Below are 56,532 nucleotides of genomic sequence, written 5' to 3' on the forward strand. Positions count from 1 at the left end.
TTGCTCAATCCAATTTGGCACTTCTTTCAGCATATTAGGGAGCGCGGACACATCGGTTCCACCACCCTGGGCCATGTCTTTTCGACCGCCACCCTTGCCGCCCAGCTTCCCGGCAGCAAAGCGCATAAGGTCACCCGCAGAAAGCCGATCTGTCAGGTCTTGGGTCACTGCGGCAACCAAAGCCACCTTTTCATCGCCCGGAGCCGCCAGCAGCACCACGCCGCTGCCCAGCTTGTTCTTCATTTGATCCGCCAAATCTCTCAGTGATTTGGGGTCAGCTCCGTCAATAGAGGTTGCCAGCAACTTAAAGCCCGCCAATTCAATAGCCTGAGTGGAAAGGTCTCCACCAGCACCGCTGGCCAACTTGGTTTTTAACTGGGCAATCTCTTTTTCCAGCTTTCGATTGTTAAGCAGCAGCTGTTCAACTTTGTCAGCCAAGGAGTCCGGACGCGCCTTAAGCAGAGTCGCTACATGCTCCAGACGCTGCTGTGCCTGATCGAACAGAGACATTGCGTGAGCGCCAGTAACCGCTTCGATTCGACGCTGGCCGGAAGCAATGCCGCTTTCCCCAACAATGCGAATCAAACCGATATCACCGGTGCGCTTCACGTGAGTACCGCCACACAACTCAACGGAAAAAGCCTTGTCATCGGATTTGCCCATGGAAAGTACACGTACAGTATCGCCGTACTTTTCGCCAAATAGAGCCATAGCGCCCATCGCTTTTGCAGACTCAATATCGGTTTCGTGAGTTTCAACTGGGGTATTTGCGCGAATTTGGCTATTAACCAGGGATTCAATCGCGTGCAGTTGCTTTGCCGTTACGGCTTCGGGGTGGGAGAAGTCAAAGCGCAGGCGCTCGGAGTCCACCAGGGAGCCCTTCTGGGTGACATGCTCGCCCAGCACTTTGCGCAAGGCGGCATGTAATAGATGGGTTGCAGAGTGATTCAGGGCGGTGGATTGACGAACATCTGCTGATACGACTGCCTCAAGGGTTTCGCCCACAGCGATACTTCCCTTCAACAACTTACCAGTATGCAAATGATGCGCGCTCTGCTTGGTGCAGTCGCGCACTTCAAAGCGGGCATCACCGGAACTCAAATAGCCACTATCACCTACCTGACCACCGGACTCTGCGTAGAAGGGAGTCCGATCCAGAACAATTGCACCCTCTTCACCTTCTTCCAAGCGTTCAACCTGCTCACCACCTTTAACGATGGCCAACACTTTGCCTGTTGCCTCGGTCGCGTTGTAACCGAGAAACTCTGTAGCCCCTTCCAGTTCGAGGACATCGGTATAGTCCTGTTTAAATTTACCGGCAGCGCGAGCTCTCTGGCGCTGGGCTTCCATAGCAGCTTCATATCCATCCATATCCAGGGATAGACCGCGCTCACGGGCAATATCCTGGGTTAAGTCTGTCGGGAAGCCGTAAGTATCATGCAGAGTAAATACCAACTCACCGGGGATCTCACTGCCTTCGAGGGAAGCCAGGGCATCTTCTAGCAGCGCCATTCCCTTATCCAGAGTCTTCGCAAACTGCTCTTCCTCTTTGCGCAGCGCATTCTCAATCACCTGCTGCTTTTCACGCAGCTCCGGGTATGCGTCACCCATCTGCTCGGCGAGCGCCTCTACCAGCTTGTAGAAGAAGACATCTTTGTGCCCAAGTTTGTGACCATGGCGCACTGCGCGGCGAATAATGCGGCGAAGTACAAATCCACGGCCTTCGTTGGAAGGCATTACGCCATCGGCAATCAAGAATGAACAAGAGCGGATATGGTCGGCGATCACTCGCAGGGATTTCTCTTCCAGGTCGCTGCAGCCAACCACTTCTCCCGCCGCCTTCAGCAGCGCTTGGAACAAGTCAATTTCATAATTGGAGTGTACTCCCTGCATTACAGCGGCAATACGCTCCAGCCCCATGCCGGTATCCACTGAGGGCTTGGGCAGTGGGTGCAGTTCACCATCAGCGGTGCGCTCATACTGCATAAATACCAGGTTCCAGATCTCGATATAGCGATCGAGGTCGTCATTATCGGAACCGGGAGGGCCGCCGGGCACATCGGCACCGTGATCGTAGAAAATCTCAGAACTTGGACCGCAGGGACCAGTGTCACCCATCTGCCAGAAGTTATCCTCGTCGAGACGGGAGAAGCGCTCGGCACTCACTCCCATTTCCTTCAGCCAAATATCGGCGGCTTCATCATCGCTGATATGTACGGTTACCCAGAGACGCTCCTCTGGCAAATTCAATACTTTGGTCAGGAACTCCCAGGCAAAGCGAATCGCTTCGCGCTTGAAGTAGTCGCCGAAGCTAAAGTTACCGAGCATTTCAAAAAACGTGTGGTGCCGTGCGGTGTAACCGACATTTTCGAGGTCGTTATGCTTGCCTCCTGCACGCACACAGCGCTGTGAACTGGTGGCGCGATTGTAGGAACGCTTTTCCTGCCCCAGGAAGGTGTCCTTAAACTGCACCATGCCGGCATTGGTGAATAACAGCGTCGGGTCATTGCCCGGAACCAGGGAGCTGGAGGGCACAATAGCATGGCCCTGCTCAGCAAAATAATTCAGAAAGGCGTCGCGAATCTGTGCGCTTTTCATCCGGCGTAATTCCACTTCGTTAGTTGAGTTTTATTTGATTGGCGTCAGTGACACGGTGTCACTTCTGTTCCACTACTGTGCCAGCCCTTGTTCGGGCATTCTTTTTTGGGCAAGCAGGTGAACATGCAGGTGAAATACGGTTTGACCTGCGCTTCGACCGTTATTAACTACCAGTCGATAGCCCTCGAGCCCCAGCTTGCGCCCCAGTTCTGCCGCCAGCCACATAAGGTGGCCGAGCAGGGATTTATCTTCAGCCTGAGCAGCGGATAAATTTACTAGGGGTTTGCGTGGGATAATGAGGAGATGGGTCGGCGCTTGTGGCGCGCGATCCTCAATAACGACACATTGGTCGTCCTCGTAGATCATCTCAGCAGGGATATCTCCCGAGATAATTTGACTGAAAACGCTGGGTTCACCCATTGGTTTACTTTTCCAGCTTTTCCTCGGCTGTCAGCTGCCGCGCTTCAGATTCCAGCATTACCGGTATACCGTCCCGCACCGGATAGGCTAGACCGCTGGCCTTGCAGACCAGCTCCTGTGTGTCCTCCCGGTATTCAAGCGGTGCTTTACTCACCGGACATACCAACAGGCTCAGCAACTTTTTATCCATGTTCCACCCCACTATTTTCCCTCGGTAATACTTCCGATGGGCAAAAATGACCGCGTATCATACAATGCTTCATACGCTTTTACACGGTATTCGCCATAGCTTCTGCTGCGCCACCTGCTGGCCTTGCGCTTTTTTACCCTTATATGACAGAAGCAGTCTCTACTGAAACAGAATTGAGATGGCTAAGTAGCAGCTCCCGGGCTAAACGCCCCTCCTCTATTTCATTAAATACCTCGTGGTAAGACCTTGAGAAACAGTGCAACTGCTTGTTTTTTGACCCCACCTGTCCAAACCACTTGCGGCTGAGTTCCACATCGACAATATGGTCTGATTCCGGCAATAACAGAAGGCAAGGCATGGATATCCCATCCAACCGGCCAGATAAAAACTCCCGCTCCTGCAAAAAAGTCTTAAACCAGCGCAGAGAGATGCTGTGATGCACAAGTTCATCACTGACATACCGCTTGACCACATCCGGACTACGAGATATCCACTGACTATTTATCTGGCTGGAAAGAGCCAACCCCGGAAACCAGCGAGCCAAAAATAGCGCGAGCCATAACAGAAGGCCTTTTGGCTCACTTTTGCCGCGAAAGCCCGGTGCGGAAAGATTTAAACTGTCGACAGACTTATATCGAATAGCACAGCCACAGGCGATAACAGCTCCCATACTGTGGCCAAGAAGATGCATCCCAAGCCCGGGGTTTCCACTTTTTACCAAGGAGATAAATTCATTTAGATCCTCACTATAAAGTGCAAAATCCTCAATATCCCCGCGCTTCCCATCCGACAATCCATGGCCATAATGATCTAGGGCATAGACACTGTACCCTGCTCGATTGAGGTCCTCCGCCAGCTCACTGTAACGCCCACTGTGCTCTCCCAAACCGTGGGATATAACTACCACACCCACAGCTTCTTCTACCCACCAGCGCCGGTAATACAGCGCCACTCCCCTGGTGACAAACTCCATTGCAATCTCCTTATTGATTATTATTTTGCTAGCTATTTGCTATTCCAGGGTTTCGCGGTACCTGCCTAGCATGGCCAAATGATTCATGCGGGACCGTTTAAGTAGCGCTTCCTGGGCTGCTTCAACATTCTCCGGGCGCCCCTGCCAAGCAGCGAGTGCTGGCTCTTGTAGTGCGCGCCCATAGGAAAAGCTCAACTGCCAGGGGCCACCACCCTGCTGATTCATTGCATTGAGATTGGCTGTGGCCTCTTCTGGCCCCTGCCCCCCGGAAAGAAAGTTAATTCCCGGCACTGCTGCGGGGACCGTTCGCCGCAAGCTGCGCAGGGTATATTCGGCCACCTGCTCAGGGTCAGCCGTTTCCGCCTCCGCACCAGGGGTTACCATACTGGGCTTGAGCAACATCAGCTCCAGTATTACCCCGTGCTGGTGGAGTGCGTGGAACACAGAGTGCCAAACCCGCTCATTTACCACCGCACTGCGCTCTATATCGTGCCCACCGTTCATCAGAACCTCTGGCTCCACAATAGGAACCACCCCTTCGGCCTGGCATACCGCTGCATAGCGGGCCAACATCTCAGCATTTGCGGTAAGCCCCAGGCCCGTGGGGTTGTGATGGCCAATGGGGTAGACTTCACGCCACTTGGCGAAGCGAGCTCCTTGCTTTTTATATTGCTGCAAGCGCTCAGACAACCCGTCCAGCCCGTAGGTGATCATATCCCCAGGCGCTCCAGGCAGAGGGCCCTTGCCCTTATCCACCTTAATGCCCGGCACTATCCCCTGTGACGCAGCCACCTCCGGCAAGGGCTGACCCTCGGCATCTTTTTGCCCCAGAGTTTCCTCGAACAAAATAACGCCACTGACACATTCACCTAACCCTTTACAGGACAGCAGCGCAGCACGGTAGTCGCGCCGGTTTTTCTCGGTGGAATCCAATCCAATCGTGGCAAAGCGCTTGGCAATAGTGCCGCCACTCTCATCCGCAGCCAGGATGCCTCTTTGACCATCGACCAAAGTTGCTACAGTTTCCTCCAGCATATCAATATGTGACATCTCTACCCCTCCCTTAGGTTATTACGCTAAGAGGATAGGCGGTCCAGCCTAAAAAGCTTTACAGGCTTTTACCGCCCTCCGCCAACCAGCCAACAACTGCTCCCTCTCCGCCTGAGTCATTGCCGGCATAAAGTCCCGTTCAATTTCCTGCAAACACTCCGGTAATTCCCTTGGTCGCCAGGTTCCACTGCCAATACCAGCCAGCAACGCAGCACCAATAGCCGTCGATTCAATCTGCTGGGGCCGTTCAACACGCAAAGAGGAAATATCCGCCTGGAATTGCATCAGGAAATTATTCGCGCAAGCACCCCCATCCACACGCATATGGGTAATCGGCAAGCCCAGGGCCTGCTCCATCAAGCGGGCCAGCTCATCACTCTGGTAAGCTATAGATTCCAAAGTGGCACGCACCACCTCAGCTCGACCAGCCCCGCGACTCAAGCCGCAAATAGTCCCCCGTGCCGATGGGTCCCAGTGCGGCGCACCCAGCCCACTAAATGCAGGCACAAGATAAACGCCGCGGGTATGAGGAATACTCTGGGCGATAATTTCGGTATCCACCGCCTGCTGGATCATTCCCATCTCGTCCCGCAACCACTGTATAGCGGAGCCCGCTGTGAAAACTGAACCCTCTACGGCATAGGCCGGATTACCCTGGGCATCACAGGCCACTGTAGCCAGCAACCCCTGGGGAAGCTCCGGGCGATCCTCGCCGGCAAAAGCCAACATAAAGCAGCCGGTTCCATAGGTGTTTTTTATACTACCGGGCTCGGTACAACCCTGGCCAAACAGTGCTGCCTGCTGATCCCCGGCAACACCACAAATCGGAGCCGATGTGCCGAGAAAAGCGTGGGGGTCTGTATCGGTAAAGTGGCTAGCCGACGGTAGAATTCTTGGAAGAATGGATTCAGGGCACTGGAAAAAATCCAGCAGCTCACTATCCCAGGCTTTATCTTTTATGTTGTACAGGAGGGTGCGACTGGCATTGGTGTGATCGGTGAGATGGGCTTTGCCACCGCTCATTTTCCAGATCAACCAGCTATCTACGGTGCCGAAGCACAGGTCGCCATTTTGAGCTCGGGTTAGTAAATCCGGGTTACGGCGGAACAGCCAAGTCAACTTACTTGCGGAAAAGTAAGCATCCAGCAATAGGCCACTGCGCTCTCGCAACCAATCAGACCTGCCGAGTTCCCCCAGCTCCCGGCATACCTCTGCCGAGCGCCGGCACTGCCACACAATCGCAGGAAAAACCGGCTCACCGGTATACCTATCCCAGACGATCGTGGTCTCACGCTGGTTGGTAATTCCCACCGCGGTGATATCCGATGCGCGAACACCTGCTCGCTGGAGTGCTGCAGCACAGACCCGGAGAGTTACCGACCAAATCTCTTCCGCATCCTGCTCAACCCAGCCAGGCTGGGGATAACGATTGGGAATTTCCGAGTAACTGCGACCAATCAGGTGGCCTTTACTATCGAAGATAAAGGCCGTGGTACCGGTGGTGCCCTGGTCAATAGACAGGATCATAGGGTTCTCGCGCTTATTCTTTTAGTCTCTTTCTGTACCTGAAAATACGGCCGAAATCTATCGACCAGTCATTCAGATAGTAGTCAGAGTATAAGCCCGATTAATTGCCGTCCAGCGCCCAGCTAATCGCATCTGTGGGGAAGCCCCGGTAAGCCAGGTATCGCTGGCGCCGCGCTCGCTCCTTCATCCACTGATCCCGTGGAAGCTCTGCGCTCATAGGGGCCCGGTATTTTCTCTGAAGCATCTCCGCAGCTAACTCAAACCAATCCACTTCCAACTGATCCAGCGCCTGGGCAATTAGTTCACCGCGCACGCCGCGCTGCTGTAGCTCCTGGCGAATACGCATCGGCCCCTGACCGCGCTGGACACGGGAGCGGGCAAAAACTTCGGCAAAGCGTTGATCGGATTGATAGTTGAGTTCGTGTAGGCGCTCAAAAAGCGTGTCGAAATCGGCGCTGGGGAATTTTGCCGCGAGCTTTTGCCTCAATTCATGGCGGGAGTGCTCGCGGCGGGTCAACAGCTCAAGCGCCGCGCTGAAAAGCGCTTGAGCTGGATCAACGGAAAAATCCGCTTTTGAGTACGGCATTTACTCTTCCGGTAATTCCGCAGCCTCTTCAGGGGTCGCAGGCACTAAATCACCGAGCAGCTGCGCACGCAACTGGCCTTCAATCTCGTTGCGAATATCGGGGTTATCGCGCAGGAACTTGGTAGCGTTCGCCTTGCCCTGGCCAATCTTGTCGCCCTTGTAGCTGTACCAAGCCCCCGCTTTATCCACCAGCCCCATCTTCACGCCGTAATCGACGATTTCACCAATCATGTTAATGCCTTCGCCATACATGATCTGGAACTCGGTCTGCTTAAACGGAGGAGCTACCTTGTTCTTAACCACTTTCACTCGGGTTTCGTTACCCACCACCTCATCGCCATCCTTAACGGAACCGATACGACGGATATCCAAGCGCACAGAAGAGTAGAACTTGAGGGCATTACCACCAGTGGTGGTTTCAGGGCTGCCGAACATAACACCGATCTTCATGCGAATCTGGTTAATGAAGATTGCCAGGGTGTTGGTGTTCTTGATATTACCAGTGAGCTTACGCAGAGCCTGGGACATCAAACGAGCCTGCAAGCCCACGTGGGAATCACCCATCTCACCTTCGATCTCAGCGCGCGGGGTCAGGGCCGCAACGGAGTCCACTACCAGCACATCAACGGCACCGGAGCGCACTAGCATATCGGCAACTTCCAGAGCCTGCTCACCGGTATCCGGCTGGGATACGATCAACTCATCGACGTTGACACCCAGTTTTTCAGCATAGATAGGGTCGAGGGCGTGCTCAGCATCTACGAAAGCACAAGTACCACCATTGCGCTGGGCCTCGGCAATCACCTGCAAGGTGAGGGTGGTTTTACCGGAGGATTCTGGTCCATAGATTTCAACGATACGGCCACGCGGCAAGCCGCCTATACCCAGGGCCACATCCAAGCCGAGGGAGCCGGTGGAGATCGCAGGAATACGCTCGCGCTCCTTGTCTCCCATACGCATCACAGTGCCTTTACCGAACTGACGTTCAATCTGAGATAGCGCCGCTTTTAATGCCTTGTCTTTATTGGAATCCATGACCATTCCCGTATTTCTGAGCTGAATTGAGTGGTGGCAAGCTTAACGAAGGATTACTGTATAGGCAACCAGTAATTCCTCATACTGAGTACCAGCTTCAGGCTGAGCGAGCCTCGCTTCAAAAAGAAGTCTGAAGCTGGAGCAAACGAACAAAGATTGACCCGGCGGACAGGTTCAAACCGGGTGCTCACGGACAACCTTTAACATTCCCTTCAGCGCCTCAACGACCGTCTGCGATTGCACCTCTGCCCGGTTACCACTGAACAGAAAACACTTCGCATCAATCTGCACTGGCTCTTGCCCCTCCGCATGGGCCCAGGCGATCCAAACTGTACCTACCGGCTTCTCGGCAGTGCCACCATCAGGCCCTGCGATACCACTGACCGCAACGGCGAGATTGGCATCCATCATCGCCAGAACCCCACAAGCCATCTGCCGGACGACCGGCTCACTCACTGCCCCAAACTGCTTGAGATCATTGCTGTCGACACCCAGAACACCGTTCTTGATACGATTCGCATAGCTCACGATCGATCCATCAAACCAATTCGAAGCACCCGCTATAGAGGTAATAGCCGCCGCAATCGCACCACCGGTGCAAGATTCTGCCGACGTCACACGCCAATCTCTCTTTTCCAGCTCCCCGCCCAACTCTCTGGCAAGCTCAATTATCTCTCTGTATTCCACCGTTTCTTCCTATTCAACCGCTCCTGGGCCACAACCAAATATTACAGCACAGAAGTGGGCTCTTATTCTGGGTGCCGACCTGCAGCAAGCTTACAAATTCCACTTTAAGTAAGCTGCCCCATACCAAATATACAACCGCCTCTCAGTGGTGAAGCCACAACCCCTTCAAAAAATCAATCCACGCCGGCTGCACACCGGCGCCGGCACCAAAAGATAAATCTCACGCTGTCGAAGCGCTCGCAAGCGGCGGCAGCACTCTAGAAAATAAAACTACCTATGGGAGCCAGGCTGCCAATTCTAATTTCCGCCGCCGGCCCACCTTCAAATTAGAATTTAAATTTTAAAAGGGGTCTTAAATCAGCAAATAATTTCAAGCGGGCAATCCAATAAGCAACAGCAAATTTAAAAATAAAAACGTAAACAATGTAAAAACACATTAATACACACTGGCTGATTCTAATTTTAAAGCAGAAAAATTTTGTATATGCGATAAGTTGGACCAGTCTCACGATAAAGGGCCCGGGCTTTCCCTATGCAACAATCGGCTTTTTGTTAGTCTGTTACTGCTGTACTGAATATATAAATATCACAATAAAAAAGCAGATAAATCCCCAAGCCCAACAAGTATTAATCATCGTGGCAGATCACCGCCATTATAAAAATACAATGAAGTTGGCACCCCCATAGATAATTAAAGAAAGACAAAATCATGAATTTAAAAAAATCAGCGATCGCGGCTGCTATTGTAGGCGCCTGTGTGTCCTCACTTGCCAATTCAAAAACTTTGGTCTGGGAAGATAATTTCGACGGCGACAGTATTGATAAGTCCGTTTGGACTTACGATGTGGGCAATTCAGGCTGGGGTAACAATGAGCTGCAAACCTACACCGACGATAGTGCCAATGCCTATGTCGAAGATGGCAACCTTATTATTCAAGCACTGCAAAACGACGACGGCAGTTTTACTTCCGCCCGCCTGAAATCCCTGGGTCGTATGACTTATAAATATGGCACCATTGAAGCCCGCATTAAATTACCTGACCTGGATGCCGGATTGTGGCCTGCCTTCTGGCAGCTGGGTGGCGACTACGGCCAAGTGGGCTGGCCCGCTTGCGGCGAACTGGATATTCTCGAGGCGGGCATGGCCGACGCTCTCAGTGCCGGCACGGTCAACTCAGAAGTTTCCGGCGCTTTCCATTGGTGGCATGAATCCGATGACTACACCGGCCAGGCGGACTACGGTCAATCGAAAAACCTTATTGATGACTTCGGCTCCAGCACTGACCTCACTGAGGACTACCATATTTTCGGTATGACCTGGACACCGGACAGTATCGTTATGTGGGTTGACGACGAAGCCAATGAAATTATTAGCATCGGCAGTGAAGACCCCGCATTTGACGAGTTCCGTCAACACCACTTCCTGATCCTGAACTTAGCGGTAGGCGGCGTCTTCCCAGAGATTTACGCTAACAGTGAAATCACCGCACCGATGCCCGCCAAAATGTATGTAGACTATGTTCGCATCTACGATAACGACGACAGCAGCTACAGCACAGAAATCTCCCTGGCTGAAGACACCGCCAAAACAGGTGATATCGGCGTATTTTCCGAGGGCAGCAACCTCTCCGAATCCTTGCAGCTTGGCACCGATACCGAGCTGTATGTCTGGAACCAAAACAGCATGTCAGCTACTGTCAGCGCCGAAGCTGCCGAGGGTGATGAAGCCCTCCAGTTTGATATTACCGCTGGTGAATGGTTCGGCATGGGCTTCTGGATGCACTATGACCTAAACCTAATGAACTACGAAAACGGTCATCTTAATTTCAAAATGAAAACCACCAGCAGCCAGACTATCGGCATTGGTATTTCCAGTACTGGTGGCGGAGATGCCTGGGTAGATCTGGTGGATGGTGATGATACCTACGGCCTGGAGCGCGATGGCGAATGGCATCAGGTAAGTATCCCCCTGAGTAAATTGGGAGTGGACTTCAACACTATCAGTCAGGCGTTTATGATTCGAGGTGATGCCGCCTCTGAAGATTTTGTTCTGTCCATTGACGATATCTACTTTAGCGAAAGTGTGGAAAAAACAGCCCCGACCGGTGTCTTTTCTCTCTACACCGAAACTGCAGAGGCCAATTCAACTTTCACACTGGGAACTGATGGCAACCTGTATATTTGGGGCGATACCCTGCTGGAGGCCACTCAAACCCCATTCGAAGGTGAAGAATCCCTCTCCTATTACTCCTCCGGGGCCGGCTGGTTCGGAATGGCATTTACTGCCGACAGCTACTACGATCTATCCGCCTTCGATAATGATACTGCAACGCTGAATTTCGCCCTGAAAACCAGCTCAGAAACCACCTTTAAGATTGGCATGAAGAGCGGTAGTGTCAGCGATATTGGCCAGCAGTGGATTGAATTTGCCAGCGGTTCCGATCCTTATGAATTCGCACGGGATGGCGAGTGGCACCAGGTATCAATCCCCGTTTCTGATTTCAGTAGTGAAGTAGATATGTCAAATGTTATCCAACTATTTGAGCTACTGGGCGTTGATGGAGATATCAGCGATATTGAAATTGACGATATCTATTTCTCCGGCGGAAGCTCAGACAGCGATAGTAATGACAACTGTCGTCCACACTCCCACAAGTGCCACCCTCATCATAAAAGGCACAAGCATCGCCATGGAAACTGCACCCCACCTGCACGATGCGCACAGGGACCCCGTAGACATTAAAAATACAAGGGCGCCGCTAAATAGCAGCGCCCTTTTCTTTTTTACGCCACCCAATTTTTTCACCAGCATCAAAACCCGCCCTGTCTGCCGGCAGATATTATCTTTTAAAGATATGATCCTGTGTGAGGGGAAGCACAACAACAATAAATCCAGATTAAATTTGCTTGCACTTTTGCCCAACACAGAAAGATCAAAAACAGAATTCCCGCACAAAACATTTGCAAACAAAAACACAAAAAGGAATTTATTTTCTTGTAAAAAAATTACAAGAAAATAAATTTTCAAGCGTATGCGACAAACAGGACTACAACTACGACAAGGGGGCCAGATTCGCTTTCCTGTGGAACAATCGTTTTGCTAGGCTTTGCCCGTGACCAGCACCTGTTTTTCGCGTGAATTTCAGGCAATTACAATTTAAGTAATCTGCATTCATTAAATCCACAAGCAACATTTGACTGAGCCACACCATTCCTATCAGGCGTTTTATTCTTATAAATAATTAACAACGAAAGAAAATTATGATTATTAAAAAATCAGCGATAGCCGCAGCTATTGTCGGCACCTTTGTGTCCTCAATAGCCAATGCAAAAACTTTGGTCTGGGAAGATAATTTTGACGGAGACACTATCGACACCTCCGTCTGGACCTACGATGTTGGCAACTCCGGCTGGGGTAACAACGAGTTACAAAATTATACCGATGATAGCGACAACGCTTATGTCGAAGACGGTAACCTGATTATTCAGGCCGTACAGGAAAGTGACGGCAGTTTTACTTCTGCTCGCCTAAAGTCTCTCGGGCGTCTGTCCTACAAATACGGAACCATTGAAGCTCGAATTAAATTGCCGGATTTGGATGCGGGATTATGGCCAGCATTCTGGCAACTGGGTAGCGACTACGGTCAAGCCGGCTGGCCTGCCTGTGGCGAACTGGATATTCTCGAAGCGGGTATGGCCGAAGCGCTAGAAGCCGGCGTCGTAAATTCTGAAATTTCCGGAGCCTTCCACTGGTGGCACGAGTCCGACGACTACACCGGGCAAGCAGATTATGGTGTATCGCAAAACCTGGTTGAGGACTTCGGTTCCAGCTCCGACCTCACCGAGGATTACCATATCTTCGGTATGACCTGGACGCCCGATAGCATCGTTATGTGGGTGGATGACGAATCCAACCAAATCGCAGCTTTGACGGATACCAGTGATTCCGCATTCGATGAATTTCGCCAGCATAACTTTTTAATTCTCAACCTGGCAGTAGGTGGCATCTTCCCGCAGATCTATGACAACAGCGAGATCACTGCCCCAATGCCCGCGAAAATGTATGTTGACTACGTACGTATCTACGACAACGATGACAGCAGCTACAGCACCGAGCTCTCCCTGGCTACCGATACCGCAAAAAGCGGCAACCTGGGCGTGTTCGGGGACAGCAGCGATATTTCCGAATCCCTGACGTTTGGAACTGATATTGAGCTCTACGTCTGGAACAATATGGAAAGCCAATCCAGCGTCGACGAGAGTGATGCCCTGGAGTTCCAAATCGATACCGGCGAATGGTATGGCATGGGTGTATGGATGCACTACGACCTGAATTTGATGAACTATCAAAATGGTCACCTGAACTTCCGCATGAAAACCACTAGCGAAGAGACTATCGGCATCGGTATCAACAGTACCAGCGGTGGTGAGTCCTGGGTGGACCTGAGCGTAGAAGGCGATACTTTTGGCCTGGAACGGGATGGGCAATGGCACGAGGTGAGTATCCCCCTGAGCAAATTTGGGGTGGACTACAACACCATTAGCCAGGCATTTATGGTACGCGGAGATGGGCCATCAGAAGCCTTCACCCTGTCCATTGACGATATTTACTTTAGTGAGAGCGTCGAAAAAACCACACCAAGCGGCACCTTCTCCCTATACAGTGAAAACACCGAGGCAGACTCCAGTTTCGAACTGGGCACTGATGGCAATCTGTATATCTGGGGCGAAACCCTGATCGAGACTTCTCCTTCCCCCTACGAAGGCTCTGAATCCCTGTCCTACACCTCCGCAGGTGCTGGCTGGTTTGGTATGGCTTTCACTGCTGACTATTACTACGACATGTCAGCCTTCGACAACGATACCGCCACGCTCAATTTTGCTTTGAAAAGCAGCTCCACCACGACCTTTAAGATCGGCATGAAGAGCGGCAGCATTGACGATGTAGAACAAAAGTGGATTGACTTTGCCAATGGCGCCGATCCCTACGGTTTCGCACGGGATGGCCAGTGGCACCAGATCTCTATCCCCGTAAGCGACTTCAGTGACGAAGTAGACATGTCTAACGTGGTTCAACTATTCGAGCTTCTAGGCGTGGATGGAGAAATCAGCGATATCGAGATCGACAATATCTACTTCTCTGGCGGTACTGGCGGCAACGATGACTCCGGTGACGATTCCGATAGTGGAGGCGACGAGGACGACGGCGAAGGCTCTGGCGATAGCGGTGAAGCTGGCAGCCAGGACCTGATTGCACAGGCTACCGTCACCGCCAGCAACGAAATCCAGCCCATCGCAAATGCAGTTGATGACAACAGCAGCACCCGCTGGGAAAGCGCCCATGGCGGTGACTCAGTATGGGTACTACTGGACCTGGGTGAGGCAGAAGCTCTGAACACCCTGACAATCGACTGGGAAACCGCCAACGCTGCGACCTATGCGGTACAAGGCAGTAACGACACTATTTCCTGGACCACATTGGCCAGCTTTAGTGGTGGTAGCGCTGGAGAGAGAACCGATGAGCACTCCCTGAGTGGAAACTATCGATATGTGCGCCTGTACTTCACTGAGCGCAGCACAAGCTATGGCTACTCCATCTGGGAGCTGGGCTTAACTGGTGGTGACGGTCAGGCTTCAAGTATCTCTGCAACCTCTGAACTGCAAAGTGCTGAACTGGCAATCGACGGAGATAGCAATACCCGCTGGGAGAGCGCCCACGGTGTGGACAATGTCAGCCTGACTTATGACTTGGGCTCTGTACAGTCCATTGGCACCCTCAATATCGACTGGGAAACGGCCAATGCGGCTGCCTACACTCTGCTCGGCAGTACCGATGGCAGCAACTGGACAACTGTTGAGTCATTTTCTGGAATGGGAAACGGTGAACGCACCGACGCAATCACCGTAGAGGGAAACTACCGTTACCTGAAGATTGACTGCACCGAACGCAATACCGTGTACGGCTACTCCATTTGGGAAATTAGCACTTACTAATAGCTGCTGGTAGTAGCAACTCGGGCAGCACTTTTACAGTGCTGCCCTACCTATAATCTGTCCCCGAAAGAACTAAAATTCCAAAGCTAGAGGTACTACACACCTTTTCACAGTAATTCTTTCTAATTCAAAGCCAACCTGAAAATAATAACCTTCCCAAGGCTAACGGTAGACCATCGCCAGAATCGAGCGCCCCTGCTTCACGTAACCGCGGAATAAATCCCCAACAGGGCCAATTAACTCATTCACTTCAATCCTCTCAAACCCCAAAGAGCAGTAAAAAGGCTCTAAGTGGTCGTAGGGAAATGTATAGGTGTCACTATCAAAACGTTCAGCAAGGAGCGTCAGCAGCTGCCTTGCAACACCCTGCCCTTGATGATCTGGTGCAACAGCAACTCCGGCCAGGAGCTTAAAGCTCTCATAGCGCCGCAAATAACCGCAGGCAATCACCTCCCCCCGTTCGCCGCGCACTATCCCGCAGTCCTCATGGCGTTTGGCTTTGCCACGAAATCCATACATGCGATAAAATTTGTTCGCTAGCGGAATCTCTATATCTGCCAGCCACTGAACACTATTAGAAGGCTGCGTTTTCGCCATAAACCTGCCCCTGTACCCCTGAAGTAGAAAAATGCCCAGAGAGACCTGTAGCACCTGCCTGCGCCCGCCCAATGTCTGTTATTGCAGTGCGTTGGTGAGCCTGGCTAATACCATAAAAGTGGTGATCATACAGCACCCACAAGAAGAGAAGCACCCGTTCAATACCGGGCGTATGGCGCACCTGTGTTTAAATAACAGCGAAATGCTTATCTCTGAAACCCTTCCTAATCATCAGCTGGACAGGCTACTCGATACACCCAGCGCTCTACTCTATCCGTCACTATCATGGCTACCCCAAACACCCCAATTAGCTGAAGGGAACAATACCCCTAGCCACCAGAATCAGCTGGAAAAGATTGAACAGCTAATTGTTATTGATGCGACTTGGAAAAAATCTAAAAAGATTCTTCACCTGAACCCCAAGCTACAACAGCTTCCAAGAGTCAATCTCAGTGGGGACTTGAAATCCAACTACGCAATTCGGAAAACCACCGTTGCGGATGGTCTGTCAACCATTGAAAGTATTGCCTTGGCTATGACTCGACTTGAAGATAAAAATGAGTATTCCAAGCTTCTGCAACCATTTGAAAAGATGATTAGCCTGCAACAGCAGAGCTATTCAGCAGAGCCAACTTAGGGCATTTGATACTCACAGTCAGTGAGGCCTCAAGCAAAGAACCTAAACAATTACTCCATCAGGAAATATCAAATTGGAAACCCCCTGATAGGTTAGCACGCACATAAAAATTGATAAGGCATATCGAATAATCGATCGATATCGCTCTTCATCAATCCTCGATTGAAGCTTAAATCCAATAATTAGTCCAAAATATGCAAATACGGTAATTGCAGATAGCGACATCAACTCCAAATCATCAAAACTCAAGTAAACTGAAAGTACAGAAAGCTGTATCAGCTTGCCAATCAAGAAACAGATATTGGAAATAAGGATTACTTCCTTTGATGATCTGGCAACTTCCAATAAGTAAATCATCAGTAGAGGCGCAATCGCATTAGTCGCGCCACCAATCACCCCAGCCAAGCCGCCCATAATGACAGGAAAAAGTACTGGCCGACTGGAGAATTTAGACAGATAACCCCTTAAACGATTGGAAAACAGGTAAATCAAGATTGATACCGCCAGTAACAACTTGAGAATATCCGGATTTGCCCAGGTTAACAGCCATGTTCCGGCAAGGCTTCCAAGAGACACCAATAATATTACTAAACTATATTTAGAAAAATTAATCCTATAATCTCGGCACTTATAAAGACTGGATATAATTACCATAAGCGACGGCAAGATGGTTAACACCACCGCCGTTTTCAAATCATAAGCAAGTGCCAGAATAGGCGTCGCAAGCATTGGGAAACCAAATCCCAATGCTCCGTGAGCCATACCTGCTACCAGAATAAGCAACAAACCAACTATAACTATCTCTATGACCACTCGTTAAGCAACCCTCGATATAGCAGGCATATTAAAACGTATTCGTTTAAGGTGCCTTTTCCTATCCTTAATTCCTGTTCTTGCGTGAAGGTATCGTCGATTATCTAACAACAATATCTGATTATTATTCAACCTAACCTTAAACATATTATGTGGCAACGATATTTTTAGCTCCAGCTCACGTAAAGCATCAAGCTCGTCTGAAGAGCAATACTCACGCTCGATAATATCATACCTGTATCTGAAACCATGGCTCTCATCAATTAAGGATGCCTCTATAAACTCAGACGACTTCCGAAATTCTTCAGGAACACGCAGTTTAAACTTACTATGTGAAAGCACCTGGAAGGTTTTATCGGAGAGGCTCTCGATTATCCTGTCGGCACAGACAAGAATATTTTCTCCGCCTCCATGCATATCAGCGTGCACAACGAAGAGACCAAAGTAGCCAGGCATCTCCGATTCAAAAGCACCGTCATTGTGCAAGAAGAATTCTCTATCACTATGAGATATAGCCAATGCCTCATCGCCTGTCTCACCACCAATCCTCACATCCCAAACCGTTCGCCCCATAGAATCATGCTCATGTACCAACCCAATGGTGTTGACAATATCCTCCATCACTTCAGCAGAGTCATCAGAAAATTTGAGATGGATAAGCGCAATCCCCTTTTTAAACAGGGCTATCTTATAACTTTCATACTCTATGTCCGAACAGGACCCAAGTTCAAAGCAGCAGTAACTTGGGACTCTAAGTGGCATGGCATGCGATGAAAAATAGAGTGACGACATTTTCAGCTCCCTTGATGAACAATTCCTTTACGATTCCCACTATATGAACTTCTACCCACAAGATAAAAGGAGCAATCTTTATGCCAAATATCACACATGTACCAAACTCATAAGTCTCCAACTTTAGTCCCTGATGGCGTTTAAAGCTCTTTTACATCGAAAAAGTAAGTGTCCCCGTGGAAACTCTCTGAATCGCCTATCACAAAGTAACCCAGGCCACCCTAATAAGCCCCCTGTTTTCACAAAACAGCAACTATCGCAGGTTCAGGCCAAGATAACCTACCTCCAAGCAGATAAAATTTATCGTAGTACGGTAAAACACAGCGAAATAGCTCTCTAGTCATGACCATTTAATAAAACCACAACAAATCCCCCTTAAAAAAGAAAAGAAAGCGTCGCAAGATAAGAGCCAGTATCGGAGACAAGTATGCCCTATTAATTCCCCAATCAGGTGGAATAATAAAAAGTCAGGCGCTAACAATAAAATATATAAAGCGCACTAAGGTCCCACCTATAAGGACCAATTCTGCTTTCGAGCCAAGCCGAGGGGAAAAGTATGGAAGATTTAAAGACACGGGAGCCATTTAAATGCCGTTACCAAACAGCTCCCAAGGAAATATCTAAGCAAACCCTCCCCGATGGTAGCCATATAAAGTTGAGCGCCACAACTAAAGTACTCGTTAATTATTCAGAGACACGCAGACGCATACGTCTATTAAATGGGGAGGCCCAAATAAGCATTTGTAAAGAGGTAACCTGGCCATTTATAGTAGAATCACGACAAGCATTGATCCGTACACATAAAGCCACTTTCAATATTGACCAGCGATATGGAATAACAGAAGTCACTGTTCTCGAAGGGAATATCACTGTCAGCCCGATAAAACAAAATAAAAATCGCGCCGAAATAAAGAAGGGTGAGATGCTCAAAGTGACTGAGCACAACACCGGTGCAATCAAAGGTTTTGAGGTTTCCAGCTATAAGGATTGGGGAAGTGGATTTACAAAGGCTGATAACATCAGATTAACAGAACTTCTAATATCGCTAAATCGCTTTACAAATACACCACTTGTGACGAGAGACCAGAACACTAGTAGACTACTTGTTAGTGGGGTTTATGACCTGAATCATATAGAAGATACCGTCCTCTGTCTGAGCAAATCTTATAACCTGAAAGTCACAAAAGAAGAGTCTCACACAGTGCTAGAGCTGCTTCCAGAATAATAACCTAGCTTGTTAAATACCAACAAAAGTGGTCTTGTGTACCTAACAATAAAGATAAAACAGTACTTTTCTGTAATTCTACCAGCAAATACGGTCAATCTTAGGGGCTCAGTATTACTAAAAATACGTAATTTGCTAGCCTAGTACCCTCAGCTGGCAAGGGGTACCAGGAATTCTCTTTCTGGTCCAGAGACTCCGAACCTTGCCAGCTTTTTTTATCACTTTGACTCAAAGTAAGTGACAGTAGAACCAAAGAAAAGACTGTAAACCCTACTCAACCGTGTCCTTATCTTCTTGCCTCAAATAACCAGCCGCATTTTCATCTTGAGCTAATTGTCCCTGTTCTGTCATTGGCAGAGCACGACTTTGCTGATTAATAGCATGAATATTCGAAGTGTTTTCCAAGTCTCTACTGCTTGTAATGGAGGCAATAGACTCTCTATCTTTCAAGAAACTAATTACGTCATCCCTGATTTCAGATAAGTCGCGTTCAGACTTATGCATTTCAAGTATATGCCTTGGATACTCCAAGTTTCTCATGCCAGATGCGGCAAATGTACTGGAGACAACCCTGGTTACTATCACCCAAGGCGTAATCGAACTTCTGACTAGTACATTTTCAGAACGAGTACTGTCATGTATTCCAGTGCCCGTTGAGATCTTAGATTCAGTGAATGTCCCTTCGCATTTAAAATACACCAATAGTGATTCAAACTGCATCTCAGCAAAGAAGATATGTGCCGCATTGACCAACAAGCGAGCAAATGTATTAAGAATAAATCCTATCAATAGCAGGTGAATTAGCGTCATACAGAGCGCGCCGCCTGCTGAAATATACTGTTCTAGCAGAGCTAAGCGGCCAGCTTCCTCGTCTAAGGCTCCAAACTCCTGTTTAATGGCTGTAAGAGATTCCGGCTGAAAGAAGTGAATAACATCAATCAAAGAATATGCAAGCCAAATAGCTAGCGCAGTAACAACGATATAAAGCGCATTACCTGCGAAAAGACTAATATCGCGAATCAGCTTGAATTTATCACCCAAATCAACAGGACGAACGGTAGGTTGTACTTCCTGGATCATTTCCCCATTGAATGAACCTTTACCATCCACTTGCTCTTCAAGTTTTGGATCAAGCTCTCTGTAAATACGATTGGGCACTTCCTTATAACGACGATTTGCCATCACAAGGTTATCCAAGTTTATAAAGATTTCCTTCGGGTGAACCGATTCCTGCCAGTTATCCCTTAATTCAGAAACCTCAGTGACTGGGTTTGCTATTTCGCTTCTAAAGCGCAGCATATAGACAACAGCAAAACTACAAGCAGCGCCTACAAATATAACCCCAAGAATATACAAGAACGGGCTAAAGCTCGGTAAAGCTTCAGTCAATACGCCGGACACACTGATTATTTCATCTAGGGAAGTAGTACCTTCCCCCTTAAAAGCCTCAACGCCTAAACTTAACCCCAATCCTAGCAACAGAGGCACCACAATCGAGAATAATATCGTTTTTGCAATACTTCCCCCCGTAAGGCTCGCTACACTTTTCTGGGCTTCCCGTGAAATACCTTTACTCGCAGAGTGCCATACAATCAATGTATAAAGTAAAGCGATGGCAGAGTACATCGGGAATAGCTTTTCTCCCATATCACCAGCAAAACCACTGAGACAAATAAAAGCGACAATGACATAAGAGAGCAAGACAGTTAATGTACTTACCCATGCGCCAAACTGTGCCTGAGCCATATTTCGAATGGGGTATGGCATATAAAGCAATTTAGGGAAGATACTGTGTAATACCCGAGCCAAGAAGCCCTTAGGCTCTAGAAAGGTTGGATTCTTACGGCCGACTAACATCTCTTCTAAGCCGGAAGCGGTATAAGCCACTTCATTTTTCTCTTCTGATGCCGTACTCGTTTCAGATTTCGAGTGGTTAAAAGCTAATGATACCGGATGATTTCGACCAACAAAGAAGCGTAATAAGGCCAAAATGCCGCCTGATAGAGCTCTGATACCGCTGACCAGTAGGATTGCCCCCACCACGACAAGCACCCAACCACTTACGGGGTCCGACTTCACCTGGCCAGCAGCGATAAACAGCAAGATTAGGGCTACAAGAAACTGAACTCCCCCCCTAATTGCGGTAACCCGGCCTTCTTTCTTAAAAGGGTTCTTCAGGCCCAAATCAATCGAGCCGTAATCAAACGCCATAGAGTATCCCCTTAGTACTGGTACTTATGCCTAAAGCCTTAATCTGCTAAAAGAAGATGTACTTCTCAACTCAATGCAGCTTAAGGCTTTCCTGACTATTTTTCACTCACTTTCTATAAAGATACTTGCTATGCACTAGTAAGCTAATTGCAGCCCTCTATGTGTTGCATGTATTTCTGTATAACTAGGTATTCTTGAAGGCTTGGATAAGGAGTTATAGGCTGCTCGCATATGGCCTGTACAACGCCTAGCCGATAAGCTATCTATACCTGTTCCCAGGCCAGGACATAGAATCGAGTTAATTCTCTCCGAGGAGTTTGATCGGTTAAATAGCTGCACAGAGTTTAAGATTGCTCGAAAAACGTAATATGCATTTAACGTATTGGAAGCCTCTTCCGGCACTCGCATAGTTGGAGCTGATATTAAATATGGCTAATTCTCATGGGAGGTAGGTACTACGACTGCTGATCCTACCGGAAGCTCTCCATGAAAGTCGTATTTGATCCGTTCTTGCACCCGATCCTCTACTTGAAAACCGAGCCTATCCCTAATTGGCAGATCTAACCCGCCATCCACAATTCCGAAGCTATTGGCAGGGCTAACCATTACATCAGTTGACCTGGAAAATAAATCACCCTCAATAAAATCTACAATTTCAACATCTTCAAATACTTCACTCCAAGCTTCCACAAGCTCCTTGGATGTATCAATTAAATAGATTTAATCTGGCAACATAGGTATCTCGGCCTTCAAAAGAAAAGAAACTTGTAGCAACATTTAATCAAAAGTATCTACAAATTCACAACTCTCTCACCTGATAATCAACTGTAAAATCCTTTACCCATGTAATTCCGGAGCCACTCATAACTTCATTCCCAAGTTCTATATCGGCAATAAATAGACCCTTGGGGATTAAACTATTTCGAACTGCGTAATTCAGTAATTCCAAACCAGGAATAGAGGCAATCATGGAAGGTTGCTTGGCCCTAAATGATACATACACCCAATTATTATCATTTACTCCCGACATATCCTTCCAATTTTTATGGTACCAAACCTCCCATACTGAATCATTAATCGATACCTCACTATGTTTTATCCCCGCAGGGTTGAAATGTCCATCAGTAAAATATGTCCAGATCATAATTTCAGCCGCTATTACCGAACGATTTGGTTTACGCCCTCTATAAGCTTCAGAAGTTAACCACATCGTCGTAGCCGTATTATAATCTCCACTCGACTTACTTTCTGTATGATGTGAAATATCAAGATTCGCCAGACTAGATATCTTTAAGGGGAATGCATCATCAAACTTAGGTTCCGGCGCCCAAGGAGAAGACCCTATTTTTATTTGTGGTTGGGAATAAATTACCCGTCGATCCAAAGGCCAAGACCATGACCAACCAAATTGTAACTCACCCTCTACCAGTCTTTTCTCCAAACATTGGGACCAAGGATCATCTTCTGCAGCATATTTATTCCAGACATTATTATTCATTATACCCAGCTTGGTAGGTACATTGTGAAAGTCTTCACAGCTGATAGTTGTAGTTTCCGGCTTTACCCAACCAGAACCATTACTAACTTTAGTAGCACAAGAAGCAGTCATAATAATAAAAAAACACAATAAAAATCTCAAAACTCCACTTCCCAGTAAGTTAACAAATAGCATTTTTCTCTTAAACTACCTAATTCTTTATTTTTGATAAGAAACAAAATATTTATCATCCAATATTAGCCCCAACACTCATACTTTCGGCAACTGGTACATAACGTATATTGTTATATCGCAATAGAGGAAAACAATATACGTTTATATACTTACTCTTGCCTAACTCTAATTTTGAAAACCCGTTCCACTCATGGATAAATTGAGCCTCATCTTCGGCCGCCACCGAAGGACTTGTATGCCACAGCTCCTTTGATAGCCGACTCATAACGACCATTAACGTCTTGCTAAGGGGCGACAGCGAAGCTGGCGTCCCGCGGAGTGCCGAAGGCACGGAGTGAACTTGAGCAAGTTGTTAAGTGATAACACTGTAATGCATATACTCAATTTTCACTTTTCCTGACTAATCAACTGCTTAGCTAGAGTAAACCGATTAACTTCAGACCGGAATTGCCCATTTTTTTTGTAAAACTTTATTATCTTGCCCATGAATTCAACTTCTGTTTCAGACATCGGCATATTATCCAAAGATTTAAGCTCTTGAATTTCCTTGCAGAGAGAAACAAGTTTAAATAGTTCTTCAAATATTAGGGGGTCGCTATTATCAATGAGGTTTATTGCGTATTCTATTTTTCTTTGTAATTCCATAGCATCCTTATGCACTTAACGCCTCAATAGCCAGCAGATGGAATGAAGCAAAGCGTAGTATAAGCTGTCCGGTGCCGAAGGCGCGAAGTTGATTGATTTGTTATGTTTTTAGTCATACTCCCAAAGCTCCACTTCACCCAGGTTCGTTGAAGCTCCATCTTTAATTCTAAAACCAGACTGAAAACATGAGATTGAACCAAACCAGGATTTTTTACGGAGTTCTATTATTACGGCAAGGGCACCATCAGGATCTCTTTCGCTCCATGCCAGAAGCGGATACTCCTTGCCAAAGATATCGTGCGTCCGTTCGAGCATGTTTTTACCAAGAACGTCTAGCTCAGGCTCAGGTTTGAGCTTTAGCTCCTCACAAACTCTCATCAACTCTTCTTTTATCAGATCAATCTTGCTCATGGTTATAAAACTGGTGTCTACTTTTTGTGGGTAACTCTGTCACATAGCGCTCTTAGCAACGACTGAAATGTAGCGGCGAAGCTGCGGAATGTAGGTCCAGCCACGAAGTGGCGATGTTGCCTAAATTTGTTAGGTGACGTCTGATTGGCACTATCTTTCCTTAATTGCACATTGGGTAAAGGGAGATAAGCTATTACACTCAATTTCGACTTTATGCACTGGCCCACTGTCTACAAGTGCATATGCCTTGTCTTGCGCGATAGTAATCCATGAGTCGTTGCTAAGGGCGCAAACAGACCAAGGAAAGAAACTGTGCGCCATAATGACCGACATAAAATTAAATTTCTCAATAGGCGCCAAGTAAAACGTACCTAGCTTGTCAGTTTTGCTATCGGAGCTCCTACCTTCACATTGCTCGACTCCATTCCCGGCTACAACGCGTACGGGCAGATTATTCATAGGTGATCCTGATTCAGTAATGACACCTGATATTTCAGGAGTAAGATTACTGTAGTGCGGGATTGGGACACATCCAATTAAACCTAGAAACAGTAGTAATGTTAAAATTCGCACTCTAGTCACCTAACGCCGCCAACACGGGCCGAAATGGAGCTGCGAAGCAGCGGAATGTAGGTCCAGCCAGCTTTGCTGGCGGCCGTGCTTAGCTTTGTTATGTTTTTAAGCTTCATACGTAGCTACCTCACTTAGCCACCAATTTAGTTTGTCATCTAGCTGCCATTGCTCAGATGTTTCAAATGACTTTTGAAGAACTTGGTTCTCCGACTCGATATCGATTGCCTCAACTACCAAGCTACCACTTTCCCAAATTGTTGCTCTTGTTAGAAGGCCGTTTCCATCGATTTCGATGTATCGAAATTTGACCGTATTCCCCAATTCCTCGGTGATAGAGACGGCATAGTCCTCAGTCTCAAATATTTTTAATTTAGAGGTTTTCCATTGCTCTAAATATGGTAGCAACTCATTCATGGTTAAACATAACGCCGTGCTCTGGGGAAAACCGAATCGCAGCGTAGGTTTTTCCTTAGCAGCATTTTGTTATGCGCCTGGCACATTGTTCTTTTCCTAATATTTTTCAATTTCTGACTTAACGACTTCTAACGCATCAAATTTACTATCATAGGCCTTAACTTGATGTATTTGGCTACTTAACTCTAGCTGCCATTTTTCACTCTCTGGCCACAAGAACATAATTCTATGTAAGACTCGAATATCTTATGCTGAACATGAAATTTCCTCGCCTTCTTGGAGCATTCACCCTCTACTAGAATACGGTGCAATGAGAAGTACCTCGTTGCCTTTATGTTCAGTTAACTTAGCACGCAAAAATAAGTAGAAAGATTCAATAAGATCTGAGCAAAGACTAAATTTAATTTTCTACCTTTCAATAGTCCTGCTCTTCATAAATGCATAACGCCAGCCACACAGGCGAGCGAAACGCAGTGTAGCGAGTCAAGCCAAATGCGTTTTTTTCATTTGGCGACTGCACTGGCTTTTGTTATGCATTTTCTCTCGCTAGCCATTTCTTAATTAATGGTGTAGACCCTCTCCCAAAGCTCCAAGACGCTAACTCTTTACGAGATAGCAGCTTGTATGAATCGTTTTCTTCGTTGAGGATAATTTCACCCTCGGTTTTTGCATAATATCCGACCATTACTTGGTTAAGGTTTTCATATATTGAGGTCGTGATAAGCTCAATATAGGTGGTTTCTAAATTTAGTTCTTCACGAATTTCACGCATTGCTGCCTTTTTTGGATCTTCGTTAGTATCAATAAAACCAGAGACTAAAGAGTACTTCCAATCCGGCCACTCGACGTTATGAGTTACAATGTATTTTCCATCATGTTCCACCAGAGCGATTGCAACAGGAGTAGGATTTTCCCAGAAGACAAAATCGCAAGTATTAGTGCTGCAGCATAGCTTATAACCTGATTCTAATAATCGTTTTTCAAGTTTGTGGCTACAGGCTGGACAATATTTAAAATCGCTCAAACTTTAACCTCTTCTAGCTTTCTTTTGAGATCATAGTTTATCTCTTTAGCAGAGTAAATCTTGGGCTTGCTTTTATAGCCTTCAGTATCAACTTGGTAATTTATCGAGAACACTTCATCTCCATCTTTTTCAAGTTTGAAACACAAAAATTCTTCCCAGCGCCCCGCCCAACCAGAAGTAACCAAAAGAGTGTAGCCGCTCTTTTGGTAGGTACTTCCTTTTAATTTATTAAACCTAGTTCTAGAAAACCCAAGATTCGATACCAAATAATCAAAAACTTCTTTCATATGGATAGCTCACGATCATGCATAACGCATCAATAATCGGCAGCGCTGTGGCAAAGCCACGCTTTTAGCTGTCCGGCGCCGAAGGCGCGTAGTTGATTGATTTGTTATGTGTGATTCTAGCATGGTACTTATTTCCCTTTGTCAGGCCAAGCCCACATTGGTTCATCTAGTATACCCTGACCTACAACTTTCGTTTGCCCCAGCTCTTTCTCAAGCCTAATTGAGTTGCAATCCTCTGAGCTTTCTAGTGCAGCAATTAACCGCGATGCATGAGATACAACCCATACTTGAGTAAATTTCGATGCTTTAATAATTAATTTAGCTAGGGCTGGTAACAAATCTGGATGGAGGCTAGTTTCAGGTTCATTCAACACCATTAACGGTGGAGGCCTTGGGGTTAATAGTACTGCCACCCAAAGCAGGTATCTCAGGGTGCCATCTGATAGTTCGAATCCAGATAAAGGTCGTAGCAGACCATACTGACTAAATTCAACAGAAAACCTCCCATTATTCTGCATGAGAATATCTAATTTGGCTCCAGGAAACGCATCATTTATTGCTTCAGATAAAGCCTGCGAGTCCCCAATTTCTTTTATGGTTTGAAGTGCTGCAGCTAGATCATGCCCGTCATTGTCTAAAATTGGTGTTCTTGTTCCTAGTTGGGGCTGCCTAGCAGGAGCATCTGCATCAGTCCTAAAATGATCGTAAAACCGCCAGTTACGAATATTATCCCTTATGCTAACAACCTCAGGTGTTCTTACAGGGTCCGCAATTTGACTGAATAAACTGTCGAAACTGCTCGCATACTGGGTTACAACCTCCCAGCTTCGATCAGAACGAACTTTTATTAAGCTTCCTTCACGATCTACCAACAAGCTTGCTGGACGGTAGGCGTTGCCAGCCCAAATACTCTCCTTTTTAATTTCTGGATCTAATGAAAAAGCAGAATTCGACGGCGTTGGTAACCCTAAAGAAATAGCATATCCAAAATCATCACTAGAAAAACCTAACCTCAACCTCGCTCGACTTTGTCTTGGTCCTCCTTGAACGAGTAACTCACCGCTTATCATTTTTTTTGTTATATTTTCAGGACCGGCCCAAAATGTAGAGTCTAAACCTCCTTCTTTTGCCAAAGCATTAACAACGCCTCCTTGGGCTGTTTCGGCAAGTAAACGAAGTGATTTATACAGATTTGACTTTCCGCTAGCATTAGCTCCAGTTACAACATTTAGATTGCTAAGGGGGATGACCAGATTAAGTAACGATCGGTAATTTCCTATTGAGATTGTATTAATCATATAAATCTATTTTCATAGTAGATTCTGACATATAACGCCTTGCTCACCTGCACACGCGGCGGAGAGCGCTTTGTGTAAACATGGATCACTGCGACTGACACAAAACGAGCGTAGCTATATGTGTCAGGTGTAGCAACTTGTTATGTGACTTTTTCACAGCTCAAAGCACCCTTTGTAACTTCACATTTAAATTTCCATGATTTTGGGTAGTCGTTTCCAAATATACCTGTATTTTCTTCCCAATAGTAGTGCTTACCACTTTCCTCAATAGCACATATTTTGATCGGCTTAAATGAATCAATTGGAACCATAAATGACATCTTGATCCATCCATATACAGGTTCAGAAATATACATACCTTCTTCAAGGTATAAAATACTGCCACCTTCACATGTTCCAGCCTTTGCCTCTAGCACCGAAGTAATTTGAACTTTTACGAAGCTTCCTCCGGCAATCGAAATTTCGTATCGAGGCTCAGAAATATGTCTTTCGGGATAAACAACACAGCTAGATAGACAAAGCATAAAGGCTAAGAGAATAAGTGGTTTCATCCTGACCTCACATAACGCCTAAAGCAGCGGACCAAAAACGCAGTTTTTGGTCCGCTGCCTTTACTTGTATGGTTATTCTTGATCGATTGCCAAGCTACAACCAAAGCCATCGATATATTCAGCCTTGATTTTTACACTGATGCTACCCGCATATAGTAACTTACCTACATACGTAGCGACCTTATCTTCAATCTTTAGCTCTGCTGCGCCAATGCTATTATTTTGAGGAGACGAAAATACAGCCTACACCAATGACGGCTTATATTTCTCAATTTTTGGAAAGTGCACTTTATAAATTCCGCCAGTAGTGTCGCCTTCCATTTTTTCAAATGTTATTCGCTCGTCACTTTCTTTGACCTCAGGCTTGCCACACGCAAAAGAGGTTGCCCAAACAATATTTGGGAATAAGACAATGACGATTAATATGATAGTTCTATTCATAGGAAACATAACGCCCGCCAACACGGGCCGGAGCTGCGAAGCAGCGGAGGTCCAGCAAATGTTTGCATTTGCTATCGTGCTTGGCCTTGTTAACTGACACTCTCACTACCCGCCATATTTTTCTCATACCAAACAGGCAAATTGGGGTTAACTTCCTGCCAAAGAACCCCATGATAGCTTTCTTTACGCAACTCTAATATCACCAGCACAAACGTTACAAATAAACTAATTCCGATTGTAGTGTACCAACTGACAATACCAGCTATTTCTGTAATAGTAGACATTGAAACGAAGACACCGGCCCAAATCAATTCAGATATTCTAGATATACGGATTACGTTACAAAATAAGAAAAAGTGGCCAACGACGAACAATACAATCGTCATCAAAATCATTGATCTGCTACTTATCACATAAGCCAGAATAGCTGCGACGGTTAGCACCGCTATATCGAGTAATGAAATCCTAAAGCCTGGCTTGAATTGACTCATATAGAAATTCCAGTTAACGCCATGAGCACGGGGAAAATTGGAGGGCCAGCGAAATTTTTTTCCTGTGACTTGCTTTGTTAGTTGCTCTCTCTAGCTCGGTATTCAATTATTAATGCCTCCATTTCTACATCGTCAAAATGTTTTTCAGCAAAATCGCCTTCTTCACTTCGATTAGATGGGTCAGCCCCATATTCAAGGAGAAGCTTCAAGCACCCTAAGTCTGATGCATAATGTATCGCTAACTCGCCCTCACTATTTGGCAAATTAGGATCTGCCCCGCCCTCGAGCAAAACACGAATTACTTCTGGATTACTATGAATATGAAGTGGAGCCATTCCATCGCCCCTTTTTACATCAGGGCAAACACCCAAATTGATAAACAACCGAATTATATCCGGATTGTCGTTGACATGTATCGGCTGTACATCGCCCGAACCGCAGATATCTACAGGCACACCAGAATTGATAATACTCCACGCCTCAGAAACACTTTCAACTGTGTGGAGGCGATGCCACCTTAATCCTTTCCCTGATTTCATTAATTGCTCCTACTGCCAACTAACGCTTCAATCAGCTGCTGCGCCAGCTGTCAGCTGGATTGACTTGTTAACTGTTAATACTAAGTTGCGGCGCAAAGAATATAACAACTACAAGTATTATACAGATAATTACTGCAAACGAAATTAAAGCTCGCCATATTGAAGCCTTAGTTGATAGCTCACCTTCTGTTCTAAGAGCGTGTTGAGCAAAAGTTGCTTTAACATGATTTTTTTGGATTTCTTGACTACTGATGCCAGTCCTGGAGATGCCACTTCGAATGATAAACCTAAAGACTGCAACCACCAGCGACACTATTGCCCCGGCAAAAAGCAGGCTAATTATTAAAATCCCAATTTTTATCAATATATCCATAATATGCAGTGACAGTTAACGCCGCCAACACGGCCGAAATGGAGCAGCGAAGCTCCGGAATGTAGGTCCAGCCAGCTTTGCTGGCGAACGTGCTTGGCTTTATTAAGTTTTTGGTTAGATCTATATGACATCGGGGTTGTTACCTGTTTGCATGTGCACTGCAGGGAATTTTTTAGCTTTGAACTCAAACACCACTAAACCACCCTCTGCCAACCATGGTTCAACTGCCTGATTTTTTGGAACCTTACTAACCGTATACTCTAAGCCGTACTTACGAAGGGCTTTGATCGCCGGTTTCCACAACCCCTCACAATTTTCTGAATTAATAGGGAATTCGCTATTGTACTCTGAGTTAAATAGCAGCTCGCGCCATATAGGATCTTGGCTAAGATCAATAACCGCCAACTCCAACCAGTGCCTATGGAGTTTTTTCAGTATTCTAGGCTTTCTCTTCATGTGAAACTTAACGCCACCAACACGGGCCGAAATGTAGCAGCGAAGCTGCGGAATGTAGGTCCAGCCAGCTTTGCTGGCGATCGTGCTTGGCTTTGTTAAGCACTACAGGCTCCACGGGGACGCGATACATAATTTATCACTGTTGCTTTGTTGCTTTGTTGCTTTGTTGCTTTGTTGCTTTGTTGCTGATAACGTTGATTGATAATGCGCCTCGAATACAGAAATACTGATAAACACACCACAGATACCAACAGTTTTATAAGCATTTCTTCTGGGCTGACCTCCATGCCTGTACCTCCAGGTGAAGGTAATATTGAAAGAACTACTCTCACGGCGTCGTTGGCACCTACGAAACCAATAATTCCACGTAAAATTCTTAAAATTACTATCATTTCACCGCCATGTAATTTCTGCTTAACGCCCGGCTTTGGGGCGGACTTGTAGCTGCGGAGCAGCGGAAAGGCCGTCCCAGCCCCGCAGGGGCAGCAACAGCCGCTTGCTATGCATTACTTCCACTTTGGCAAAATTACGTTGTCAGGGTAGTCAGGCGATGTTGTTGACATTCCCCAATAGTAAACGAACGAAACAGGCTCACTTTGATGCTGTAAGTGACCAACGACAAACCAATGCTGAAACTTGAATAAATTTAATCTCTTTACCTCAACGATATCAGTGACTACGACTGAATCACCTTGTTTGAGCGTTGCTACAGTATCACCGATGTAGCACTTGTCATTCTTATTCTGCCAGACAATCTCATTTTGGATTGACATTCCCGCTCTGGGAGCTCTACTACAAATGAGGCCATCGCTAGTAAGTATTTTAGTGCCCAGCATATTCTGAAATCGAGCTTCAGAACCCAACCTGTCGACGCTAGTGCAACCTAAGGGCAAGAGACAGAGCACAATAATTTTCAATTTACTCATAGATGCATAACGTTGCCAACAGGGGCGGCCGAAGCATAGCGTAGGCCGTCCAGCCCAACCAATAGCTGGGCGAGCCTGCTTGGCCTGGTTATGTGGTTGGGGGTATATCAGAATGCTCGCCATTTTTAATTACCGCCCGCATGAAATCAACTAAGTGCACTAATACCAAAGCTATTAAAACGCCAATGAATTCAGCACCAAGAGGTATTATTTCATCTTTCCCAAGTAAGACGCGAATCAATCCTACAAGAACTATTGAAGCACACAATATAAAAATAAGCTTAAATAAGTGTCTGATAAAAATTTTACCGCAACCACCTGCTTTAAACCCATCAATGACATCAATCATATTTCCTACTCATTGACACATAATGCCCGCAATAACCGGCCGGAGGCGCGATAGCGCCGGAGGTCTGGCGGAAGCCACGAGGTGGCTGGGGCGAAGTTAATTGTCTTGTTATGTTTCTGGGCCTCGCCACTTAAGACGATGCCTTTGATTTTGCGGCACAGCATCAAATAGCTCTTTTATTAGCCCAACTATATTCCTACATTCTGGCTTTCCTGTCGCGTACTTGCAGTATGACCGTGCGTGTACGTTTAGAAAATAGAAATCATGATCAACAAAGTCAGTTTCTAAAATAGAAGTTACAAGATCATGGGTTAACTGACACAATTCATATGCGCTTGCTTTGCTTCGACCAACGGGTAGCTTCCGAGAAAGCTCATTTCTTGCTCTCGGGATGGTGTGCCGTAAAAGCGCCACATATATTTCTTGTTTAACACTCATGCTCTATGGGTACTTCGAAAAATAACACCGTCAACACGAGCCGAAATGGAGCAGCAAAGCTACGGAATGTAGGTCCAGCCAGCTTCGCTGGCGTTCGTGCTTGGCTTTGTTATGCATTTATACGACTTGCTCCTTGAAGAATTGCACCGTGTCACTTTGGTCGTTAACCACAATTAAGCAGCCGCAGGACGGACAGACCTTTTCAGTTTTGGACTGAACAATGATTTGTTGTATATCGGATTCAGTGACAGTTTCGTTATCAATGACTTCTTCAGGAACAACCAGAGACCAGCCGCTACCTGCGAATAGATTTTTATTGATCTTTTCTCCACAGAGACATATTACCCAACTGCTCACGATATCCTATTCACTCCTTGTGCATAACGCCGTGCACACTGGCAAGCGAAACGCAGTGTAGCTTGTCAGAGCGGCGCAGCCGCGCTGTGCTGCACTTTGTATGGTTGTTCTTGATCGATTCTGATGTTGAAAATCCTTTTCGCTAACGGGTAAATTGAGACCCACCTTCGGCGGCCACCGAAGGCCTTGTTTATCACAGTTCGCTGCTTGGCTGGTTCGTAAAAGACCGATAACAAGTATGAACGTGATAAGCACTCACTAGGCATAACTCGGATAGTCATGTGGGCCTCGAGCCCGAATAGCAAGGCGGAGATAGCTTATCTTATGGAACCTCAAGAGATCAATGTCGGTATCGATACCAGCAGTAAACAACTCGATATTTATGTGAGACCTACTGGCCAGTTCTTTAGTGTTGCCAATGATAAAAATGGCATTAAAGATGCCATTAAACAACTACAACCTCTTAAACCTCAAAGAGTATTAATAGAGTCTACGGGAAGGCTCGAGTTAGAGTTTGTTTGCGCCGCCGACAAAGCCGGATTACCTATTGTTGTTTGCAATCCTTCGCAGATAAGGAGCTTCGCTAAATCCGCAGGGCGCCTCGCCAAAACTGACAAGCTAGATGCAATGGATATTGCACATTTTGGTGAGGCCATGAAGCCAGGGCTGTCGGTGCTAAAACCAGAAAAGCTTAGGGAGATCAGTGACTTACTGGCGGTAAGAAGTCAGTGTTTAGAGATGAGTACAATGCAAAAGAATCGGCTTCAGAGAATGCCGAAATCAGTACACAAACCTATACAGACCATTCTAAACACCATCAAGAAAGAGCTACAAGGTATCGACAAGCAACTGGATAAACTGGTTAACAGTGTGTCTGAGTGGCGGCAAAGGCGTGACCTATTGTTGAGTGCCAAAGGGGTCGGAAATGTATTGGCCTATACGTTAATGAGTGAACTTCCTGAGCTAGGACAATTGAACCGTAAAGAAATCGCTGCACTTGTCGGTATCGCCCCGATGAACCGTGATAGCGGCAACTTCCAGGGCAAACGATATATTCGAGGTGGAAGGCATCGCGTACGCACGGTTCTTTTTGTTTCCATCATGTCGGCCATACAACATCATCCCAAACTAAAGCCCATGTATAAGCGATTAGTCGACGCTGGCAAACCTAAAAAGGTTGCTCTGGTTGCCTGCATGAGAAAGCAGATTACGATCCTGAATACAATGGTGAAAAACAACACCTACTGGGATGAAAGTATGGCTTAAAAACTTGACGAGTAACCATAGTCACTTGTTAAGCATTAGACTGTAACGTACCCCTCGGACCAATGATCTTTGCCTATCTCATATTCATCAATATAAAACCCACTTTCCTCATCATCCTCAAGAGGGTCAATTAGCTTTGGGCAACCAGAGAACCCTGGTTGAGAAGCTAACCTTTCAATGGCGCCTAGGGCATCCTCTTTACTTGCGTAGAGGCCAATGACTTTTACACATTCATTATCTTCTGCGATGACGTGTAAGTGCTGTAGTAAAAATGCAGATTTCATAGTGTGCTTAACGCTTCAAACAGGGGCGCGCGTTAGCGCGTCCCGGCCGAAGGCCCTTGCTGCTTTGACTTGTTATGAGTGACCTTGGCACGTACATATTTGTACCACTTGTCACTTTCAGTTTTAATTATTTCCGCAGAGTGAAAATGACCTGGAGATTCTTTGAAAATAAGATAATTCTCTCCGGGCACGAAAGTAAATTGCAGTGTACATGCTCCACCATAGTACGGTGAGCGAGCAACCTTCTCATCACCTTCTTTCCAGAAATCCGGATTTTCATGTGAATTGAAGTCAATGGAACTATGCTCTTTTTTTGAGCGAAAGGTACGCCACTGAAACTCTGCTACTTCTTGGCCCTTTAACACTTCGATTACTTTGAATTTAAACTGATGGTTTTTAGAAACCGGTGTCGCGAGATATATTGAATTTGTATTTTCTATTAGTTCATCGCGGGACCAGTAAGATCCTTGAGCGGGGATGGCGCACGCAAAAGCTTTACCGCACAATAAAAGACTGGCTAAGATGATTGCGTATTTCTTCATGATCTTACTCATAACGTTGCCAACAGGGGCAGCCGGAGCGTTTGCGTGCGAAGCGCGCTGCGTAGGCTGTCCAGCCTAGCCCCACAGGGGCTGGGCGAGCCTGCTTGGCCTGGTTATAGCTGGCGCGCACTGAACAACCTACCTGCTCTCTGCCAGCCAACTTTGGCTGGCCACTGCCCAATATTTACGAAGAAAGAATACCGCACTTTCCCCAACCAATTCCTATCTTACTGGCACTCCACGAAATTGCTGCGGACTGCCTCTTTTTACAGCACCTGAGCGAACGCTCTAGGAGCGAAACTGCTTGAATAGCAATCAATAAAACTGCTCAATACTGGCTGATATTTAGTGGCACTAAACTTTCAGTTACTACGAAAAATCAATAAAACCGACCGCCACAATAACGCCGTGCGCAGCGGCGGCTTACTTTGTGTGCTTTTTGCACGAAAATGGGAGCGCAGCGACCGTGCAAAAAGTGCACAAAGTAAAATGTCAGCTGCCGCACCTTGTTATGTGGGTCTCAGGTATTTCTTGCCTACGAAGTAACAAACTATCATTGATACGAGTATGGATGAAACACACCAGGCAAAAACCCTACTGTAGTACTCAAGGCCACTAAAGAGCAAAAAACCATTAGGCACGAGTGCTATGAACATGCCAACCGGCATTGGAGCAAGTAAGACGGCCGAAAGTGGAACAAAAAGCAACAGTTTTATTGCCATATTCCACTGCACGCTTCTGATTTTCTTTGCATAAAAGTAGAGAGCGATTATCAATGGTGTGGACAACAACAACCAAAATGGAATACGCACAAGTAATTGCCAAGCTTGATCAATCATTTGTATCGCGATGTCCATATGCTCTATTTCCTGCTCACATAACGTTGCCAGCAAGGGCAGCCGAAGCGGAGCGTAGGCTGTCCAGCCCAGCCTCCGGCTGGGCGATCTTGCCTGGCCTGGTTAAATTTTATGTCCATTGAGGCCACCCCAGCGATTTAAGCCATATTAAAAAACTGATACAGCTCAGATATGGTAAACATTTGTACAGTCTGAATCGCTGCTTGCGATACCACAGAAATAAAATAGCCAAATACGTCGCAGTAAAACCGGCAACTACATGGTGAGCTAGCCTTGCTACGTCACGAGACTCGTTTGAATGGACAAAGCCCATCTCAATGACATACCAGTTTACCCACATAGCCGATAACCATGGCAAAAGTGAAATCACAATGAGAGAGTTATCAATACGGCTCACTTGGAGATTGCCCTTAGAAATTTAACGTCCGGCTCTACGGCTGGTAAAAGTGGAGGCGAAGCCGGAGCTTTTACCAGTCCGACAGCAGCCGCTTGTTAGCTTATGGGTCGATTAGCGAATTTACCTACACCCCTGCCACCAAGTTTATATCCCGAATACACAACGAACATTGCTAAGATGGAGTACAAGACTACAAAAGTTAATTCTAGCTGGCCTTTGATCAGGTAACCTACATACAACCCAGTTACTAAAATCAACAAATAGTGGGTGTATGTCATCGAGTTTCTATTCTTTCTCCCGCAATAAATACCTGCCAAGAATGGGAACAACATTCCTACTGCAAAGTTAATCATTTTTACTGTTAGTTTATCTGGATCTGGTTCATTTAATGGGAGATTATTTCCTAAGACCCTATCAGCAGTATAAAAAACCGCGAACGCTAAAATTGTTGCAAAGTATCCACCGATGCTAATAACTAGACTGCCAAATAGCCCTCTGAATTTTACTGTGCCCTTTACTTTTTCAGTCATTTCCATGTTCCACTTCATCCCCATTTATGTTTTATGTCAGTAATGTATCTCAAGTTCAAAAAAAGCTAACGCCTGCAGCAAAGGCCGACCGCCAGGGAGGTCCAGCCCGCTTGCGGGCGATTTTGCCTGCACTGGTTATGTGTTTTTGTCGAGGTAATAGCTAACATTAGCAATAACATCACTTGGCTCAAGGTCGTAACCTGTAGCATTTTTACCACTCCAGTTTACGCCAATTAACAGCTCACTATCAGTTAAATTTGGTGCCCACTCTTTTTCAAACTCTTCCCATGTTAATTCTTGTGGCTCAAAAATTGAGTATGCAGGTACATTTTTTATAATTTTCTGAACTCGACTATGAGTTGACCAGAATGGCATTGCTCTTTTTCCACTTGACGTTAAAGGGGCAGGATTCCCCCCCTCATCTTTGCAAGTCCATAGCTTACCATTCTTGGCTACATCTCGATAAAATGCTGCAGCCTGTGAAGCTGATTGTCCCATCTATACTTCCTTATTGATCACATAACGCCAAGCGAACCGGCGGCGTAGCCGTCGGGTTGCGCGCCTTGTTAAGTGTTTTACTCTGGTGACCATTCTAACTCCTGAGCGCTGCCTAAAGGTACGAATGAAGCAAACCCTGATATTTTGTAAATCGCATTTTTCTCTGTTGATTTAGCATAAACATAAAATGCACTTTGAGGCACCTGAAACCCACGGGAGCAGCTGCTACTAAGCTTATTTTTAATTATGACCTTACCGTTTACATTACCTTTATAAGACTTGATGACCGTGAAGGTTGCGGTTTGCTCCATAGCTTCTGAGTCTATTTCTTCGGATTCGAGTCTGCCAAAGAACATCACATCGGACTGCTCTAGGAACTTATCAGACTCCAAAGTGACCCGCTTAAACGGACTAATAGGACAAGCCGCGCTAGTCAACGAGAAAGCCAAGATCAATGTCGTTAGTACAATGTGCTTCATACACTTAACGCCTCGTTAAGAGGCAATAAAATTGTTGGCTAAAATTAGCGACGAAGGAGCAAAAGCCAACTGTTTTTTGTCCTTTTAAACGACTTGTTAGCACTACAATGTACTCACAAAGTGATTAATTATAGATTTTTTAATTTCAGGGGCTGTCTCTTGACTGAACCCATGACCTGTTTTGTAAGAATTATGCACTACTTTATGCTTAAACTTCTTATTTTTTAAATAAACCTCTATGTCTTTAGACATTTGAAAAGATGGCCAAATTTGATCATTTTCTGCTGAAATCAGAAGTATTGGGCCATTAATATTTTCAAATTTAAATAAGGATTTATTGACGTTAGTTTTATTTTCTAATGCAACAGTAAATCTGTCGATTAACTTAGCATTTGAATCTAACTCTAAACCTAAAGCTGGAATGTCTTGACCTTCAATTGTCCAAGCAGACTTCGGCACAGTTAGACCATACCAAGCAACCTTACTTGGAGTTGTAACAACTACAGATTTAATACGAGAATCCATACTTGCCAACAAAAATGCAGCCTCTGAACCTCTAGATCCACCAACCACACCAATTTTAGATGAGTCGATTAAAGGGTGAGTTTCTAAATAGTTAATTGCATCAATGAAATACTCCATTGGTATTTGATCTAGTGTTTGAGAAATACCTTTTTCTTTAAAATAAGCTAGCCCTAAAACAGCAACACCATGAGGTGCGATCATTTCACCATTAGCATTACCAGTACCTAATCCGCCCTCAGAGCCTCCAAAGGCAATTACCACGGGAAGTTTTTTTTCAACTTTTGGTAAATATAAGTTAGCAACTAAGTTTTTATATTCGACTTTACTTACCTCGTATTCATGATTTTCAGCTTTAAGTGAAAAAGAAGCTAATAAAATAATTAGAAATAAAGAAAGTATGGATTTATGCACGATATCTCCTTGTAGTGCTAACGCCGCCAACAGCTGCGGCTTTGTAGTTGATTGGTATTGCGCTAGCGTAGCGGAAAGCGCATAAGCCAAGCAACGGAAAAGCCGTCAGATGCTTGGCTTTGTTATGAGTTTTTAATACCGCGTATTGTTTTAACTATATGATGTATTAACCCACCAGCTATGAACAACCATAACCCTATACCCACAAGCATGTTCATCCAATATCCACCAGGATCGTCTGCTAATGTATATTGCTCTCTCCCCCCTTCCTATACTGCCCATCTCGCCAGAAAAGTACCCATTTGCGAGCATCACTGCGCCCAGCACTAAAACTATCAACATTAGTAATATTGCAGTAATTAACTGCAATATTTTCATTGTTTTTGGTTCTTCCACTCCGTACTACCCATTACTCATAACGCTTGCAGCTGGGGCGGAAAAACCAGAGCGAAGCGGCGGTTTTTGCGTCCCTAGCCTGCACTTGTTAGCTGCGGACCTCTACCACAGCTACGGATTTACATACTACAAAGCATGTATCAAACACCAATGCCTTGCACCCACCCTCAGGATTATATGAGGGAATAAAATTAGTTTTAATGTGATTACCAACTGCACTTTGATAAAGCTCCATTAGCGGTTTTGGCCCCTGCGCTAGTTGCCCATTAGAGCCTTTACAGAACTCTATGAACTGGCCTGCGTTATATGTATTGGCAAAGTCAGTAAGGGGACGCCAGCCACCAAATAGTTTTTCATGAGCCTCCCAAACTCGCCCTAGTATTTCATACCTATTTTCTGGCTGTGAGGAGTAATAAAGATACCCATGAGGCTCATTGTGATTCCATAGTAACTGGTGAGAATCCGTAAATTCGATCTCGCCAGACACAGAAGGCCGCACTTCGCTTTCTGTTACTCCATGACACGTAATCTTGAAATAGCGCGTAACATCATAGTCGTTCCAATCATCACACTGGAAATCGATTATTAAATCATCTGAATAATCTACGGCGGTGATTCGACCGTTAAGATCTTCGTATAGCTTCTCTGATAATTCTTTGATGTTCATATTTACGCGCAGCTAACGTCTCAATAACCCGCAGCTGGAACGCAGCGAAGCGGAGTGTAGAAGCCTCCCCCCTTAAAGTAGACGCCACCTTATATTCATCTTATGCGGCCATTCTTTCATATTCATCTGGGCTTTTGAACCCAAGTGAACCATGTCTTCTTTTAAAGTTATAGTACCTATCAAGATACCAAGCTAAGTTAGCTCTTAGTTCCTCAACGGATTCAAAATTAAATCCTTTGAAACTCTCAGTTTTCAGTGTTTGAAAAAATGATTCTACATACACATTATCATTCATAAATCCTGGACGGTTCATGCTCGGCTCAATACCCAGTTCTTTGAGTCGACTTTGGTATGCATAAGCACCGTACTCAGAACCTCGGTCACTGTGAAATATTAGATCTGATTCTATATTTCTGCGACGAACAGCTTTATTTAGCGCTGACAGTGTTAGCTCAACAGTTCGAGTATCCGACAACTCCCAACCCAACACTTTCCGGGAGTAAAGATCAATAATCACAGCTAAATATTGCCATTGTCCATTGATCTTCAGATAGGTTACATCACCAGCCCATTGAGAGTCTGGTTTACTCGGCATACCATGCTCTCTTTGTAGGTTTTCAACCTTAATATAAGGATTTCCAGGCAAAGGGCGTCGACGATAGATCCTTCCAGCTTTCCCCACGATTCCAGCCTCTCTCATAAGGCGTTCAACGCGTTTGTGATTTATTCGTTCACCATTAGCTTTCAGCTCTGCGCTAATTCTTGGACTTCCATAATTACCATCATGCTGTGTATAGATAGCTTCGATACACCCTAGAATTCGCCTATTCTCTATGTCACGAGTGCTCTCATCTCGATTGAGCCACTTATAAAACCCTTGGGGTGAAACATTCAAGTATCTACATAAGTACCTGACACCAAAGTCTGATCGATTAAGAGCTATGAACGAGAATCTTTCAGCTTTGGATCTTTCAGGTACATTTCCCACTTTTTTAAGAAATCATTCTCCTTTTGCAATTTCTCGACCTGCTTTTTTAGACGTCTTATCTCTTTATCATCGGTTTGAGACCGATTTTTCGTTGTTTTTGTCATACTTATTCTACGACTGGGCTTCTCGACCAGCTTGCCTTCTCTACTTTCCTGTCGCCATCTATACACCATTACTGGATGCAAACCAATAATGTTGGCGATAGTAGTCGTATCTACTTTCAGTTGATTAGTGAGAGCTACCACTCTAACTTTGAATTCTGTTGAATATTCAACAACTCGCTCTTCACTCAGTATTTTCGGCATTTTTTCCTACCCTATTCAAAAGGTAGGCGTCTACTCAATGGGGGAAGGTTTCTCCCACGGAGCCAGCATGCTGGCGGAGTAAACTTAGGCACCTGGTTAAATGCTAGCTTCATGACCATGTTATATCGTATTTGTATCCATATGTATTTATGTGGTCTTTAGCCAAAAAGTAGGTACTAAAATGATCACTGTAATTTATGCTATCTCCGTTTTCGAATTGCCAAAAGTAGACTACACCTTCGTCACTTACTTCAAAACTGACATAATCAATTGCTTTATCATACATTTCATCTAATTCGAAGGAAGTATAATTCCACGTTTGTTTGATTAGTTTGGCAAGATATTTAACTTCATCTTGATAAAACCAATCGCCAGAAGCAACAATTTCTTCTTTTATTATTTCTGGTTCCCACCCATCAGGTAGTTTGTAATTATTCATCTTGCATTTAACGCCTAGCCGCACAGGCCGGAGGTGCAAAGCACCAGAGGTCCAAAAAATGCACAGCATTTTTGATCGGGCCGGCTCTTGTTATGTGTATTTTAAGTTCCATCTCTGAGTTTACTCCTGCATTGTTGAATGAAGTCTCGATACTCAAGATCAGAATCTTGATGCAGTGTTTTCTCAAATACGCAACACAAGTTCCATAACGCTCTTTCTTCTGCCTGGTCCTCAATCATGAGCTTGTCTGAATCACTAAATCTACGAGTCAGCTCAAACAGAACCCATGCTTCATCTTCCGTGAGCGTGATTTTTACTTTTTTGCTCATAATCTCTATTTACACATAACGCCTAGCACACGGGCGACCGAAGCAAAGCGTAGGCCGTCCAGCCCACATATTTTGCGGGCAATCGTGCTGCTTTTTGTTATGCATTAGCCTCTCCGCCAGTCTTTAATAGTTGCAATAAGTAGGGCTATGAAAATTACTAGAAGGAAAAAGGCAACACCATACCCCACGGCACCATCTACTTTAGCTCCTTTGGCCTCCCAATGCCCATAGGTTATAAGCTGATATAGCATTGCAAAAGATATGAAGCCACTAGTAAATACAGCTAGTAACATATGCCGCAAATTGAAAAGCTTTTTCCCAAAAGCAAGCTCCCCCCATGAAGGAGTCTCGATTTTTCTATTGAGGCCTTTTCGACGCCATCGGCGGTCTTTGAGATTAGACATAGTTTTTATTCATAACGCCTGGAGCACGGGCCAGAGCCGCAACGCGGCGGAGGTCCAGCAAATGCTTGCATTTGTGATCGTGCCTGCTCTTGTATGGTTGTTCTTGATCGATTCTGATGTTGAAAATCCTTTTCGCTAACGGGTAAATTGAGACCCACCTTCGGCGGCCACCGAAGGCCTTGTTTGTCACAGTTCGTTGCTGCGCCGGTTTATAAAGACCGTTAACAAGTAGGAACGTGACAGACACTCACTATGCATAACTCGGATAGTCATGTGGGCCTCGAGCCCGAATAGCAAGGCGGAGATAGCTTATCTTATGGAACCTCAAGAGATCAATGTCGGTATCGATAGCAGCAGTAAACAACTCGATATTTATGTGAGACCTACTGGCCAATTCTTTAGTGTTGCCAATGATAAAAATGGCATTAAGGATGCCCTTAAACAATTACAACCTCTTAAACCTCAAAGAGTATTAATAGAGTCTACATGAAGACTCGAATTAGAGTTTGTTTACGTCGCTGACAAAGCAGGATTACCTGTTGTTGTTTGCAACCCTTCACAGATAAGAAGCTTCGCTAAATCCGCAGGGCGCCTAGCCAAAACTGACAAGCTAGATGCAATGGATATTGCACATTTTGGTGAGGCCATGAAGCCAAGACTATCGGAGCTAAAGCCAGAAAAACTTAGGGAGATCAGTGACTTACTGGCGGTAAGAAGTCAATGTTTAGAGATGAGCACAATGCAAAAGAATCGGCTTCAGAGGATGCCTAAATCAGTGCACAAACCTATACAGGCCATTCTAAACACCATCAAGAAAGAGTTACAAGGTATCGACAAGCGACTGGATAAACTGGTTAACAGTGTGTCTGAGTGGCGGCAAAGGCGCGACCTATTGTTGAGTGCTAAAGGGGTCGGAAATGTATTGGCTTATACGTTGATGAGTGAACTTCCCGAGCTAGGAAAATTGAACCGTAAAGAAATCGCTGCACTTGTCGGTATCGCCCCGATGAACCGTGATAGCGGCAGCTTCCAGGGAAAGAGATATATTCGGGGTGGAAGGCATCGTGTACGTACGGTTCTGTTTGTTTCCATTATGTCGGCCATACAACATCATCCCAAATTAAAGCCGATGTATAAGCGATTAGTCGACGCTGGCAAACCTAAAAAGGTCGCTCTGATTGCCTGCATGAGAAAGCAGATTACGATTCTGAATACGATGGTGAAAAATAACACCTACTGGGATGAAAATATGGCTTAATAACTTGACGAACAACCATAGTCACTTGTTAAGTTTTTAGTGCCCCATTGGATCAAAGTATGCCTCCCAAGTTAGAGCGCTAGCTTGTTTTGACTTAGCCTTTTTCATATAGATCATTGCATTTTCGTGTGTTGAACAATTTATAAGCGCTACGCCAAGATTGTAAAATGCATGCTTGTTATTACTACCTTGATCTATTGCCTTTTTAAGGTACTTAGTCGCTTCTTTATGATTGCCCATATCACATAGAACAGTACCATAGTTGATGAGAGTCACTTCATGATCAGAGTTCGTGCGCAAAGCCTGTTCAAGCAAACCCTTTGCCTCATCAAAATTTTGATGCCACTTGGAGCTATCTTTCCAAGTTTCATCTATCAAAGACTTAGCTTTGTTGTTTATATCTTCAATGTTCATTCTGAAACTTAACGCCGCCATAAACGGATGCCGAAGCAACGCATAGGCAGTCCGGTGGAGGCCGCGATTTTTGCGGCCGGAACGAATTTAATGGCTTTGTTAAGGTGTTTCACTCTGCGAACCCTGCTAAAGCCAACATCGCGGTAAAGCTTACTAAAGCAGCCAACCCCATTGGAACAAAAACCACGGGTAGTACAGTATGCTTTAGCTTCGACCAACCGAACACACTTACGAAACCGGCTGAGTATATGATGGCTGATAATAGAGCTCCCAAGGATGCTCCAACATATAACGCATTACTAGGTTTTCCAGAACCATCAGCCGGTGGAGTATAAAGCCATATACCATCAGGGTTATCCGTATGTAGTGAATAACCAAAAGCGGCAGACAGCAATACCATGAAAATAATTAGCGCTAGTGTTATTAGCACTCTATTCATACGGAACCTTAACGCCGCCATAATGGGCCGCGCTGAAAGCGTGGTCCGGGCCTTTGCGCGGCAAAGGCGTTAATGGCCTTGTTATATTTCATAGCTTTGTTCAGGGTCGATAGCCCAATGTATTTTTTGTGCATGGTTTTCATAGAAGCTTTCCATGCATTCTGAATTAAGTATTTCGTCACTGGTTACTGGCATTATTTCCCATTTCGGCGCATGACCACCGTGATTGGTATAACCGACATAAAACCTGTTCGTTTGCTTACTTTGCAGCACGTAACAACCATTCATTGAACAACGTTTCGCGACACTAATGTATGGCTCAAAACTTAGGGAATACCGAATCAGTCCTATATAGTCTTCAAAACTCACATATCGAGACTTATCTTTGCTAGTCGAAGGCAAGACCTCACGCTCAATCGTTCTCTTTAGCAAAGTCACTAATTCGTCCTGTGATTTGACTTCGATTTCCATCGATCCTTCCAGAAATATAACGTCAAGGTAATAGGCCGACTGGAGCACAGCGTAAGGAGGTCCAGCCGCAGGCGCCATTGACCGCCTTGTTAGGCATTACTGAGCTAGTGGATTTGGACCCGCAGCCATACATTGCTTTGACCCTTTTATTGTGTATTGTTCGTTTAGATAAATACAGTGCTCACCATCCACCGCCACACTATGCCCACCACTTTTTTCACGATAAAGCACCATGATTGAAACTATATAGCCACCATCTGTTTCATAAGCATGAAACTCATAATCGATAGATTGGTTGGCGCTAGTTACATTTTTTACATAATACTCCTGAGCGATATCGAAGGCCTTAGTGACTTTATCCGATGTATAATAGTTCTTATGCGGATACCACTTGGGGTGCTCAAAGTCAGTAGCCGCTGCTAATGACGAAAATAAAACCATGAAAAGTACGATTGCTCTCATTGGATGCCTAACGCCGGCCGCAGCGGCTGGCAAAGCTGGCGATTTTTGTGCAGCGAAGCGCACAAAAAGTGACAGGTTTGAAAGTCCGTTGCCGGCCTTTGTTAGGCACTGCGAAACACCGGGAATTTAATGCTATTGTCCAATGCATGGCACGCCTTAATGATTTCATTTTTACGTTGGTCTTTAGTCCAACCGTTAATGTGCTCACAATACCACTCATCTTCTAGTTCGGCAAAATGATTCAAGTATTCTGGATAATCTAAATCAACGTTTGCACTATATATTTGAGATGCTGCTAGCTCAGGCTTTATCTTACCTTCGACACATTCCTGAGCGATTACTTTGGCATACCCCATTAACGAATCATCGCCAGGTGGTCGAGCAATATCTAGCTCTTTTAATACACGATCAAAATAGTCGTCGATTTCAAATTCATTAAATGGTGGCTGGAAAGTAGCGAGCTCTGCCAAAGATTCAGTGTCAACTCCATTTTCTAGTAGTGTCATTGCCCAAGCCACTTTATATTCCGCTCCAGCTGGATGCATCGCTGCCAGCCCAAGGACTCTATATGTTTCGAATAATTGTGACTTAGAGAGCATAGCTTCCAATGTGCCTAACGCCGCAAACAGCGGCAGATTTGGAGCGGCGAAGCCGCGGAAAAGCTGTCCAGCCCGCGAAGTGGGCGATGCTGCTTTGCTTTGTTATAGCTTTTCAAGGTTATGCCACCAATGATTGCACCCAGCCCTACAATCCGTAGTTCTTCTACGGCCATCAGCAATGGTAAATATCGCGAGCCAAAGCCTAAAGGCCTTGAGCCATTCATGGCTGGGCAGAGCTAGCACCTTTGCCCGTGCATTATTGAAATTGTTCTTCCGCATTATTACGCAGGGCGTATAGGACTCCTTTAAGCCGGACAACTTGATACCTTCTTCAATTTCAGACTCTCGTGGATGAGATTGATGAATGCATAAGTTCATATCCCGTAGGGCGTCATGCCGCGCCTCTTCAGGGAGGCCTTGAAACCACTCGATTCCTTGCTCTACAGGAATTTCACCTTGAGCGATTCTATTTATTGTGACTTCGTATCGTTCCATGCTCGATTAGCTTGGTCTTGCCCACAAAAAGTAGACACTCTAACTATGCGTATTTTCGTTCATACTCTGCTGGACTTACATAGCCCAATGCAGAGTGCCTACGAATCCTATTGTAGAAAATCTCAATGTATTCAAACACCTCAGATTTTGCTTGCTCTTCGCTTTCGAATGTTCCGGCATAGACCAGCTCGACTTTTAGCCTGCTAAAGAATGATTCCATTGCCGCATTATCCCAACAGTTAGCCTGACGACTCATACTCGGCTTGCACTTGCTGTCGGACAAGAGATCCTGGTATTTCTGCGATCGATATTGCACACCCCTGTCAGAGTGAACTATTAGTCCAGGCTTTATTGGTCGTCGCTCTAAAGCCATTTTCAATGCTCGACGTGTCAATTCATCGGTCATCTGCGAGTCAAATGCCCAACCTACAATACGTCGAGAGTACAGATCCATAACTACCGCGAGGTATAGCCACCTCTCCAGAACCCAGATATAAGTAATGTCACTGGTCCAGCGGCAATTTGGTTGATCCACATCAAAGCAACGCTTAAGTAAGTTGGCGGAGACGTTAATGCTCCCCTCTACGGGCTGACTATATCGAAAGCCTTTGCCGTTTCTCGCTTTAATATGCTCCTGTTGCATAAGCTTAGCGACGTAGTTCCGCGAGCATGGCTCACCTAACTCTTGAAGCTCGCAAGCAATTCTAGGCGCGCCATAACGACCTTTAAACTCAACAAACATCTCTCGGATTTTCTCGATTGTTCGTATCTTTCTAATCGTGCGAGCAGATGGCAATCGCCCCCGCCATCGATAATAACCCGATCTTGAGACATCTAAACACCGACACATCAAGCTAACCGGGAATGACCCTACATACTCTTGTATCAATGCGTACTTTACTCTTGGTGGTTCGCAAAGTACGCAGCTGCCTTTTTTAGAAACTCAACCTCCTGACGAGCTTCATGCAACTCCTTCTTGAGCTTGCGAACTTCAGCGCTTTCCTGTTTGGAATAGTCGACACCGTCTAAACTATTGAACTGCTTATCAGACAGCCGATTAAATTGACGACGCCAGTTGTAGATCTGCTGTGCGCTGACGCCTAGCTCTCGCTCCACAGAAGCCGTTGTTGCTCCAGCCTTTTCCGCTCTCTTAACTGCTTCTCTGCGGAACTCCTCCGTATACGCCTGAGTTCTTTTCTTACCCATGATACACCTCCGTGTTAGGCCTAAACCTAACTATACAGGGTGTCTACTAAACGTGGGTAAGTCTTAGCTATAACGCCGCCAGCACAGGCCGGAGCACGCAGTGCGGAGGTCCAGCCCCGAAGGGGCGATTGTGCCTGGCCTTGTTAAGTTTTGGCTAGTTTGGAACATAGAACCTCGACCACACCAGCCGCATTAAAGTTTAATTTATAGTGAAGCCAATTTTCACCTTCCCAGGCTTCACCTTGCTTAAGATGTTCTTTTACCCACTCAGAATCATGTACGATGTGACAAGAATCAAAGCGCTCAGATTCAGAAAGCTCGTATTCTGCATTTTGAAATTTAAAGCCTAGTGTGTTCTCGCACTTGATAGTGATGTGGTTTTCCTGCCAATCATTGAATTCCAATACGAGGTCAGCACCGTCAAATTTGAAAGTGATATCTTCGGCGTCTGCAACCGAAAAGCCTAGATCTATGATTTCAATATTCTGACTCATGACTTCCTTGGAAACTTAACGCCCGGCTCATCGGCGAGCGTAGCGAGTCCGGTGGAGGCCGCAGGCCGGAGCGTAATGCAGCCGCTTGTTAGGCACTTACTTTATCTGGCAATTCGGTTTTAAAAGTTACGCCATATTTTTCACTTAAAACATAATTCAAAACACCATCTTGTTGCAGTGAATCTAATCTTTCCAACTTACTTATCGGTGAATTTTCTGTGATTCTCATAATTTGATGCCCGTACTTTTCTATTCGATCTTCATAGAAGACCATGCAGTCGTAAATCAATTCAGCATTATCGTTGTCCTTAATTAGGTCAACGGTCAAAGCATACATGATTTGGGCCCAACATATTTCCAAGACAAGGGTGCCCTCTGAGCAATCTCGCTCAGCTTTCAAATAGTAGGACTCGTCTGCGAACTTCCTTGGAATTTCTTTAACTATCTTCCACTGCATACAGATGCCTAACGCCCCAAGCTGCGGCGCGAAGCGTCCGACAGCCTTGGCTTGTTATGGGTTGGCCCACATATTTAAAATACTGTCTAGCGCTTTGATAACTTCCTCACGCTTGGCGCCTTTATTTATACCCTTAGGCAGTTTTGAATACCAAGGATGCCAATAATGTTCTAACTCGTGACCCTTTTCCCGAGTAGAAGGGTGTACAGACTTTGAAAAGTAATCCTTACACTCTAGTACTTGGTCAATGCTCGCAAACTGGAAAATGAAATTGCATACGTCTGCAAAGTAAACCCATTTTTCAATTAGATTATCTCTTGAAGCTTCAACTAGTACACCGCCTTCGTTTCGAGTGCTCATGTAGTCAATGTGCTTCTTGGGGTCTGCGATCTCTCTCCATACTTTGCTCATACTTTATGACCCATAACGCCCGCAATAACCGGCCGGAGCGAAGCGAAGGTCCGGTGGAAGCCACACAGTGGCTGGAGCGAAGTTAATTGCCTTGTTATGTGTTTTGCACGAGATAGTATAAATTTCCATATTCTCTCGAATCCAATCTTTCTATTTCTTTAGCCTCAATAGCTTCATGTAACCATTGTTTAATATCACTTTCTTGTACGTACGGATATTGCTTTCTACGAGTACGAATGAAGCCACATAGTCTCCATTCATCAAAGCCATCGGTACGTCCATTGACTCCGTAGTCGAAGTCAATTATGTCCTTCTTGCTAATTTGAACCTTACAGCCAACGCCATGGAAGAAGTATTTATGCTTGTCTCCGAGCGTACCGATTTGGTCAATCGGCGGGGCCCAATTATGAGGTTCGTCAGTTTCAAGATATTTCTTAAGCAGCTCGTTCGCCTCTTCGACTTTTTGCTGAAAGTCGGAAATAATTTTTCGAAGCTCAGTATTCATGATTTACACAGTAGTGGTAGGACAGCCGGTTACCCTAACTGCCCCCACGCAGATCCGGACGTGCGGAACTACCGCATCCGGCTCTTCAGTAATATATTCGCTCGTGTAAAGCACGAACCCTAATACCAGTCCACAAGTATACTGCGCTTGTATACTCGCGGTGGCTTTAGCCCAAAATATCCCAGCATTTCCTTTAGACTATTCCAGTTGTAACTCTTGCGCTGACTCCGCCGGTTGAGCCATTTGTGTATGCTGTGTAAAACATAGCTGTACAAACGGGACAAGCTTCGACTGTTGTCTGGTAGACCGAAGTAGTTCTGGAAGCCCTGTAGCTTGCGCTTCAGTGTGGGAAGCCACTCTCTCAGGCGCTCACTGCGCTTGGCTTTGATCCAGTGGTAGAGCGCTTCCATTGCGCCCTTCTGTTTCTTTACGGCAGTCCGGCGCCTGAGCCTGGGGCGTTTATTGACGTCCAGGCTCCAGTAGAACTCAAAGCCCAGAAACTGGAACTGCCGTTTTCGACCCGGATGGAAGCGACTAAACCGCTTCAGGTGCGTTTTCTCGGGAGCTAACTGTAGGCCAAACTTGTTCAGCCGTTGCGGTAGCACCCGGTAAAAGCGCTCTGCATCCGTTTTCAATTGGAAGGCCACAACAAAGTCGTCGGCGTAGCGGATTAGCATGGCTCTGCCACGCATACGCGGCTTGACCTTCTTCTCGAACCACAAATCCAGGGCGTAGTGCAGATAGATGTTCGCCAGTACCGGACTGATCACACCTCCTTGCGGGGTGCCTGCTGCCGGTTTACTGAACTTACCATCTGGGGTTTGCACGCGCACCTTAAGCCACTGTTTAATCAGTGTCAGCAGGGCTTTGTCGTCGATACGAAGGGCTAGCATGCGCAGTAACCAGTCGTGATCCAGCTGATCGAAGAAGCCTTTAATATCGGCTTCAACGATGTAGCCGTAGCCTTTGAATTGCAGGTTTAAGCCAAGGCTATGTACGGCTTGGTGGGCACTTTTCCTGGGGCGGTAGCCGTAGCTAAAGGGCAGAAAATCCTGCTCCCAGATACTTTGCAGTAGCTGCGCTACGCTCTGCTGCACCAGTTTGTCTTCCACCGTAGGCAGCCCCAGTGGGCGCTGCTTGCCATTGCCTTTGGGAATCAATACCCGCTTAATCGCCTGGGTGCGGTAGCATTTGTCACACAGCCGTTGATGTAGGCATTGGATATTTTGCGGCAGACCTTGCCGGTAAACTTCGGTTGTTACTCCATCGATACCGGGGCGGGCCTGCTTGTTAAGCTGGCCCCAGCTTTGATACAGCAGGTTGGAATTTAGCAGTCCGTATAAATTCTGAAACCTGTGCGTGGGGTGGCTCTGTGCTTTAAATGCGATGGCGTGCAAGGCGGTTGTCATAGTGTATCCAGCCCTACTTTGTCCGGACTATGTTTCTGTTGCACACCGATATTACTGTCAGCCCCTTCGCCATGTAAGCGGCTTTCCCGCTCTCGGACTACTATGAGCTGATCCGACTTCCGAGTGGTCTTCGTTAGTTTCACCATTAGGCTTAACGTCCCTACCTGTTCCTTCAGGAACCTGCTCGGATCTCTCAAGTTCTCAATACCTCTCTTTCTACATGCCACGGCTTGATAACCCCGCCGATCCGCCACAACCTCACCAATGCGGTTGCTTTGCCTGGACTTCGATGGCGTTACACATCTCGTCAATCGGAGCTCATTTTATTATCGGAGCGATACCAGCACTTCAGGGTCACGATAACCCCTATGGCCTATAGAATTCTCTGTGTACGCTTCACATAGTTTGTTCACAGTGAGAAAAAAAATGAGTATATTTTTTTTTCTTTCTGTTCCGCCCTACGCGCAACACTCGATACAGGTGGCTGGTTAGGCCTTACCCGACAGGGACTTCCACCCTGCAAGAAGCATCAAGTTTAGCTTGACGCACTAACGCCCGCATTTGCGGCTGGCTTGGAGCGCAGCGGAAAACCAGTCCGACAACATGCGCTTGTTAGCTATTTTCATAGACTTTACAAAAATCTGTAAGTTCTTTTGCATACGCTGAAGTTTTACTATCAGCGTGGTCTAAATAATCCTTGTAAAGATTACACCCTACAAAGGCTGCTTCGCCAATTTCCGGAACGAACCTCCAGGTGCGAGCGCAAATATTTATAAAACAGAGCAATTCTCGAACTAAGGGTGCACCTATTGTTTCTAAGGAGGATATATCCTCAGTTTCAATTATGTATATTACACAACGTATAACACTCGGCGTACAAGAATAAACGGTTCCTTGATGGTATGCAGAGCTATAAAGAAAACCATTTACAGCGTCGTCTCTATCATCTTCATCATCACCTATTAGATTAGCCAGTTCTTTAGGCGCATCTATTGCCGGCCCATAGGCATGAACTAAATTCTTCCAATCAATAGAATCAATTAAGCTCGTATCCACGCGATATCTTCCTGTATTGCTAACGTTGCCAACAGGGGCAGCCGGAGCGTTTGCGTGCGAGGCACGCAGCGTAGGCTGTCCAGTCAAGACCTGAAGGGGATGGACGAGCCTGCTTGGTTTTGTTAAATAGCTGGCCTACAAACATGTCCCAGCCTGCTCCATTGTAGATTCATTAACTACCCCTTTAGAGTCCGCCTTGAATGTGATGATATAGTGCCATTTACTGCAGACGATACTATTAGCCTCACCAGAGTCAACAATCGTTAATGTATTTTCAGAAGGGTTAAAAATAGGCTCAAACGCTTTATATTTTACCATTAGATAACCAATTTTCGTCCTATGTGACTTGACAGATTCCATTTCTGCCTTCCAGTACTCAACTCTTCTTGGCCCTTCATTACTAATCTCACAAGAGCAAAGAAAAACCATCATTAACAGGGTGTATAAATATTTCATAAGCTATTTAACGAAAATAGATATGCGGAACCGTTAAGAAATTGGCAGTGCCTTTGTGCAAGCAAAGGGAATGACAACTTTTAGGTTTCCGCATAATCGGGTTGTTATTTGTTGCTCGTGGCACTGTGTACAAATCCACTACAAATATCTTTCTTTTATTGTCTACCACGATTCGGAGAGAGAAACTAGCAGCACTAGGTTCGCGGCCTTGCTTCGAAGCGGCTGCGCCGTCCGCATTAACTTCGTTATGCGAGCGTCGCTGAAGCTTCGAAGCTTACATGAAGGTCGAACCGTTGGCTATGGGCTTTCCCGCCAATACTGTTTTTTTATACAGCAGCCTAATAATTACCTGCTATTCTTTATTGAACCCCCGCAAAACTGGAGCGAGCGACCAATAACGTTGCCAGCAAGGGCAGCCGAAGCAAAGCGTAGGCTGTCCAGCCCAGCCACCGGCTGGGCGATCTTGCCTGGCCTGGTTATAGCTGGCGCGCTCTGAACGACCTACTTGCTCTCTGCCAGCCAACTTTGGCTGGCCACTGCCAGATAAATTTACAGGGAAAAATACCATACTTTCCCCACCAGTTAACTAGCTGATTGGCACTCCACAATGGTGCAGCTGGCTTGCAGAACTTGTTGGCTTCAAACGAAGGCACTTGAACGAAACTGCGGTACCAGTTTGAAGGAGAACTCTCTGGCGAAGCGTGTTTAGGTAGAGATTGTTACTTGCAGCAACTACAAACCATCTAAAAAATGACCGCCACAATAACGCCCACCACAACCGCATTTATGGAGGTGCATGTTTTGTGTTATGAGCGTAGCGAACAAAAAACATGCACCGGAATAAATGTCGGATTGCTGGTGCTTGTTAAGTGTTGTGGAAAGCACTTGCTAGCTCCCCCAGTACTTTATAAACTTTGACGCCCCACAATTTTTGCACTTCCAAGTTTCTTCGTACTTTCTTGGTCCCACATAAAATGACAGAGTAATTTTTGGCTTTATATTAATGCCAGCTGGATCTCTAATCTCTACAAGACTCATTTTCCCACCACACTGTTCACATGGTTTGCTGGTCTTTTTGTGAGCATATATTGCGACACATAAAAAACAAACTAGAGCAACCAGTAAAAAAACTATCTCTTGTTCTGACATGACTAACACTTAACGACTACAACAGGGGCGGCTGGAGCGCAGCATAGGCCGTCCCGCGAAAGGGCCGAAGGCCCGTAGCAACCTGCTTGTACTTGTTAAGCATTGCGACGCTATAAGCCAGAATAACTTTGATAAACTTCATGATCTTTGTAGTCCCCTTGCTTATTTAAGTTGATATATATTTGAATGGTACACTCATAGAATAGCCAAAGAAATATAGATTCAAATTTACAGTCAGCCTCATTTTCTCGTACTACGGCCTGGTATCTAAAAGAATACTTATCGTAAGAATACACAATGTTTGCTGAGGCTAAATATTCCTCAATTGCTTTCGTACTATCGCCTTGCGATAGATTAGCAGAAATACTTTCCTGTATTTTCTCGACTGTATTGAGACTATTACCCCAGACAGGATTGCTAATCATTACTAGCGCTAAAATGGTAGCTATCTTCAATGCTCTTCCTTGAACGCTTAACGTCTGGCTCAGCCGCCGTAAAAAATGGCGGTTGTTTTGCCGGCCTTTTGGCAAAACAGGTGACAGTTTTTGCGGTCGGTTGCAGCCACTTGTTAAACCAAGTTGTATTCATTTAATTTAAACTGCTCTATCAGTTCATGAGCACTTGGCCTCTTTTCTGTTTTTACCTGAGGGTCAGCCCCAGCTTCGAGTAAAACACGGAATAAAGCCTTATATTGTGCATACACGATTCTGGCTTCTTCATCAGTAAATTCTCGACCGATGATTTGCCTAGTATCCAATACTGCTCTGGCTAAGCAGCTATTTCCGAATGAGTCTTCGGAGCTTACAGATGCACCATTATTGATTACATTCTGAAGAGCATTAAGAGCAACTTTGAAATCATCTTCATTGTAAGTCAAACAATACGTACTAAATGCAACACCTCTAATACAGTCATGAATTACTGGAGTATTCCATTCATTTATTGTGGATTGCTCAATAAAGTTTACATCAGCCCCTTGAGATATTAGGTAATTAGCTATTTCATAATTCCCAGACTTGTAAGCTACATGCAAAGGTGATTGTCCATCATCTTTTTTTGGTGGCGCTGTATGACAAGCATTAACGAGGTCAGGAATATTATTAAGGAGTTCTTTAACTAAAGCTAAGTCGTTTGCTCTAACCGCTTTAAATAAACTTTTAATATCCTTCTTTAACATATTCCATTTCTTCGATAGATGATGAATAGGGTTTAACGCCGGTAGCAACGGCGGCTGAAGCGTAGCGTAAGACGTCCAGCCAGCGCGCTTTTTGCGCTGGCGATGTTGCCTACCCTTGTTAAGTGTTTTACTCCGCAGCCCATTGCCCTAAGCCCTCTACTGGATTTGGCAAACGACCAACAAGCCACTCAGCACATGTACCAGGCTTAAATTCTGGGTTATGGCACTCTATTACCCAAGATAGAAACTCGTCAGGGCCACCATTCATATAAGGTGGTGGAGACACCGGGTGAAAGGATGTTGGCAGACGCTCATTGACTGACATGTAGTTCAAAACATGACCAAGCTCCTGGACGGTGTGCCACGCAAATTGATGGTGAATATCAATATCGAATTTCACCCACCAGCAGCCATCTGCTTCTGAACCTTTTCCGATGGCACCACGTATCGCTGGAACTTTCTCAAGATACTCAATTAATTTTGTAAATGCTCTATCGTCCATAATGACACTTAACGTCCGCCGCACAGGCGAGCAACTTGTTGCGAGTCCAGCGCACGTAGTGCGCGATTGTGCCGGCACTTGTTAAATTTTTCACGGAACAAGCTCAACTACCTCACCGACTTTAAATTTACTTTTGTCATTACCATTTACAAGGTAAAAACAAAACACATCCAAATCTGGACTGCCATCATTTTTTAAAGCCCTAGGTTGTGTCACCGATTTCTTTATTGGGCACCCAGCTAATGCGGGATTATCTCCGAGTTCAAATTTGGTGTCATCGAGCACACGGACGAATATGCCAACTGGCTTTCTTTCTAGTATGTGCTCTATCTTTACTTTTTGACTCATGATCTTATGAAATTTAACGCCCGCCGCACAGGCGAGCAACTTGTTGCGAGTCCAGCACACGAAGTGCGCGCTTGTGCCGGCTCTTGTTAGAGAGCGAGCGCACTACCGGCACTGACATGAAACGGTTCGCCAACAACCTCAACTGCTTCTGGAACAGGCAAGTTGTTACCACAACAGTCTATTTCAATGTACTCAACCATTCCTGATTTTCCTGAGAATATTAGGATCTCTAACGTTTTACCGGCTTCTGCAAGATTAAAGTGTGCTTCAAAAATTACACCATATTTACCTGGAACTGCAATTGCTTTGGTGAAAGCCGGGACCAGGACCTTGAAACTATTACAACCGCACTGACAGAACTCAGAAAACACGGCTTTATCGAGGTGATTCTTTAGCGCTGGTGCATCAGGGAACTGACATCTCTCTAAAATAAAGTTAATCCAATCCCGCGCCCTATGTTCGTTATTCATTGGTTCTCTAACGCCCGCATTTGGGGCGGCTGAAGCGCAGCGTAAGCCGTCCCAGCCCGAAGGGCGACAACATGCGCTTGTTATACGCCGAACTTTGCAACAGCGTGCTCATAAACGGGCCTGTATTTACTAAATATTGGTAGCACATGCTTAACCGCTTCTTTCTCTGCTTGGTCGTGCCAGCCAAAATAGTCTTCAGCTATATATAGTTCCTGCAGTTCTTCTTCAGGCAACTCTAAGTCAAGGTCAAAGAGAATTCGTGCTATGGCATCGTACAAAGACAATTGTTCTTTTGAATATTTACTCGCAGCTTCTCCTGCAATAAAGTCTTGACTTGGCTCTCCATAAACTTGGAATTCGCTGCTTATCAACTCAAGTATCTCAGAAACATCCATTGCCAAAGATATGCTCTCAATAAATGGATCAACACCTTCATCGGTGTATTGGGAATACGCCCACTCAATAGCTTTCTCGTAAGACATTACATGCTTCTTCAAGAGATAGCTGAGAACATTGTATTCGGCTGCACTGTGTTTCATATTGATTGCGTATAACGCCGCAAACAGCGGCAGACTTGTTGTTGATTGTTTTGTGCAATAATGGCGAAGCCATGCACAAAACGAGCAACGGCAAGGCTGTCCAAGGAGCGCAGCGACTGATGCTGCTTTGCCTTGTTAGGTATTTTCCACCTCTATTTGCCATACAAATTCGTGATCTGTACCTTTCTTTAGAACTTCGATAAATGTGGTTACTCTCGCTCTCCTGCCAACTTGATAGTGCTTCATGTTTCTTCTTCGATTCACTACGCAGGTGTATGAATAAGTACCACCGTTATCCAGCTTTAGCGTGAAGCCTTC

At 45.7% G+C, this 56,532-nt stretch carries 70 protein-coding genes and 1 pseudogene (2 of these 71 cut by a window edge); 6 read left to right on the forward strand and 65 right to left on the reverse strand.

From position 1 onward, the window contains the following. The 9 genes from alaS to ACG1BZ_RS17195 all read right to left on the reverse strand — a co-directional run. Positions 1-2,598 carry the 5' portion of an alanine--tRNA ligase gene (gene alaS, locus ACG1BZ_RS17155; RefSeq protein ID WP_413662881.1) on the reverse strand. The gene continues 12 nt to the left of window position 1, outside the view, so only the first 2,598 of its 2,610 coding nucleotides appear in the window; it begins with the start codon at positions 2,596-2,598; its stop codon lies beyond the left edge, outside the window. A 72-nt stretch (positions 2,599-2,670) separates the two neighbouring features. Next, entirely contained in the window at positions 2,671-3,018 is a 348-nt protein-coding gene (locus ACG1BZ_RS17160; protein ID WP_413662882.1) for a histidine triad nucleotide-binding protein, read from the reverse strand. Positions 3,019-3,022: 4 nt separating this feature from the next. After that, positions 3,023-3,208 (reverse strand): Trm112 family protein, encoded by a 186-nt coding sequence (locus ACG1BZ_RS17165; protein WP_108734085.1) that lies wholly within the window; start codon positions 3,206-3,208, stop codon positions 3,023-3,025. 139 nt (positions 3,209-3,347) lie between these two features. Next, positions 3,348-4,181, reverse strand: coding sequence for an alpha/beta hydrolase (locus ACG1BZ_RS17170; protein ID WP_413662883.1), 834 nt, complete (start codon positions 4,179-4,181; stop codon positions 3,348-3,350). Between the two features lie 39 nt (positions 4,182-4,220). Beyond that, positions 4,221-5,231: a class I fructose-bisphosphate aldolase gene (locus tag ACG1BZ_RS17175; protein WP_413662884.1), complete on the reverse strand. Its 1,011-nt coding sequence runs from the start codon at positions 5,229-5,231 to the stop codon at positions 4,221-4,223. Between the two features lie 48 nt (positions 5,232-5,279). Further along, entirely contained in the window at positions 5,280-6,758 is a 1,479-nt protein-coding gene (gene glpK / locus ACG1BZ_RS17180; protein WP_413662885.1) for a glycerol kinase GlpK, read from the reverse strand. Positions 6,759-6,858: 100 nt separating this feature from the next. Then, entirely contained in the window at positions 6,859-7,344 is a 486-nt protein-coding gene (locus tag ACG1BZ_RS17185) for a regulatory protein RecX (RefSeq protein WP_413662886.1), read from the reverse strand. Further along, positions 7,345-8,379 (reverse strand): recombinase RecA, encoded by a 1,035-nt coding sequence (recA, locus tag ACG1BZ_RS17190; protein ID WP_108735301.1) that lies wholly within the window; start codon positions 8,377-8,379, stop codon positions 7,345-7,347. Between the two features lie 174 nt (positions 8,380-8,553). Then, positions 8,554-9,066 (reverse strand): CinA family protein, encoded by a 513-nt coding sequence (locus ACG1BZ_RS17195; protein ID WP_413662887.1) that lies wholly within the window; start codon positions 9,064-9,066, stop codon positions 8,554-8,556. 709 nt (positions 9,067-9,775) lie between these two features. Between ACG1BZ_RS17195 and ACG1BZ_RS17200 the strand changes: the two genes are divergently transcribed. Both ACG1BZ_RS17200 and ACG1BZ_RS17205 read left to right on the forward strand, forming a co-directional pair. Then, positions 9,776-11,809, forward strand: a complete 2,034-nt coding sequence (locus ACG1BZ_RS17200; protein ID WP_413662888.1) for a family 16 glycosylhydrolase — start codon at positions 9,776-9,778, stop codon at positions 11,807-11,809. 518 nt (positions 11,810-12,327) lie between these two features. After that, positions 12,328-15,060, forward strand: coding sequence for a discoidin domain-containing protein (locus ACG1BZ_RS17205; RefSeq protein WP_413662889.1), 2,733 nt, complete (start codon positions 12,328-12,330; stop codon positions 15,058-15,060). 162 nt (positions 15,061-15,222) lie between these two features. Here ACG1BZ_RS17205 and ACG1BZ_RS17210 read toward each other — a convergent pair whose 3' ends face one another. Next, on the reverse strand, positions 15,223-15,657 hold the full coding sequence (locus ACG1BZ_RS17210) for a GNAT family N-acetyltransferase (protein ID WP_413662890.1): 435 nt from the start codon (positions 15,655-15,657) through the stop codon (positions 15,223-15,225). Between the two features lie 31 nt (positions 15,658-15,688). On the opposite strand from ACG1BZ_RS17210, the gene ACG1BZ_RS17215 reads away from it, so the two are divergent. Further along, positions 15,689-16,294, forward strand: a complete 606-nt coding sequence (locus tag ACG1BZ_RS17215; RefSeq protein WP_413662891.1) for a tRNA-uridine aminocarboxypropyltransferase — start codon at positions 15,689-15,691, stop codon at positions 16,292-16,294. A gap of 42 nt (positions 16,295-16,336) precedes the next feature. On the opposite strand, the gene ACG1BZ_RS17220 is transcribed toward ACG1BZ_RS17215, so the two are convergent. Further along, positions 16,337-17,056, reverse strand: coding sequence for a sulfite exporter TauE/SafE family protein (locus ACG1BZ_RS17220; RefSeq protein WP_413662892.1), 720 nt, complete (start codon positions 17,054-17,056; stop codon positions 16,337-16,339). Positions 17,057-17,110: 54 nt separating this feature from the next. After that, the gene (locus ACG1BZ_RS17225) at positions 17,111-17,899 is read right to left on the reverse strand and encodes a TauD/TfdA family dioxygenase (protein ID WP_413662893.1); all 789 of its coding nucleotides are present in this window, start codon (positions 17,897-17,899) and stop codon (positions 17,111-17,113) included. A gap of 556 nt (positions 17,900-18,455) precedes the next feature. Here ACG1BZ_RS17225 and ACG1BZ_RS17230 point away from each other — a divergent pair. Continuing rightward, positions 18,456-19,124, forward strand: a complete 669-nt coding sequence (locus tag ACG1BZ_RS17230; RefSeq protein WP_413662894.1) for a FecR family protein — start codon at positions 18,456-18,458, stop codon at positions 19,122-19,124. A 270-nt stretch (positions 19,125-19,394) separates the two neighbouring features. Here ACG1BZ_RS17230 and ACG1BZ_RS17235 read toward each other — a convergent pair whose 3' ends face one another. From ACG1BZ_RS17235 to ACG1BZ_RS17320, 18 genes are all read right to left on the reverse strand, one after another. Next, a complete protein-coding gene (locus tag ACG1BZ_RS17235; RefSeq protein ID WP_413662895.1) occupies positions 19,395-21,335 on the reverse strand; it encodes a hypothetical protein in 1,941 nt (646 codons plus the stop codon). Between the two features lie 432 nt (positions 21,336-21,767). Further along, a complete protein-coding gene (locus ACG1BZ_RS17240) occupies positions 21,768-22,025 on the reverse strand; it encodes a hypothetical protein (RefSeq protein ID WP_413662896.1) in 258 nt (85 codons plus the stop codon). Between the two features lie 109 nt (positions 22,026-22,134). Further along, positions 22,135-22,974, reverse strand: a complete 840-nt coding sequence (locus tag ACG1BZ_RS17245) for a GH12 family glycosyl hydrolase domain-containing protein (protein ID WP_413662897.1) — start codon at positions 22,972-22,974, stop codon at positions 22,135-22,137. A gap of 420 nt (positions 22,975-23,394) precedes the next feature. After that, a complete protein-coding gene (locus ACG1BZ_RS17250) occupies positions 23,395-23,652 on the reverse strand; it encodes a hypothetical protein (RefSeq protein WP_413662898.1) in 258 nt (85 codons plus the stop codon). 108 nt (positions 23,653-23,760) lie between these two features. Beyond that, complete coding sequence (locus ACG1BZ_RS17255; RefSeq protein ID WP_413662899.1) at positions 23,761-24,063, reverse strand: hypothetical protein; 303 nt, start codon at positions 24,061-24,063, stop codon at positions 23,761-23,763. Positions 24,064-24,213: 150 nt separating this feature from the next. After that, on the reverse strand, positions 24,214-24,522 hold the full coding sequence (locus ACG1BZ_RS17260; protein WP_413662900.1) for a hypothetical protein: 309 nt from the start codon (positions 24,520-24,522) through the stop codon (positions 24,214-24,216). A 219-nt stretch (positions 24,523-24,741) separates the two neighbouring features. Next, positions 24,742-25,050: a hypothetical protein gene (locus tag ACG1BZ_RS17265; protein WP_413662901.1), complete on the reverse strand. Its 309-nt coding sequence runs from the start codon at positions 25,048-25,050 to the stop codon at positions 24,742-24,744. A 529-nt stretch (positions 25,051-25,579) separates the two neighbouring features. Beyond that, positions 25,580-26,074, reverse strand: a complete 495-nt coding sequence (locus ACG1BZ_RS17270) for an NUDIX domain-containing protein (RefSeq protein ID WP_413662902.1) — start codon at positions 26,072-26,074, stop codon at positions 25,580-25,582. Beyond that, complete coding sequence (locus ACG1BZ_RS17275) at positions 26,071-26,361, reverse strand: hypothetical protein (protein ID WP_413662903.1); 291 nt, start codon at positions 26,359-26,361, stop codon at positions 26,071-26,073. The genes ACG1BZ_RS17270 and ACG1BZ_RS17275 overlap by 4 nt, the downstream gene beginning before the upstream one ends. 128 nt (positions 26,362-26,489) lie before the next feature. Next, positions 26,490-27,659, reverse strand: coding sequence for an AAA family ATPase (locus ACG1BZ_RS17280; RefSeq protein ID WP_413662904.1), 1,170 nt, complete (start codon positions 27,657-27,659; stop codon positions 26,490-26,492). A 140-nt stretch (positions 27,660-27,799) separates the two neighbouring features. Then, complete coding sequence (locus ACG1BZ_RS17285; RefSeq protein WP_413662905.1) at positions 27,800-28,210, reverse strand: hypothetical protein; 411 nt, start codon at positions 28,208-28,210, stop codon at positions 27,800-27,802. Between the two features lie 243 nt (positions 28,211-28,453). Continuing rightward, positions 28,454-28,651, reverse strand: a complete 198-nt coding sequence (locus tag ACG1BZ_RS17290; RefSeq protein WP_413662906.1) for a hypothetical protein — start codon at positions 28,649-28,651, stop codon at positions 28,454-28,456. An 89-nt stretch (positions 28,652-28,740) separates the two neighbouring features. Then, positions 28,741-29,142 carry a hypothetical protein gene (locus ACG1BZ_RS17295; protein WP_413662907.1) on the reverse strand — a complete coding sequence of 134 codons (402 nt, stop codon included), beginning with the start codon at positions 29,140-29,142 and terminating at the stop codon, positions 28,741-28,743. Between the two features lie 77 nt (positions 29,143-29,219). After that, positions 29,220-29,681 (reverse strand): ankyrin repeat domain-containing protein, encoded by a 462-nt coding sequence (locus ACG1BZ_RS17300; protein WP_413662908.1) that lies wholly within the window; start codon positions 29,679-29,681, stop codon positions 29,220-29,222. A 493-nt stretch (positions 29,682-30,174) separates the two neighbouring features. After that, entirely contained in the window at positions 30,175-30,510 is a 336-nt protein-coding gene (locus ACG1BZ_RS17305) for a hypothetical protein (RefSeq protein WP_413662909.1), read from the reverse strand. A gap of 95 nt (positions 30,511-30,605) precedes the next feature. After that, positions 30,606-30,902 (reverse strand): hypothetical protein, encoded by a 297-nt coding sequence (locus ACG1BZ_RS17310; RefSeq protein WP_413662910.1) that lies wholly within the window; start codon positions 30,900-30,902, stop codon positions 30,606-30,608. A 622-nt stretch (positions 30,903-31,524) separates the two neighbouring features. Continuing rightward, positions 31,525-31,785, reverse strand: a complete 261-nt coding sequence (locus tag ACG1BZ_RS17315) for a hypothetical protein (protein WP_413662911.1) — start codon at positions 31,783-31,785, stop codon at positions 31,525-31,527. Positions 31,786-32,340: 555 nt separating this feature from the next. Further along, a complete protein-coding gene (locus ACG1BZ_RS17320; RefSeq protein WP_413662912.1) occupies positions 32,341-32,580 on the reverse strand; it encodes a hypothetical protein in 240 nt (79 codons plus the stop codon). A 324-nt stretch (positions 32,581-32,904) separates the two neighbouring features. Between ACG1BZ_RS17320 and ACG1BZ_RS17325 the strand changes: the two genes are divergently transcribed. Continuing rightward, positions 32,905-33,846 carry an IS110 family transposase gene (locus ACG1BZ_RS17325; protein WP_413662913.1) on the forward strand — a complete coding sequence of 314 codons (942 nt, stop codon included), beginning with the start codon at positions 32,905-32,907 and terminating at the stop codon, positions 33,844-33,846. Between the two features lie 35 nt (positions 33,847-33,881). On the opposite strand, the gene ACG1BZ_RS17330 is transcribed toward ACG1BZ_RS17325, so the two are convergent. The 14 genes from ACG1BZ_RS17330 to ACG1BZ_RS17395 form a co-directional block, all read right to left on the reverse strand. Beyond that, entirely contained in the window at positions 33,882-34,130 is a 249-nt protein-coding gene (locus tag ACG1BZ_RS17330) for a serine kinase (RefSeq protein ID WP_413662914.1), read from the reverse strand. 32 nt (positions 34,131-34,162) lie between these two features. Then, complete coding sequence (locus ACG1BZ_RS17335) at positions 34,163-34,672, reverse strand: hypothetical protein (RefSeq protein WP_413662915.1); 510 nt, start codon at positions 34,670-34,672, stop codon at positions 34,163-34,165. Between the two features lie 509 nt (positions 34,673-35,181). Further along, positions 35,182-35,529: a hypothetical protein gene (locus ACG1BZ_RS17340; protein ID WP_413662916.1), complete on the reverse strand. Its 348-nt coding sequence runs from the start codon at positions 35,527-35,529 to the stop codon at positions 35,182-35,184. Positions 35,530-36,021: 492 nt separating this feature from the next. Then, positions 36,022-36,456 carry a hypothetical protein gene (locus ACG1BZ_RS17345; protein ID WP_413662917.1) on the reverse strand — a complete coding sequence of 145 codons (435 nt, stop codon included), beginning with the start codon at positions 36,454-36,456 and terminating at the stop codon, positions 36,022-36,024. 135 nt (positions 36,457-36,591) lie between these two features. Continuing rightward, entirely contained in the window at positions 36,592-36,954 is a 363-nt protein-coding gene (locus ACG1BZ_RS17350) for a DUF2750 domain-containing protein (RefSeq protein WP_413662918.1), read from the reverse strand. A 77-nt stretch (positions 36,955-37,031) separates the two neighbouring features. After that, positions 37,032-37,433 carry a hypothetical protein gene (locus ACG1BZ_RS17355; protein WP_413662919.1) on the reverse strand — a complete coding sequence of 134 codons (402 nt, stop codon included), beginning with the start codon at positions 37,431-37,433 and terminating at the stop codon, positions 37,032-37,034. A gap of 102 nt (positions 37,434-37,535) precedes the next feature. Then, entirely contained in the window at positions 37,536-38,369 is an 834-nt protein-coding gene (locus ACG1BZ_RS17360; RefSeq protein ID WP_413662920.1) for an acyl-CoA thioester hydrolase/BAAT C-terminal domain-containing protein, read from the reverse strand. Between the two features lie 150 nt (positions 38,370-38,519). After that, a complete protein-coding gene (locus ACG1BZ_RS17365) occupies positions 38,520-38,765 on the reverse strand; it encodes a hypothetical protein (RefSeq protein ID WP_413662921.1) in 246 nt (81 codons plus the stop codon). A gap of 88 nt (positions 38,766-38,853) precedes the next feature. Beyond that, positions 38,854-39,432, reverse strand: coding sequence for a hypothetical protein (locus tag ACG1BZ_RS17370; RefSeq protein ID WP_353376764.1), 579 nt, complete (start codon positions 39,430-39,432; stop codon positions 38,854-38,856). Positions 39,433-39,532: 100 nt separating this feature from the next. Further along, a complete protein-coding gene (locus ACG1BZ_RS17375; protein WP_413662311.1) occupies positions 39,533-40,420 on the reverse strand; it encodes an IS3 family transposase in 888 nt (295 codons plus the stop codon). Next, positions 40,372-40,725: a transposase gene (locus tag ACG1BZ_RS17380; protein WP_413662312.1), complete on the reverse strand. Its 354-nt coding sequence runs from the start codon at positions 40,723-40,725 to the stop codon at positions 40,372-40,374. Before ACG1BZ_RS17380 ends, ACG1BZ_RS17375 begins: the two co-directional genes overlap by 49 nt. 109 nt (positions 40,726-40,834) lie before the next feature. Next, the gene (locus tag ACG1BZ_RS17385) at positions 40,835-41,164 is read right to left on the reverse strand and encodes a hypothetical protein (protein ID WP_413662922.1); all 330 of its coding nucleotides are present in this window, start codon (positions 41,162-41,164) and stop codon (positions 40,835-40,837) included. Between the two features lie 101 nt (positions 41,165-41,265). Further along, entirely contained in the window at positions 41,266-41,493 is a 228-nt protein-coding gene (locus tag ACG1BZ_RS17390) for a hypothetical protein (RefSeq protein ID WP_413662923.1), read from the reverse strand. Between the two features lie 104 nt (positions 41,494-41,597). Further along, positions 41,598-41,897 (reverse strand): hypothetical protein, encoded by a 300-nt coding sequence (locus ACG1BZ_RS17395; protein ID WP_413662924.1) that lies wholly within the window; start codon positions 41,895-41,897, stop codon positions 41,598-41,600. Positions 41,898-42,213: 316 nt separating this feature from the next. Between ACG1BZ_RS17395 and ACG1BZ_RS17400 the strand changes: the two are divergent. Then, positions 42,214-43,155, forward strand: a pseudogene (locus tag ACG1BZ_RS17400) (IS110 family transposase). 36 nt (positions 43,156-43,191) lie between these two features. On the opposite strand, the gene ACG1BZ_RS17405 reads toward ACG1BZ_RS17400, so the two are convergent. The 21 genes from ACG1BZ_RS17405 to ACG1BZ_RS17505 all read right to left on the reverse strand — a co-directional run. Further along, a complete protein-coding gene (locus ACG1BZ_RS17405) occupies positions 43,192-43,569 on the reverse strand; it encodes a tetratricopeptide repeat protein (RefSeq protein ID WP_413662925.1) in 378 nt (125 codons plus the stop codon). Positions 43,570-44,089: 520 nt separating this feature from the next. Then, complete coding sequence (locus ACG1BZ_RS17410; protein WP_413662926.1) at positions 44,090-44,479, reverse strand: hypothetical protein; 390 nt, start codon at positions 44,477-44,479, stop codon at positions 44,090-44,092. 96 nt (positions 44,480-44,575) lie between these two features. Continuing rightward, the gene (locus ACG1BZ_RS17415; RefSeq protein WP_413662927.1) at positions 44,576-44,941 is read right to left on the reverse strand and encodes a hypothetical protein; all 366 of its coding nucleotides are present in this window, start codon (positions 44,939-44,941) and stop codon (positions 44,576-44,578) included. Positions 44,942-45,042: 101 nt separating this feature from the next. After that, positions 45,043-45,549 carry a hypothetical protein gene (locus ACG1BZ_RS17420; protein ID WP_413662928.1) on the reverse strand — a complete coding sequence of 169 codons (507 nt, stop codon included), beginning with the start codon at positions 45,547-45,549 and terminating at the stop codon, positions 45,043-45,045. A gap of 93 nt (positions 45,550-45,642) precedes the next feature. After that, positions 45,643-46,035, reverse strand: a complete 393-nt coding sequence (locus ACG1BZ_RS17425) for a DUF5958 family protein (RefSeq protein WP_413662929.1) — start codon at positions 46,033-46,035, stop codon at positions 45,643-45,645. Between the two features lie 43 nt (positions 46,036-46,078). Then, positions 46,079-46,924 (reverse strand): IS3 family transposase, encoded by an 846-nt coding sequence (locus ACG1BZ_RS17430; RefSeq protein ID WP_413662930.1) that lies wholly within the window; start codon positions 46,922-46,924, stop codon positions 46,079-46,081. 8 nt (positions 46,925-46,932) lie between these two features. Further along, complete coding sequence (locus ACG1BZ_RS17435) at positions 46,933-47,241, reverse strand: transposase (protein ID WP_413662931.1); 309 nt, start codon at positions 47,239-47,241, stop codon at positions 46,933-46,935. Between the two features lie 143 nt (positions 47,242-47,384). After that, positions 47,385-47,735 (reverse strand): hypothetical protein, encoded by a 351-nt coding sequence (locus ACG1BZ_RS17440; RefSeq protein WP_413662932.1) that lies wholly within the window; start codon positions 47,733-47,735, stop codon positions 47,385-47,387. A gap of 88 nt (positions 47,736-47,823) precedes the next feature. Further along, the gene (locus ACG1BZ_RS17445) at positions 47,824-48,192 is read right to left on the reverse strand and encodes a hypothetical protein (protein WP_413662933.1); all 369 of its coding nucleotides are present in this window, start codon (positions 48,190-48,192) and stop codon (positions 47,824-47,826) included. 54 nt (positions 48,193-48,246) lie between these two features. Further along, a complete protein-coding gene (locus ACG1BZ_RS17450; protein WP_413662934.1) occupies positions 48,247-48,603 on the reverse strand; it encodes a hypothetical protein in 357 nt (118 codons plus the stop codon). Between the two features lie 94 nt (positions 48,604-48,697). Then, on the reverse strand, positions 48,698-49,108 hold the full coding sequence (locus ACG1BZ_RS17455; protein WP_413662318.1) for a DUF6896 domain-containing protein: 411 nt from the start codon (positions 49,106-49,108) through the stop codon (positions 48,698-48,700). Positions 49,109-49,227: 119 nt separating this feature from the next. Next, positions 49,228-50,517: a group II intron reverse transcriptase/maturase gene (gene ltrA / locus ACG1BZ_RS17460; RefSeq protein ID WP_413662935.1), complete on the reverse strand. Its 1,290-nt coding sequence runs from the start codon at positions 50,515-50,517 to the stop codon at positions 49,228-49,230. Between the two features lie 612 nt (positions 50,518-51,129). Continuing rightward, positions 51,130-51,573, reverse strand: coding sequence for a hypothetical protein (locus ACG1BZ_RS17465; protein WP_413662936.1), 444 nt, complete (start codon positions 51,571-51,573; stop codon positions 51,130-51,132). Between the two features lie 135 nt (positions 51,574-51,708). Further along, complete coding sequence (locus tag ACG1BZ_RS17470) at positions 51,709-51,933, reverse strand: hypothetical protein (RefSeq protein ID WP_413662937.1); 225 nt, start codon at positions 51,931-51,933, stop codon at positions 51,709-51,711. 1,355 nt (positions 51,934-53,288) lie between these two features. Next, a complete protein-coding gene (locus tag ACG1BZ_RS17475) occupies positions 53,289-53,633 on the reverse strand; it encodes a hypothetical protein (protein ID WP_413662938.1) in 345 nt (114 codons plus the stop codon). Between the two features lie 113 nt (positions 53,634-53,746). Continuing rightward, complete coding sequence (locus ACG1BZ_RS17480; RefSeq protein ID WP_413662939.1) at positions 53,747-54,355, reverse strand: ankyrin repeat domain-containing protein; 609 nt, start codon at positions 54,353-54,355, stop codon at positions 53,747-53,749. A 127-nt stretch (positions 54,356-54,482) separates the two neighbouring features. Continuing rightward, a complete protein-coding gene (locus ACG1BZ_RS17485) occupies positions 54,483-54,857 on the reverse strand; it encodes a hypothetical protein (RefSeq protein WP_413662940.1) in 375 nt (124 codons plus the stop codon). 90 nt (positions 54,858-54,947) lie between these two features. Beyond that, entirely contained in the window at positions 54,948-55,205 is a 258-nt protein-coding gene (locus ACG1BZ_RS17490; RefSeq protein WP_413662941.1) for a hypothetical protein, read from the reverse strand. A gap of 86 nt (positions 55,206-55,291) precedes the next feature. After that, on the reverse strand, positions 55,292-55,675 hold the full coding sequence (locus ACG1BZ_RS17495; protein WP_413662942.1) for a hypothetical protein: 384 nt from the start codon (positions 55,673-55,675) through the stop codon (positions 55,292-55,294). An 80-nt stretch (positions 55,676-55,755) separates the two neighbouring features. Further along, positions 55,756-56,214, reverse strand: a complete 459-nt coding sequence (locus ACG1BZ_RS17500) for a hypothetical protein (RefSeq protein WP_413662943.1) — start codon at positions 56,212-56,214, stop codon at positions 55,756-55,758. Positions 56,215-56,349: 135 nt separating this feature from the next. Continuing rightward, positions 56,350-56,532 carry the end of a hypothetical protein gene (locus ACG1BZ_RS17505; protein WP_413662944.1) on the reverse strand. 231 nt of this gene lie beyond the right edge of the window, so the window shows 183 of its 414 coding nt (coding positions 232-414); its start codon lies beyond the right edge, outside the window; it ends in the stop codon at positions 56,350-56,352.

The sequence above is a fragment of the Microbulbifer sp. CNSA002 genome, from assembly GCF_047324085.1.
Classification (GTDB): domain Bacteria; phylum Pseudomonadota; class Gammaproteobacteria; order Pseudomonadales; family Cellvibrionaceae; genus Microbulbifer.

Bases quoted from the DNA above. Each gene is read 5' to 3' on its own strand.
- ACG1BZ_RS17165 (WP_108734085.1), bottom strand. From the start codon at position 3,208: ATGGATAAAAAGTTGCTGAGCCTGTTGGTATGTCCGGTGAGTAAAGCA.
- ACG1BZ_RS17280 (WP_413662904.1), bottom strand. From the start codon at position 27,659: ATGATTAATACAATCTCAATAGGAAATTACCGATCGTTACTTAATCTG.
- ACG1BZ_RS17260 (WP_413662900.1), bottom strand. From the start codon at position 24,522: ATGAATAATCTGCCCGTACGCGTTGTAGCCGGGAATGGAGTCGAGCAA.
- ACG1BZ_RS17470 (WP_413662937.1), bottom strand. From the start codon at position 51,933: ATGGAATCTGTCAAGTCACATAGGACGAAAATTGGTTATCTAATGGTA.
- ACG1BZ_RS17300 (WP_413662908.1), bottom strand. From the start codon at position 29,681: ATGAAATCAGGGAAAGGATTAAGGTGGCATCGCCTCCACACAGTTGAA.
- ACG1BZ_RS17370 (WP_353376764.1), bottom strand. From the start codon at position 39,432: ATGAACATCAAAGAATTATCAGAGAAGCTATACGAAGATCTTAACGGT.
- ACG1BZ_RS17345 (WP_413662917.1), bottom strand. From the start codon at position 36,456: ATGACTGAAAAAGTAAAGGGCACAGTAAAATTCAGAGGGCTATTTGGC.
- ACG1BZ_RS17215 (WP_413662891.1), top strand. From the start codon at position 15,689: ATGCCCAGAGAGACCTGTAGCACCTGCCTGCGCCCGCCCAATGTCTGT.
- ACG1BZ_RS17200 (WP_413662888.1), top strand. From the start codon at position 9,776: ATGAATTTAAAAAAATCAGCGATCGCGGCTGCTATTGTAGGCGCCTGT.
- ltrA (WP_413662935.1), bottom strand. From the start codon at position 50,517: ATGACAACCGCCTTGCACGCCATCGCATTTAAAGCACAGAGCCACCCC.
- ACG1BZ_RS17295 (WP_413662907.1), bottom strand. From the start codon at position 29,142: ATGAGTCAATTCAAGCCAGGCTTTAGGATTTCATTACTCGATATAGCG.
- ACG1BZ_RS17285 (WP_413662905.1), bottom strand. From the start codon at position 28,210: ATGAAACCACTTATTCTCTTAGCCTTTATGCTTTGTCTATCTAGCTGT.
- ACG1BZ_RS17335 (WP_413662915.1), bottom strand. From the start codon at position 34,672: ATGAAGAAATACGCAATCATCTTAGCCAGTCTTTTATTGTGCGGTAAA.
- ACG1BZ_RS17210 (WP_413662890.1), bottom strand. From the start codon at position 15,657: ATGGCGAAAACGCAGCCTTCTAATAGTGTTCAGTGGCTGGCAGATATA.
- ACG1BZ_RS17325 (WP_413662913.1), top strand. From the start codon at position 32,905: ATGGAACCTCAAGAGATCAATGTCGGTATCGATACCAGCAGTAAACAA.
- ACG1BZ_RS17305 (WP_413662909.1), bottom strand. From the start codon at position 30,510: ATGAAGAGAAAGCCTAGAATACTGAAAAAACTCCATAGGCACTGGTTG.
- ACG1BZ_RS17440 (WP_413662932.1), bottom strand. From the start codon at position 47,735: ATGAGTCAGAATATTGAAATCATAGATCTAGGCTTTTCGGTTGCAGAC.
- ACG1BZ_RS17490 (WP_413662941.1), bottom strand. From the start codon at position 55,205: ATGAGTCAAAAAGTAAAGATAGAGCACATACTAGAAAGAAAGCCAGTT.
- ACG1BZ_RS17235 (WP_413662895.1), bottom strand. From the start codon at position 21,335: ATGGCGTTTGATTACGGCTCGATTGATTTGGGCCTGAAGAACCCTTTT.
- ACG1BZ_RS17380 (WP_413662312.1), bottom strand. From the start codon at position 40,725: ATGCCGAAAATACTGAGTGAAGAGCGAGTTGTTGAATATTCAACAGAA.
- ACG1BZ_RS17225 (WP_413662893.1), bottom strand. From the start codon at position 17,899: ATGTCGTCACTCTATTTTTCATCGCATGCCATGCCACTTAGAGTCCCA.
- ACG1BZ_RS17340 (WP_413662916.1), bottom strand. From the start codon at position 35,529: ATGGACATCGCGATACAAATGATTGATCAAGCTTGGCAATTACTTGTG.
- ACG1BZ_RS17160 (WP_413662882.1), bottom strand. From the start codon at position 3,018: ATGGGTGAACCCAGCGTTTTCAGTCAAATTATCTCGGGAGATATCCCT.
- ACG1BZ_RS17435 (WP_413662931.1), bottom strand. From the start codon at position 47,241: ATGGGTAAGAAAAGAACTCAGGCGTATACGGAGGAGTTCCGCAGAGAA.
- glpK (WP_413662885.1), bottom strand. From the start codon at position 6,758: ATGATCCTGTCTATTGACCAGGGCACCACCGGTACCACGGCCTTTATC.
- ACG1BZ_RS17290 (WP_413662906.1), bottom strand. From the start codon at position 28,651: ATGAATAGAACTATCATATTAATCGTCATTGTCTTATTCCCAAATATT.
- ACG1BZ_RS17415 (WP_413662927.1), bottom strand. From the start codon at position 44,941: ATGAGAGCAATCGTACTTTTCATGGTTTTATTTTCGTCATTAGCAGCG.
- ACG1BZ_RS17355 (WP_413662919.1), bottom strand. From the start codon at position 37,433: ATGAAGCACATTGTACTAACGACATTGATCTTGGCTTTCTCGTTGACT.
- ACG1BZ_RS17205 (WP_413662889.1), top strand. From the start codon at position 12,328: ATGATTATTAAAAAATCAGCGATAGCCGCAGCTATTGTCGGCACCTTT.
- ACG1BZ_RS17185 (WP_413662886.1), bottom strand. From the start codon at position 7,344: ATGCCGTACTCAAAAGCGGATTTTTCCGTTGATCCAGCTCAAGCGCTT.
- ACG1BZ_RS17445 (WP_413662933.1), bottom strand. From the start codon at position 48,192: ATGCAGTGGAAGATAGTTAAAGAAATTCCAAGGAAGTTCGCAGACGAG.
- ACG1BZ_RS17425 (WP_413662929.1), bottom strand. From the start codon at position 46,035: ATGGAACGATACGAAGTCACAATAAATAGAATCGCTCAAGGTGAAATT.
- ACG1BZ_RS17410 (WP_413662926.1), bottom strand. From the start codon at position 44,479: ATGGAAATCGAAGTCAAATCACAGGACGAATTAGTGACTTTGCTAAAG.
- ACG1BZ_RS17170 (WP_413662883.1), bottom strand. From the start codon at position 4,181: ATGGAGTTTGTCACCAGGGGAGTGGCGCTGTATTACCGGCGCTGGTGG.
- ACG1BZ_RS17480 (WP_413662939.1), bottom strand. From the start codon at position 54,355: ATGTTAAAGAAGGATATTAAAAGTTTATTTAAAGCGGTTAGAGCAAAC.
- ACG1BZ_RS17495 (WP_413662942.1), bottom strand. From the start codon at position 55,675: ATGAATAACGAACATAGGGCGCGGGATTGGATTAACTTTATTTTAGAG.
- ACG1BZ_RS17315 (WP_413662911.1), bottom strand. From the start codon at position 31,785: ATGATTGATGTCATTGATGGGTTTAAAGCAGGTGGTTGCGGTAAAATT.
- ACG1BZ_RS17455 (WP_413662318.1), bottom strand. From the start codon at position 49,108: ATGAATACTGAGCTTCGAAAAATTATTTCCGACTTTCAGCAAAAAGTC.
- ACG1BZ_RS17395 (WP_413662924.1), bottom strand. From the start codon at position 41,897: ATGTCTAATCTCAAAGACCGCCGATGGCGTCGAAAAGGCCTCAATAGA.
- ACG1BZ_RS17275 (WP_413662903.1), bottom strand. From the start codon at position 26,361: ATGAAAGAAGTTTTTGATTATTTGGTATCGAATCTTGGGTTTTCTAGA.
- ACG1BZ_RS17330 (WP_413662914.1), bottom strand. From the start codon at position 34,130: ATGAAATCTGCATTTTTACTACAGCACTTACACGTCATCGCAGAAGAT.
- ACG1BZ_RS17485 (WP_413662940.1), bottom strand. From the start codon at position 54,857: ATGGACGATAGAGCATTTACAAAATTAATTGAGTATCTTGAGAAAGTT.
- ACG1BZ_RS17350 (WP_413662918.1), bottom strand. From the start codon at position 36,954: ATGGGACAATCAGCTTCACAGGCTGCAGCATTTTATCGAGATGTAGCC.
- ACG1BZ_RS17230 (WP_413662894.1), top strand. From the start codon at position 18,456: ATGGAAGATTTAAAGACACGGGAGCCATTTAAATGCCGTTACCAAACA.
- recA (WP_108735301.1), bottom strand. From the start codon at position 8,379: ATGGATTCCAATAAAGACAAGGCATTAAAAGCGGCGCTATCTCAGATT.
- ACG1BZ_RS17450 (WP_413662934.1), bottom strand. From the start codon at position 48,603: ATGAGCAAAGTATGGAGAGAGATCGCAGACCCCAAGAAGCACATTGAC.
- ACG1BZ_RS17405 (WP_413662925.1), bottom strand. From the start codon at position 43,569: ATGAACATTGAAGATATAAACAACAAAGCTAAGTCTTTGATAGATGAA.
- ACG1BZ_RS17385 (WP_413662922.1), bottom strand. From the start codon at position 41,164: ATGAATAATTACAAACTACCTGATGGGTGGGAACCAGAAATAATAAAA.
- ACG1BZ_RS17390 (WP_413662923.1), bottom strand. From the start codon at position 41,493: ATGAGCAAAAAAGTAAAAATCACGCTCACGGAAGATGAAGCATGGGTT.
- ACG1BZ_RS17255 (WP_413662899.1), bottom strand. From the start codon at position 24,063: ATGAGCAAGATTGATCTGATAAAAGAAGAGTTGATGAGAGTTTGTGAG.
- ACG1BZ_RS17175 (WP_413662884.1), bottom strand. From the start codon at position 5,231: ATGTCACATATTGATATGCTGGAGGAAACTGTAGCAACTTTGGTCGAT.
- ACG1BZ_RS17220 (WP_413662892.1), bottom strand. From the start codon at position 17,056: ATGGCTCACGGAGCATTGGGATTTGGTTTCCCAATGCTTGCGACGCCT.
- ACG1BZ_RS17250 (WP_413662898.1), bottom strand. From the start codon at position 23,652: ATGGAATTACAAAGAAAAATAGAATACGCAATAAACCTCATTGATAAT.
- ACG1BZ_RS17265 (WP_413662901.1), bottom strand. From the start codon at position 25,050: ATGAATGAGTTGCTACCATATTTAGAGCAATGGAAAACCTCTAAATTA.
- ACG1BZ_RS17310 (WP_413662910.1), bottom strand. From the start codon at position 30,902: ATGATAGTAATTTTAAGAATTTTACGTGGAATTATTGGTTTCGTAGGT.
- ACG1BZ_RS17500 (WP_413662943.1), bottom strand. From the start codon at position 56,214: ATGAAACACAGTGCAGCCGAATACAATGTTCTCAGCTATCTCTTGAAG.